The organism is Pantoea sp. UBA5923 (assembly GCF_002431095.1).
In the GTDB taxonomy this organism is placed as follows: Bacteria; Pseudomonadota; Gammaproteobacteria; order Enterobacterales; family Enterobacteriaceae; genus Pantoea; species Pantoea piersonii.
This window is the reverse complement of sequence record NZ_DJDN01000066.1, coordinates 1-57,671: the sequence shown is the minus strand read 5'-3', so window position 1 is coordinate 57,671 and position 57,671 is coordinate 1. Positions and strand designations below refer to the sequence as shown.

Annotated in this window: 46 protein-coding genes and 1 riboswitch (1 of these 47 running past the window's edge); of the genes, 20 read left to right on the top strand and 26 right to left on the bottom strand. The window is 58.1% G+C overall.

Annotated features, from left to right (window positions below):
- The 10 genes from mraY to ilvI all read right to left on the bottom strand — a co-directional run.
- Nucleotides 1-469 carry the 5' end (the start) of a phospho-N-acetylmuramoyl-pentapeptide-transferase gene (gene mraY / locus B3797_RS15360; RefSeq protein WP_033749483.1) on the bottom strand. The gene continues 614 nt to the left of window position 1, outside the view, so only the first 469 of its 1,083 coding nucleotides appear in the window; the start codon lies at nucleotides 467-469; its stop codon lies beyond the left edge, outside the window.
- Nucleotides 463-1,821 (bottom strand): UDP-N-acetylmuramoyl-tripeptide--D-alanyl-D-alanine ligase, encoded by a 1,359-nt coding sequence (murF, locus tag B3797_RS15355; protein WP_311791526.1) that lies wholly within the window; start codon nucleotides 1,819-1,821, stop codon nucleotides 463-465. The genes mraY and murF overlap by 7 nt, the downstream gene beginning before the upstream one ends.
- On the bottom strand, nucleotides 1,818-3,305 hold the full coding sequence (murE, locus tag B3797_RS15350; protein WP_311791525.1) for a UDP-N-acetylmuramoyl-L-alanyl-D-glutamate--2,6-diaminopimelate ligase: 1,488 nt from the start codon (nucleotides 3,303-3,305) through the stop codon (nucleotides 1,818-1,820). The genes murF and murE overlap by 4 nt, the downstream gene beginning before the upstream one ends.
- Entirely contained in the window at nucleotides 3,292-5,058 is a 1,767-nt protein-coding gene (locus tag B3797_RS15345; RefSeq protein ID WP_311791524.1) for a peptidoglycan glycosyltransferase FtsI, read from the bottom strand. Before B3797_RS15345 ends, murE begins: the two co-directional genes overlap by 14 nt.
- Nucleotides 5,059-5,074: 16 nt before the next feature.
- Nucleotides 5,075-5,395 (bottom strand): cell division protein FtsL, encoded by a 321-nt coding sequence (gene ftsL / locus B3797_RS15340; RefSeq protein ID WP_120455710.1) that lies wholly within the window; start codon nucleotides 5,393-5,395, stop codon nucleotides 5,075-5,077.
- Nucleotides 5,392-6,333, bottom strand: a complete 942-nt coding sequence (gene rsmH / locus B3797_RS15335) for a 16S rRNA (cytosine(1402)-N(4))-methyltransferase RsmH (RefSeq protein ID WP_311783100.1) — start codon at nucleotides 6,331-6,333, stop codon at nucleotides 5,392-5,394. The genes ftsL and rsmH overlap by 4 nt, the downstream gene beginning before the upstream one ends.
- A 2-nt stretch (nucleotides 6,334-6,335) precedes the next feature.
- Nucleotides 6,336-6,794, bottom strand: coding sequence for a division/cell wall cluster transcriptional repressor MraZ (gene mraZ / locus B3797_RS15330; RefSeq protein ID WP_311783101.1), 459 nt, complete (start codon nucleotides 6,792-6,794; stop codon nucleotides 6,336-6,338).
- Between the two features lie 487 nt (nucleotides 6,795-7,281).
- Complete coding sequence (gene cra, locus B3797_RS15325; protein ID WP_311783102.1) at nucleotides 7,282-8,292, bottom strand: catabolite repressor/activator; 1,011 nt, start codon at nucleotides 8,290-8,292, stop codon at nucleotides 7,282-7,284.
- A gap of 188 nt (nucleotides 8,293-8,480) precedes the next feature.
- On the bottom strand, nucleotides 8,481-8,972 hold the full coding sequence (ilvN, locus tag B3797_RS15320) for an acetolactate synthase small subunit (RefSeq protein ID WP_033749472.1): 492 nt from the start codon (nucleotides 8,970-8,972) through the stop codon (nucleotides 8,481-8,483).
- A 2-nt stretch (nucleotides 8,973-8,974) separates the two neighbouring features.
- The gene (gene ilvI / locus B3797_RS15315) at nucleotides 8,975-10,699 is read right to left on the bottom strand and encodes an acetolactate synthase 3 large subunit (protein ID WP_311791523.1); all 1,725 of its coding nucleotides are present in this window, start codon (nucleotides 10,697-10,699) and stop codon (nucleotides 8,975-8,977) included.
- A 646-nt stretch (nucleotides 10,700-11,345) separates the two neighbouring features.
- On the opposite strand from ilvI, the gene leuL reads away from it, so the two are divergent.
- The 5 genes from leuL (at nucleotide 11,346) to leuD (ending at nucleotide 16,267) form a co-directional block, all read left to right on the top strand.
- On the top strand, nucleotides 11,346-11,510 hold the full coding sequence (gene leuL, locus B3797_RS19630; RefSeq protein WP_414693096.1) for a leu operon leader peptide: 165 nt from the start codon (nucleotides 11,346-11,348) through the stop codon (nucleotides 11,508-11,510).
- 90 nt (nucleotides 11,511-11,600) lie between these two features.
- Nucleotides 11,601-13,157, top strand: a complete 1,557-nt coding sequence (leuA, locus tag B3797_RS15310) for a 2-isopropylmalate synthase (RefSeq protein WP_311783104.1) — start codon at nucleotides 11,601-11,603, stop codon at nucleotides 13,155-13,157.
- 2 nt (nucleotides 13,158-13,159) lie between these two features.
- Nucleotides 13,160-14,251: a 3-isopropylmalate dehydrogenase gene (gene leuB, locus B3797_RS15305; RefSeq protein WP_269949502.1), complete on the top strand. Its 1,092-nt coding sequence runs from the start codon at nucleotides 13,160-13,162 to the stop codon at nucleotides 14,249-14,251.
- 4 nt (nucleotides 14,252-14,255) lie between these two features.
- On the top strand, nucleotides 14,256-15,659 hold the full coding sequence (leuC, locus tag B3797_RS15300; RefSeq protein WP_120455691.1) for a 3-isopropylmalate dehydratase large subunit: 1,404 nt from the start codon (nucleotides 14,256-14,258) through the stop codon (nucleotides 15,657-15,659).
- Between the two features lie 2 nt (nucleotides 15,660-15,661).
- On the top strand, nucleotides 15,662-16,267 hold the full coding sequence (gene leuD, locus B3797_RS15295) for a 3-isopropylmalate dehydratase small subunit (RefSeq protein ID WP_269949504.1): 606 nt from the start codon (nucleotides 15,662-15,664) through the stop codon (nucleotides 16,265-16,267).
- A gap of 99 nt (nucleotides 16,268-16,366) precedes the next feature.
- Here leuD and B3797_RS15290 read toward each other — a convergent pair whose 3' ends face one another.
- Nucleotides 16,367-17,545, bottom strand: coding sequence for an MFS transporter (locus B3797_RS15290; protein ID WP_311783106.1), 1,179 nt, complete (start codon nucleotides 17,543-17,545; stop codon nucleotides 16,367-16,369).
- Between the two features lie 248 nt (nucleotides 17,546-17,793).
- On the opposite strand from B3797_RS15290, the gene sgrR reads away from it, so the two are divergent.
- The 4 genes from sgrR to thiQ all read left to right on the top strand — a co-directional run bounded on the left by sgrR (nucleotide 17,794) and on the right by thiQ (nucleotide 22,907).
- On the top strand, nucleotides 17,794-19,455 hold the full coding sequence (gene sgrR / locus B3797_RS15285; protein WP_311791522.1) for an HTH-type transcriptional regulator SgrR: 1,662 nt from the start codon (nucleotides 17,794-17,796) through the stop codon (nucleotides 19,453-19,455).
- Between the two features lie 35 nt (nucleotides 19,456-19,490).
- Nucleotides 19,491-19,583: riboswitch (TPP riboswitch) on the top strand.
- 45 nt (nucleotides 19,584-19,628) lie between these two features.
- Nucleotides 19,629-20,615 carry a thiamine ABC transporter substrate binding subunit gene (gene thiB, locus B3797_RS15280; RefSeq protein ID WP_311791521.1) on the top strand — a complete coding sequence of 329 codons (987 nt, stop codon included), beginning with the start codon at nucleotides 19,629-19,631 and terminating at the stop codon, nucleotides 20,613-20,615.
- Nucleotides 20,591-22,201 carry a thiamine/thiamine pyrophosphate ABC transporter permease ThiP gene (thiP, locus tag B3797_RS15275; protein WP_311791520.1) on the top strand — a complete coding sequence of 537 codons (1,611 nt, stop codon included), beginning with the start codon at nucleotides 20,591-20,593 and terminating at the stop codon, nucleotides 22,199-22,201. Before thiB ends, thiP begins: the two co-directional genes overlap by 25 nt.
- Nucleotides 22,185-22,907 (top strand): thiamine ABC transporter ATP-binding protein ThiQ, encoded by a 723-nt coding sequence (gene thiQ, locus B3797_RS15270; RefSeq protein ID WP_311791519.1) that lies wholly within the window; start codon nucleotides 22,185-22,187, stop codon nucleotides 22,905-22,907. The genes thiP and thiQ overlap by 17 nt, the downstream gene beginning before the upstream one ends.
- Here the strand turns inward: thiQ and B3797_RS15265 are convergent.
- On the bottom strand, nucleotides 22,884-23,648 hold the full coding sequence (locus tag B3797_RS15265) for a DedA family protein (protein WP_311783111.1): 765 nt from the start codon (nucleotides 23,646-23,648) through the stop codon (nucleotides 22,884-22,886). The two genes, thiQ and B3797_RS15265, sit on opposite strands and share 24 nt — an antisense overlap.
- Nucleotides 23,649-23,802: 154 nt before the next feature.
- Between B3797_RS15265 and polB the strand changes: the two genes are divergently transcribed.
- The 3 genes from polB (at nucleotide 23,803) to rluA (ending at nucleotide 30,048) form a co-directional block, all read left to right on the top strand.
- The gene (gene polB / locus B3797_RS15260; protein ID WP_311791518.1) at nucleotides 23,803-26,163 is read left to right on the top strand and encodes a DNA polymerase II; all 2,361 of its coding nucleotides are present in this window, start codon (nucleotides 23,803-23,805) and stop codon (nucleotides 26,161-26,163) included.
- 156 nt (nucleotides 26,164-26,319) lie between these two features.
- Nucleotides 26,320-29,226, top strand: a complete 2,907-nt coding sequence (rapA, locus tag B3797_RS15255) for an RNA polymerase-associated protein RapA (protein WP_311783113.1) — start codon at nucleotides 26,320-26,322, stop codon at nucleotides 29,224-29,226.
- A 162-nt stretch (nucleotides 29,227-29,388) separates the two neighbouring features.
- A complete protein-coding gene (rluA, locus tag B3797_RS15250; protein WP_311791546.1) occupies nucleotides 29,389-30,048 on the top strand; it encodes a bifunctional tRNA pseudouridine(32) synthase/23S rRNA pseudouridine(746) synthase RluA in 660 nt (219 codons plus the stop codon).
- 14 nt (nucleotides 30,049-30,062) lie between these two features.
- Here the strand turns inward: rluA and djlA are convergent, their stop codons facing one another.
- Entirely contained in the window at nucleotides 30,063-30,863 is an 801-nt protein-coding gene (gene djlA / locus B3797_RS15245; RefSeq protein ID WP_311783114.1) for a co-chaperone DjlA, read from the bottom strand.
- Between the two features lie 182 nt (nucleotides 30,864-31,045).
- Here djlA and lptD point away from each other — a divergent pair, with 182 nt between their 5' ends.
- Genes lptD through apaH form a run of 6 tightly spaced genes read left to right on the top strand, consistent with a single transcriptional unit; the run spans nucleotide 31,046 to nucleotide 37,865 of the window.
- Complete coding sequence (gene lptD / locus B3797_RS15240; RefSeq protein ID WP_311791517.1) at nucleotides 31,046-33,424, top strand: LPS assembly protein LptD; 2,379 nt, start codon at nucleotides 31,046-31,048, stop codon at nucleotides 33,422-33,424.
- A gap of 55 nt (nucleotides 33,425-33,479) precedes the next feature.
- Entirely contained in the window at nucleotides 33,480-34,775 is a 1,296-nt protein-coding gene (surA, locus tag B3797_RS15235) for a peptidylprolyl isomerase SurA (RefSeq protein ID WP_311791516.1), read from the top strand.
- Nucleotides 34,765-35,757, top strand: a complete 993-nt coding sequence (pdxA, locus tag B3797_RS15230; RefSeq protein WP_311783346.1) for a 4-hydroxythreonine-4-phosphate dehydrogenase PdxA — start codon at nucleotides 34,765-34,767, stop codon at nucleotides 35,755-35,757. Before surA ends, pdxA begins: the two co-directional genes overlap by 11 nt.
- A complete protein-coding gene (gene rsmA, locus B3797_RS15225; protein ID WP_311783117.1) occupies nucleotides 35,750-36,571 on the top strand; it encodes a 16S rRNA (adenine(1518)-N(6)/adenine(1519)-N(6))-dimethyltransferase RsmA in 822 nt (273 codons plus the stop codon). The genes pdxA and rsmA overlap by 8 nt, the downstream gene beginning before the upstream one ends.
- Before the next feature lie 3 nt (nucleotides 36,572-36,574).
- Nucleotides 36,575-36,952 carry a Co2+/Mg2+ efflux protein ApaG gene (gene apaG / locus B3797_RS15220; protein WP_120455664.1) on the top strand — a complete coding sequence of 126 codons (378 nt, stop codon included), beginning with the start codon at nucleotides 36,575-36,577 and terminating at the stop codon, nucleotides 36,950-36,952.
- A gap of 58 nt (nucleotides 36,953-37,010) precedes the next feature.
- The gene (gene apaH, locus B3797_RS15215) at nucleotides 37,011-37,865 is read left to right on the top strand and encodes a bis(5'-nucleosyl)-tetraphosphatase (symmetrical) ApaH (RefSeq protein ID WP_311783118.1); all 855 of its coding nucleotides are present in this window, start codon (nucleotides 37,011-37,013) and stop codon (nucleotides 37,863-37,865) included.
- 111 nt (nucleotides 37,866-37,976) lie between these two features.
- Here the strand turns inward: apaH and folA are convergent, their stop codons facing one another.
- Nucleotides 37,977-38,456 carry a type 3 dihydrofolate reductase gene (folA, locus tag B3797_RS15210; protein WP_120455661.1) on the bottom strand — a complete coding sequence of 160 codons (480 nt, stop codon included), beginning with the start codon at nucleotides 38,454-38,456 and terminating at the stop codon, nucleotides 37,977-37,979.
- A gap of 261 nt (nucleotides 38,457-38,717) precedes the next feature.
- Between folA and B3797_RS15205 the strand changes: the two genes are divergently transcribed.
- Nucleotides 38,718-39,095 carry a DUF805 domain-containing protein gene (locus B3797_RS15205; RefSeq protein ID WP_311791515.1) on the top strand — a complete coding sequence of 126 codons (378 nt, stop codon included), beginning with the start codon at nucleotides 38,718-38,720 and terminating at the stop codon, nucleotides 39,093-39,095.
- A 41-nt stretch (nucleotides 39,096-39,136) separates the two neighbouring features.
- Here B3797_RS15205 and B3797_RS15200 read toward each other — a convergent pair whose 3' ends face one another.
- From B3797_RS15200 to ribF, 9 genes are all read right to left on the bottom strand, one after another.
- Nucleotides 39,137-40,276, bottom strand: coding sequence for a porin (locus B3797_RS15200; RefSeq protein WP_120455658.1), 1,140 nt, complete (start codon nucleotides 40,274-40,276; stop codon nucleotides 39,137-39,139).
- Nucleotides 40,277-40,514: 238 nt separating this feature from the next.
- A complete protein-coding gene (gene carB, locus B3797_RS15195; RefSeq protein WP_311791514.1) occupies nucleotides 40,515-43,739 on the bottom strand; it encodes a carbamoyl-phosphate synthase large subunit in 3,225 nt (1,074 codons plus the stop codon).
- Between the two features lie 14 nt (nucleotides 43,740-43,753).
- Entirely contained in the window at nucleotides 43,754-44,902 is a 1,149-nt protein-coding gene (gene carA / locus B3797_RS15190) for a glutamine-hydrolyzing carbamoyl-phosphate synthase small subunit (RefSeq protein ID WP_311783122.1), read from the bottom strand.
- A gap of 468 nt (nucleotides 44,903-45,370) precedes the next feature.
- A complete protein-coding gene (dapB, locus tag B3797_RS15185; protein WP_311791513.1) occupies nucleotides 45,371-46,186 on the bottom strand; it encodes a 4-hydroxy-tetrahydrodipicolinate reductase in 816 nt (271 codons plus the stop codon).
- A gap of 213 nt (nucleotides 46,187-46,399) precedes the next feature.
- Nucleotides 46,400-47,353, bottom strand: coding sequence for a 4-hydroxy-3-methylbut-2-enyl diphosphate reductase (ispH, locus tag B3797_RS15180; protein WP_311783124.1), 954 nt, complete (start codon nucleotides 47,351-47,353; stop codon nucleotides 46,400-46,402).
- Nucleotides 47,334-47,804 (bottom strand): FKBP-type peptidyl-prolyl cis-trans isomerase, encoded by a 471-nt coding sequence (gene fkpB / locus B3797_RS15175; protein WP_311791512.1) that lies wholly within the window; start codon nucleotides 47,802-47,804, stop codon nucleotides 47,334-47,336. Before fkpB ends, ispH begins: the two co-directional genes overlap by 20 nt.
- Before the next feature lie 3 nt (nucleotides 47,805-47,807).
- A complete protein-coding gene (gene lspA / locus B3797_RS15170; RefSeq protein WP_120455647.1) occupies nucleotides 47,808-48,311 on the bottom strand; it encodes a signal peptidase II in 504 nt (167 codons plus the stop codon).
- Nucleotides 48,311-51,130, bottom strand: coding sequence for an isoleucine--tRNA ligase (ileS, locus tag B3797_RS15165; protein ID WP_311791511.1), 2,820 nt, complete (start codon nucleotides 51,128-51,130; stop codon nucleotides 48,311-48,313). Before ileS ends, lspA begins: the two co-directional genes overlap by 1 nt.
- Nucleotides 51,131-51,158: 28 nt before the next feature.
- The gene (gene ribF, locus B3797_RS15160; protein ID WP_311791510.1) at nucleotides 51,159-52,082 is read right to left on the bottom strand and encodes a bifunctional riboflavin kinase/FAD synthetase; all 924 of its coding nucleotides are present in this window, start codon (nucleotides 52,080-52,082) and stop codon (nucleotides 51,159-51,161) included.
- A gap of 318 nt (nucleotides 52,083-52,400) precedes the next feature.
- Here ribF and rpsT point away from each other — a divergent pair, with 318 nt between their 5' ends.
- Nucleotides 52,401-52,664, top strand: coding sequence for a 30S ribosomal protein S20 (gene rpsT / locus B3797_RS15155; protein ID WP_033749434.1), 264 nt, complete (start codon nucleotides 52,401-52,403; stop codon nucleotides 52,662-52,664).
- Between the two features lie 59 nt (nucleotides 52,665-52,723).
- Here the strand turns inward: rpsT and nhaA are convergent, their stop codons facing one another.
- The 3 genes from nhaA to dnaK form a co-directional block, all read right to left on the bottom strand.
- Complete coding sequence (nhaA, locus tag B3797_RS15150) at nucleotides 52,724-53,896, bottom strand: Na+/H+ antiporter NhaA (RefSeq protein ID WP_311791509.1); 1,173 nt, start codon at nucleotides 53,894-53,896, stop codon at nucleotides 52,724-52,726.
- Between the two features lie 151 nt (nucleotides 53,897-54,047).
- Nucleotides 54,048-55,190 (bottom strand): molecular chaperone DnaJ, encoded by a 1,143-nt coding sequence (gene dnaJ / locus B3797_RS15145; RefSeq protein WP_311791508.1) that lies wholly within the window; start codon nucleotides 55,188-55,190, stop codon nucleotides 54,048-54,050.
- 100 nt (nucleotides 55,191-55,290) lie between these two features.
- Nucleotides 55,291-57,204, bottom strand: coding sequence for a molecular chaperone DnaK (gene dnaK / locus B3797_RS15140; protein ID WP_311783129.1), 1,914 nt, complete (start codon nucleotides 57,202-57,204; stop codon nucleotides 55,291-55,293).
- Between the last annotated feature and the right edge of the window lie 467 nt (nucleotides 57,205-57,671).

The window sequence follows — 57,671 nt, the reverse complement described above, 5'->3', positions numbered from 1 at the left end:
CGGGCGTGCCTTTACCGGCGGCGTAGAGTGCAAACGCCACGCCCAGCGAAATCACCGACATCCAGAAATATTTCCAGCGAGCGATCAGGCCCTTCGTGTCCTTACGCACCACTTTGCGATAGTCATCAACAAAGCCGATGATGCCAAAGCCCACCAGCACCACCAGTACGCACCAGACATAGGGATTCGAAGGATAAGCCCACATCAGCACCGAAACGGTGATCGAGGTGAGGATCATAATCCCGCCCATGGTCGGCGTACCGCGCTTGCTGAAGTGCGACTCCGGACCGTCGTTGCGTACCACCTGGCCGATTTGCAGCTTTTGCAGCCAGGCGATCAGGCGAGGCCCCATCCATAACGAGATAAATAAAGCGGTCAGCAGGCTGACAATGGCGCGAAACGTCAGATACGAAAAGACGTTGAAGCCGGAATAAAAAGCGACCAGATGCTCGGCCAGCCAGACTAACATGTTCCCATCTCCTGTAGGTTCTGCACGACCTGCTCCATGGCAGCACTACGCGAACCCTTAATCAAAACGGTTAATTCCCGATGTTCGGACAACAGCGTCCGTAAACGTTCAGTCAGCGCGGTTTTTGTGTCGAAATGTTCGCCAACCCCGCTGCTTTCACTAATGTGCGCGCTCAGCGCGCCAACGCTCAGCACGCGATCGACGCCTGCGGCTTTCGCTGCCAGCCCGACTTCGCGATGGCACTGCTCCGCCTCTTCGCCCAGCTCCGCCATATCGCCCACCACCATTACGCGGTAGCCGGGCATTTCGCCCAGCACCTGCGCGGCGGCCGTCATCGAGCCGACATTGGCGTTATAGCTGTCGTCGAGCAGCAGCTGCTTCTCGGAGAGACGAATCGGGAACAGGCGGCCAGGAACGGCCTGCAGGCTTTTCAGCCCGCTCTGAATGGCGCTAAGCGGCGCGTCGACCGACAGCGCCAGCGCGGCGGCAGCAAGCGCGTTAGCGATGTTATGACGACCCGGCAGTGGCAGCGTAACGTCGATGTCGCCGCGCGGCGTCTGCATAATGAAATGAGTGCCGTCTACGGTCAGACGGATATCGCGCGCGGTAAAATCGCTGTCGGCCGCCTGCGGCGAGAAGCGCCATACGCGCTTGCCATGCAGGTTCGCCTGCCAGTGCGGCCAGTCGTTGCTGTCGGCGTTCAGAATGGCAGTGCCGTTCGCGGGCAGGCCGTTGAAGATCTCCCCTTTCGCCTTCGCTACGCCCGCCAGCGAACCGAAGCCCTCCAGATGCGCCGCTGCCAGGTTATTCACCAGCGCGCTCTCAGGACGCGTCAGCTCGGTGGTATAGGCGATTTCGCCCTGGTGATTCGCGCCCAGTTCGATAACCGCATACTGATGCTGCTCGGTCAGGCGCAGCAGCGTCATCGGTACGCCGAAATCGTTATTCAGATTGCCCGCGGTATAGAGCGTTTCGCCGCATTCACGCAGGATGGAGGCGGTCATCTCTTTGACCGAGGTTTTACCGGACGAACCGGTGAGCGCGACTACGCGCGCTTTCGATTGCTGACGCACCCAGGCGGCCAGCTTGCCGAACGCAATGCGCGTGTCGGCAACCACGACCTGCGGTACGGAGACGTGTAAACACTTACTCACTAACAACGCCTGCGCGCCGCTGGCGATAGCGTCAGCGGCAAAGTCATGCGCGTCGAAGCGTTCACCAACCAGCGCCACAAACAGGCTGCCCGGCGTTACTTTGCGCGTATCGGTAGTGACGTCGTTAAGCGTAAGATCGTTGCCGTGTAGCGTGCCGCCGCTGATTTCAGCCAGAGTGGTAAGGGAAACCGGGATCATGCCGTCACTCCTAATAACGCAGCAACCGTGGCGCGGTCGGAGTAATCCAGACGACGATTCCCCACGATTTGATAATCTTCATGACCTTTGCCCGCCACCAGCACGATGTCGTCAGGCTGCGCCTGCAAAACAGCGTTAGTGACCGCTTGCGCACGTCCAGCCACGACGCGCGCGCGATGCGGCTCGAGCAGGCCGGTCAAAATGTCGTTAACGATAGCCTGCGGATCTTCGCTGCGCGGATTGTCGTCGGTAATCACCACAACATCCGCGAACTGCTCGGCGATCGCGCCCATCAGGGGACGCTTGCCTTTATCGCGATCGCCGCCGCAGCCAAACAGACACCACAGCTTGCCTTTGCAGTGCAGGCGCGCAGCCTCCAGCGCTTTTTCCAGCGCGTCTGGCGTGTGGGCGTAATCCACTACAACGGTCGGTTTGCCCGGCGCGCTGAAAACTTCCATGCGACCGCAGACCGGCTGAAGCTGCGGCGCGGTCCGCACCAAATCGGCGAGCGGATAATCAAGCGCCAGCAACGTAGCGAAAGCCAGCAGCAGATTGCTGACGTTAAACGCGCCCATCAGTCGGCTGTCGAATTCGCCCTCGCCCCAGCTTGAGCTGAAACGGATATGGGCGCCGTTATCGTGATATTTCACCTCTTCGGCTTTCACCCAGCGACCGTGACAGCCCGGCTGTAAATTATTTGCCATGGTGACGGCGACGGCGTCCGGCAGCGTCGCCAGCCAGCGGCGCCCGGCTTCGTCATCGGCGTTAAGGATCATTTCGCCAACCTGATGGTCGGTAAAAAGCAGCTTCTTAGCCGATTCGTAGGTCTGCATATCACCGTGGTAGTCAAGATGATCGCGGCTCAGATTGGTAAAGACCGCAGCGGCGAATGGCAGCGCGGCAACGCGATGCTGCACCAGACCATGCGAGGAGACCTCCATCGCGGTCAGCGTCGCGCCCTGCTGCGCCAGATCCCTTAAAAGATGCTGCACCTCGACGGCCGAACCGGTCGTATTCTCAGCGGCGGTCAGCTGTCCGAGCAGGCCATTGCCGACGGTGCCCATCACCGCGCCGGTTTCACCCAGCCGCTGCGCCCATTGCGCCAGCAGTTGCGTGGTGGTAGTTTTGCCATTGGTGCCGGTCACGCCTATCAGCTTCTGCTTTTCGCCCGGCTGACCATAAAAACGCCCCGCCAGCGCGGAGAGGCGCTGCGGCAGCTGCGCCAGATAAATCACCGGCACGCCGTGCATCTCACGAATATCGCCATCGCTGGCTTCGCCTTCGGCTTCCGCGATCACGGCGGCAACGCCCTGCGCGATCGCCTGCGGAATAAAACGCCGTCCGTCGGCGTGGTGGCCTGCGACAGCCACAAACAGATCGCCGGAGGCCGCTTTGCGGCTGTCCAGTGTCATGTCACCCAGGGGACGCGCCGGCGCGCCTGGCACCCACGGGCCCAGCAAGTCGCGCAGGTTACGATCTGTCACTTTTTTCCTCACTTCTGTTAGTCACCAGCTCGTTTTTGTCATTGGGCGGCAACGCGTCCGGCTCGATATTCATGGTGCGTAAAGCGCCGCCCATAATGGCACCGAACACCGGCGCGGAGACCGCACCACCGTAATATTTGCCGGCCTGGGGATCGTTGATCACCACCACCAGCGCAAAACGAGGATGACTGGCAGGCGCGACGCCTGCGGTGTAAGCAATATATTTGTTAACGTAACGGCCATCCGGACCAACTTTTTTCGCGGTACCGGTTTTAATCGCGATGCGGTAGCCCTTGATCGCCGCTTTCACGCCGCCGCCGCCCGGCAGCGCAACGCTTTCCATCATATGAACCACTGTTTTCACCAGTGATTCCGGGAAGACGCGCTCGCCCGCCACAGGCGGATCGACTTTAGTGATCGACAGCGGCCGGAAGATGCCGTAGCTGCCGATCGTCGCGTAGACACGCGCTAACTGTAACGGGGTTACCATTAGCCCGTAGCCGAAAGAGAAGGTGGCCCTCTCTATGTCAGACCACCGTTGTTTTTGAGGGTATAAGCCACTACTTTCCCCGACCAGCCCCAAATTGGTCGGTTTACCCAGGCCAAAGCGCGCATAAGTATCTACAAGCGCTGAGGAGGGCATCGCTAACGCCAGCCGTGAAACACCGACGTTACTCGACTTCTGCAGAACCCCGGTAAGGGTCAGTTCGTTGTACCGCGCCACGTCTTTGATTTCATGGCCATTAACGCGATACGGTACAGTATTAAGCACGCTGTTTTCCCGCACCACGCCGCGCTGCAGCGCCGTCATCACCACCATCGGTTTAACGGTCGAGCCCGGCTCGAAAATATCGGTGATGGCGCGGTTGCGCATGATATCTTTCGGCGTGTTGCTGAGGTTATTAGGGTTGTAAGCCGGGCTGTTCGCCATCGCCAGCACTTCGCCGGTGTTGACCTCAACCAACACGGCGGAGCCAGATTCAGCTTTATTGAACGCGACGGCGTTATTGAGTTCGCGATAGACCAGCGCCTGCAGACGTTCGTCAATGCTGAGCGTCAGGTTATGCGCGGCGCGGCTGTCTACCGACGAGATATCTTCAATGACGCGGCCGTTGCGATCTTTACGCACCGTTCGCTCGCCAGGCGCGCCGGTCAGCCACTTATCGAAGCTTTTTTCGATGCCTTCGATGCCCTGCCCATCAATATTGGTAAAGCCGATCAGATGAGAAGTCACCTGGCCGGCGGGATAGTAGCGACGCGACTCTTCGCGCAGATGGATGCCAGGCAGTTTGAGTTTTTTGATGTAGTCGCTGATGGCAGGATTGACCTGACGCGCCAGATAGATGAAGCGTCCTTTAGGATTAGCGTTAACGCGCGTTGCCAGCTGATCGAGCGGAATCGAGAGCGCATCGGCAAGCGCCTTCCAGCGGCTGTCGAGAGTAACGCCGCCCGCGTCGTGCAGCTCTTTAGGGTCTGCCCAGATGGCGTTGACCGGTACGCTGACCGCCAGCGGACGACCGGCGCGATCGCTGATCATGCCGCGCGCGGTGGGAATCGCCTGTACGCGCAAGGAGCGCAGATCGCCCTCTTTCACCAGCTTATCCGGCTTGATGACCTGCAGCCAGGCGACGCGCGACAGCAGGCCAAACAGCGCCAGTAAAATACAGCCGCACAGCAACGCAAAACGCCAGCTTACAAAGCTGGCTTTATCTTCCTGTTTTTTCAACTTCAGCGTTTTGCTTGCGCCGCTCATGGCGATTTAGCGTTCCTTATTTCTGTACCACAATGTTTTCCTGAGAGGGATCAACATGCTGTAGCTGCAGCTTCTCGGTAGCGATACGCTCCACCCGACTGTGATCGCCCAGCGCGTTCTCCTCAAGGATCAGGTTACGCCATTCAATGTCTAGCGCGTCGCGCTCTAAAACCAGCTGCTCGCGCTGCGCGGTCAGCAGACGCGTTTTGTGCGTCGTCGTCACCACCATGATGGCCGACACCAGTACGGCGATGAGCAAAATCACCGGGATTTTGCCGAATCGCAGCAGATCGCCGCCGATAACCCCAGGCAGGCTGTGACGTTCGTTGCCGATCATGCGTCGGTTCTCTCCGCGATACGCAGAACCGAACTGCGCGCGCGTGGATTGTCCGCCACTTCCGCTTCGCCCGGCGTCATTTTGCCGAGCAGCTTCAGCTGACGTCCGCCCAGCGCCTTAAGCTGCGCTTCGGTCATCGGAATACCTGCCGGCACCTGCGGACCGCGACTCTGGTCGCGCATAAAACGCTTCACCAGGCGATCTTCCAGCGAGTGGAAACTGATAATGGAGAGACGCCCTTCGGGCGCCAGTACCGTTAACGCGCCCTTCAATGCCTTTTCGATCTCTTCCAGCTCGCTATTGATCCAGATGCGGATCGCCTGAAAGCTGCGCGTCGCCGGATGCTTAAACTTATCTTTCACCGGCGTCGCCGCCGCGATGACTTCAGCCAGCTCTTTGGTGCGCGTCATCGGCTGCTCGCGGTTACGTTCCACGATGGCGCGCGCGATACGTTTAGCAAAACGCTCCTCGCCGTACGTCTTCAGCACAAAGGCGATATCCGCTTCTTCGGCCTGCAACAGCCACTCTGCGGCGGAATGCCCGCGCGTCGGGTCCATACGCATATCCAGCGGCCCATCGCGCATAAAAGAGAAACCGCGCTCGGCGTCATCCAGCTGCGGCGACGACACGCCGAGATCAAGCAGGATGCCGTCAATTTTGCCGCTTAACTCCAGCGCTTCGACATACTCGGCCAGCTCGGAGAACGGACCATGCACGATGGAGAAACGCGGATCGGCGATTTCAGCAGCTGCAGCGATAGCTTGCGGGTCACGATCGATGGCGATAAGCCGTCCCTGCGCGCCCAGCTGCGACAGAATCAATCGTGAATGTCCGCCGCGACCAAAGGTGCCGTCGATGTAGATGCCGTCTTCCCTGATGTTGAGGCCGTTAACCGCCTCGTCCAGTAGCACCGTGGTATGTTTAAAATTTTCCTGCATAGCTATAGCGACAAGTCCTGCAACCGCTCAGATAACGGTTCCTGAGCCGACTGTTCTGCGTCAATGTCATCCTTAACTTGTTGATACCAGGTCTGTTCATCCCACAGTTCAAACTTGTTGAACTGGCCGACCAGCATCACTTCTTTTGTCAGGCCCGCATGCTGTCGAAGGGTATTCGCCAGCAGTAAACGGCCTGCATTGTCCATCTGACACTCACTGGCATGGCCCAGCAACAGACGCTGTACGCGTCGCTCAACAGGGTTCATGCTGGATAAGCGAGACAGCTTTTTTTCGATGATTTCCCATTCGGGCAAGGTATAAAGCAACAGGCAGGGCTGATGAAGGTCGATGGTGCATACCATCTGCCCTTGAGATTCCCCGATCAGCGTGTCGCGATAGCGCGTAGGTACGGCCAGTCGCCCCTTGCTGTCAAGATTGACTAACGTTGCTCCACGGAACATGCCAGTCTTCCCCTCAGCTCCCCATTTTCACCACTTTACCCCACTTTTTACCACGCCACGAGTTTACGGAGCCGATGAAATCGTTGTCAAGCCGAAGCGCGGCGGGAATATAACTATTTACAGGAGGGAATTTCGCTGATTGAAAAGCGACAAAGGGGTCAAAAGGTCAATTTTAAAAATTAACCTGATGAATAATGGAATAAAAACCATAGGGCTTAAAAAAATGATTAAAAATAAACCTGACGGCCCGCGCTAATATTCTTCACTGTTTCTGAGACAGGGGCTGCATTTTAGGGGATTTCTGAAAGCGGCCTCACCAGCTTCAGGGGCGACGGGGAGTGATGTCAGCCAGAAGAAATGGACAATTAACAATCACATCGCCGCTAATTTGTTAAATGAGGTGTCTCAGATTTACGCTTTTTTACCCTAAAAATTGACGAATATTAATGCAGAAAAATTTAAGGGCAGCGGTATTGCTGCCCCTCTGCTATTTATTTTTGCGATTTAGCTGCCCACGACGAAATAAATTTCGCCGAATACGCGTTAATCCCGGTTTCGGTTTTCTCGGCTCATCGAGCGAAGCCAGAACTAACTCCAGCACGCGCTCCGCAACATCGCGATGGCGCTGCCCCACGGCCAGCACCGGACAGTCCAGAAAGTCCAGTAATTCGTGGTCGCCAAAGGTCGCGATAGCGAGGTCGGTCGGCAGACGTCCGTCACGTTTTAGCGTCACATCCATGACGCCCTGCAGCAGGCCGAAAGAGGTGGTGAAAAGCGCCTCCGGCATATCGTGATCGTCAAGATACTTCTCAAACAGCGCGGCCGCCGCCGTACGCTCGAAGCTGTTGCAGTAGATATAGTCGATGGGTCGCGGATCCTCTTTCCAGGCATCGCGGAACCCCATCTCGCGCAAAAAGCTGACGGAAAGCTCTGGCAGTGCGCCGAGGAACAGGACGTTTTTTACCGGCAGCTGACGCAATTCAGCCGCCAGGGCAAAAGCATCGTCCTGATCGGCCCCGACAACGCTGGTAAAATGCTCGCGGTCCAGCGCGCGGTCCAGCGCGATAATCGGCAGCGGATCGTTGATCCAGCGCTGATAAAAGGGATGCTCCGGCGGCAAAGAGGTAGAAACGATGATCGCATCGACCTGACGCTGCAGCAGATGTTCGATACAGCGCATTTCATTGTCGGGCTGATCTTCTGAACAGGCGATCAGCAGCTGATAGCCGCGTTGACGCGCCTGACGCTCCAGGTAGTTGGCGATGCGAGTATAGCTGGTATTCTCCAGATCGGGGATTACCAGGCCGATAGAACGCGTGCGGCCGGCGCGCAGGCCCGCCGCCACTGCATTGGGGTGATAGTTATGCTCACGCACGACCGCCATCACTTTCTCGACGGTTTTTTCGCTGACACGATACTGCCGCGCTTTGCCATTGATGACATAACTGGCCGTGGTGCGCGACACGCCCGCCAGACGCGCGATTTCATCCAGTTTCACGATAACTCCATACTTCACGGCGAGCCGCGTTGCGACAGATGTCCGCAACTAAGCTAAGGGTAACTCGTTTGTAACATCTAACAGCAGAACTTCGCGCTGAGCAACCGCTTTTCTTAGCTAGCCCTGTTTAGCGCATAAAATAAAAAAACCCGGCATTACGCCGGGTTAGAGACAGTAACCTGTAGTGATTAACGCATAATGCGGTCGCCGCGCGACACGCCGACGATGCCGGAACGCGCCACTTCGACAATCTCTGCGACTTCGCGCACGGTATTAAGAAAGGCGTCGAGCTTGTCGCTGGTGCCCGCAAGCTGAACCGTGTACAGCGTTGGCGTCACGTCGATAATCTGACCGCGGAAGATCTCGGCGCTGCGCTTGACCTCCTCTCGGCCGTAACCGGTAGCCTGCAGCTTCACCAGCATGATTTCACGTTCGACATAAGCGCCCTGCCCCAGCTCGCTGACGCGCAGCACATCCACCAGCTTATGCAGCTGCTTTTCAATCTGCTCCAGCACCTTTTCGTCACCGACGGTCTGAATAGTCATACGCGACAGCGTTGGGTCGTCAGTCGGCGCGACGGTCAGGCTTTCGATGTTGTAGCCGCGCTGAGAGAAGAGGCCTACCACGCGCGACAATGCGCCGGATTCATTCTCCAGCAGAACCGATAAAATACGACGCATAATTATGTTCTCTCCGTTTTGCTCAGCCACATCTCATCCATCGACCCGCCGCGGATCTGCATCGGGTACACATGCTCGCTGCCGTCGACGGTGACGTCGACAAACACCAGGCGGCCCTTCGCCAGCGTATCCAGCGCCAGCTGCAGTTTCTCTTCCAGTTCGGAAGGATGCTGAATGGCGATGCCGACGTGACCATAGGCCTCAGCCAGACGCACAAAGTCCGGCAGCGACTCCATATAAGATTGCGAATGGCGGCCTGAATAGATCATATCCTGCCACTGCTTCACCATGCCGAGGACGCGGTTATTCAGGCTCAGCACCAGCACCGGCAGATCGTACTGCAGCGCGGTGGAAAGCTCCTGAATGTTCATCTGAATGCTGCCGTCGCCGGTCACGCAAATTACCGTTTCCTCCGGCAGCGCCATTTTAACGCCCAGCGCAGCTGGCAGACCGAAGCCCATGGTGCCGAGTCCGCCGGAGTTGATCCAGCGACGCGGCTTGTCAAAGGGATAGTAAAGCGCCGCGAACATCTGATGCTGGCCGACATCCGAGGTGACGTAAGCGTCGCCGTTGGTCAGGCGCCAGATCGTCTCGATCACCGCCTGCGGCTTAATCGCGTCGCTGCTGCGATCGAACGCCAGACATTTACGGCTGCGCCAGCCTTCAATGCTCTGCCACCAGTCGCGCAGGCTGTCAAAATCCTGCTTTGTCTCGCTCTGCGCCAGCAGCTCGAGCATCTGCTGCAGCGTCTGCTTCGCATCGCCAACGATAGGAATATCCGCCGCCACAGTTTTCGAGATCGAAGTAGGATCGATATCAATATGCAGTACCGTCGCGTTCGGGCAATATTTAGCCAGATTATTGGTGGTGCGATCGTCAAAGCGCACGCCGACGGCGAAGATCAAATCGGCGTTATGCATCGTCATATTGGCTTCGTAGGTGCCATGCATGCCAAGCATCCCCACCGCCTGACGGTGCGTGCCAGGAAATGCGCCCAGCCCCATCAGCGACGTGGTGACCGGAATATTCAGCTGCTCCGCAAGCTGCAGCAGCTCCGCTTCGCACGCCGAGGTAATCGCGCCGCCGCCAGCGTAAATAACCGGCTTATGCGCGGCGAGTAGCGTGTTTAAAGCGCGTTTGATCTGCCCTTTGTGCCCCTGGATGGTCGGATTGTAGGAGCGCATGCTCACCGACTCCGGGTAGACGTAAGGGAATTTGTTGGCCGGATTCAGAATATCCTTCGGCAGATCGATAACGACCGGGCCTGGCCGCCCGCTGGCCGCCAGCCAGAAGGCTTTTTTCAGCACCGTCGGGATCTCTTCGGTGCTTTTCACCAGAAAGCTGTGCTTCACCACCGGACGGGAAATCCCCACCATGTCGCACTCCTGAAAGGCGTCGTAGCCAATCAGCGAGGAAGGCACCTGACCCGACAGGATCACCAGCGGAATCGAATCCATATAGGCGGTGGCGATACCGGTAATCGCATTGGTTGCGCCGGGGCCCGACGTCACCAGCACCACGCCGACTTCGCCCGTGGCGCGCGCCAGGCCGTCCGCCATATGCACTGCGCCCTGCTCATGGCGCACCAGTACGTGATCAATTCCGCCGACGGTTTGCAGCGCGTCGTAAATATCCAGCACCGCACCGCCCGGATAACCGAACACCTGTTTTACGCCCTGATCGATCAACGAACGGACGACCATCTCGGCTCCTGACAACATCTCCATTTTCTGCCTCCAGGCTTGAGGAACTGAATCCACTGACGCTCGCTGTTCCAGCGCGCCACTGGCATCCTGCCCCAGTTTCGCCAGTTAAGATCAAAACCTTATGTTTATGCGCAGACGCCAGAATTCGTTTCCGACATCCAGATACAGAGAAATCTGCTTGGTTGATTGTTTTAAGAGTTGGTCGATTACCATAACCGTAGAAAACCCGGCAGGCAAACGTCAGACTTCGCGCTTATCGTTAAGCTGGCTTTAAAGCCTCTGCGCGATAAGTTGACCGCGCGCGGAATTATCTAATTCACTGGAAGTTAGGCAGAAGAAAATGCTGGAGACCAATTCATTTCCAGCGGGTTATAAGAAATAACAAAAAAATAATCCCGGCTCTTTCAGCCCACAATTTTCCTGCGAAATTCATTTCTGGCGTTATTAACTCTTAAATAAAGCTGACGCGCGACAATATGCTGCCCCAAAGCGGTAAAATAATTCTGGCCAGCAGGCTATGATCAATGATAAATAATTATGTCTTTCATATAGTTAAAATAATCACCCTCGATTGATAAGCCCGATTTACGCCCTGTTTTTTCAGGCATTACCGGTTCCACTAAGCTGGCGGTAAATCGCAGGATATTTTCCTTAGCGCGCGTTGAAAATGCCCTTTTGCTTATGGTTGACATCCCGTCCTGATTCCAGTACCAATATGTGCAGCACAAAATTTACGAGGTTCGAATCCATGTTTCATTCATTCCGCCTACTCGGTCTACTACTTAACGCATTCAGTTTGCGCGGTAGACTCGTGGGCAGAATCAAACACTGATTCGAACCTGCTGAAAGTTAAAAACCCGCGCCTTGCGCGGGTTTTTTTATGCTCGTTGCACGGTGAAGCTAACGAATAAGGATGAATACGATGAGCCAGCAAGTCATTATTTTCGATACCACTCTGCGCGACGGTGAGCAGGCATTACAGGCCAGCCTGAGTGTGAAAGAAAAATTGCAGATCGCACTGGCGCTGGAGCGCATGGGCGTAGACGTGATGGAAGTCGGCTTCCCGGTTTCGTCGCCGGGCGACTTCGAATCCGTACAGACCATCGCGCGCACCATTAAAAACAGCCGCGTCTGCGGACTGGCGCGCTGCGTCGAAAAAGATATCGATGCGGCCTATGAAGCGCTGCGCGTAGCGGAGGCCTATCGTATCCACACCTTCATCGCGACGTCGCCGATGCATATCGCCACCAAACTGCGCAGCACGCTGCCTGAAGTGATTGAGCGCGCGGTGCAGATGGTGAAACGCGCCCGTAACTACACTAACGACGTTGAGTTCTCCTGCGAAGATGGCGGCCGTACCCCAATCGACGACCTGTGTCGCGTGGTAGAGGCGGCAATCAACGCGGGCGCAACCACTATCAACATTCCAGACACCGTGGGTTATACCTTGCCGGGCGAATACGCCAGCATCATCAGCCAGCTGATCAATCGCGTGCCCAATATCGATAAAGCGGTTCTGTCGGTGCATACCCATGACGATTTAGGCATGGCAACCGGCAATGCGCTGGCCGCCGTCCAGGCGGGCGCACGTCAGGTCGAAGGCACGCTGAACGGCCTGGGCGAGCGCGCCGGCAACTGCGCGCTGGAAGAGGTCATTATGGCGATTAAAACCCGCCAGCAGATCCTGAACGTGCATACCAACATCAATCACCAGGAAATCTACCGCACCAGCCAGATGGTCAGCCAGATCTGCAACATGCCGATCCCGGCGAACAAGGCGGTGGTCGGCTCTAACGCCTTTGCGCACTCCTCTGGCATCCATCAGGACGGCGTGCTGAAAAACCGTGAAAACTACGAAATCCTGACGCCGGAATCGATCGGCCTGCACAAAATCCAGCTGAACCTGACGTCGCGCTCCGGCCGCGCCGCGGTGAAACACCGTATGGAAGAGATGGGCTACAAAGAGAGCGACTACAGCCTGGACGCGCTGTATGACGCCTTCCTGAAGCTGGCTGACAAAAAAGGCCAGGTATTCGATTACGACCTGGAAGCGCTGGCCTTTATCAACAAGCAGCATGAAGAGCCGGAATATTTCCAGCTGAACGAATTCAACGTGCAGACTGGCTCCAGCGTCACGGCGACCGCGTCAGTGCAGCTGGGCTGCGGCGAAGAGACTAAAGCGGACGCCGCCACCGGCAACGGCCCGGTCGACGCGGTTTACCAGGCGATCAACCGCATTACCGGTTTTGAAGCCGAGCTGATGAACTACAAGTTAACGGCGAAAGGCCACGGCGAGAACGCGCTGGGCCAGGTGGATATCGTGGTGAACTACAACGGCCGCAAATTCCACGGCGTCGGTCTGGCGACCGATATTGTCGAATCGTCTGCGAAAGCGATGGTTAACGCGCTGAATAACATCTGGCGCGCCAAAGAAGTCGAAAAAGAATTGCAGCGCAAATTTCAGAAGGAAACGGTGTAACTATGTCTACCTCTTCTCATATCGCAGTATTGCCTGGCGACGGCATCGGCCCGGAAGTTATGGCGCAGGCTCTGAAAGTGCTGGACGCCATTCGTCACCGCTTTGATATGCGTATTACCACCAGCGAATATGACGTCGGCGGCATCGCCATCGACCGTCACGGCGAACCGCTGCCGCCCGCCACCGTCGCGGGCTGCGAGCAGGCCGACGCGATTCTGTTCGGCTCGGTCGGTGGCCCGAAATGGGAACACTTGCCGCCCGCTTCACAGCCGGAACGCGGCGCGCTGCTGCCGCTGCGTAAGCACTTCAAACTGTTCAGCAACCTGCGCCCAGCCGCGCTCTATCAGGGTCTGGAAGCGTTTTGCCCGCTGCGCGCCGATATCGCCGCGAAAGGTTTCGATATCCTGTGCGTGCGCGAACTGACCGGCGGCATCTACTTCGGCCAGCCGAAAGGACGCGAAGGCAGCGGCCCGCATGAGCGCGCCTTCGACACCGAAGTCTATCACCGCTTCGAGATTGAACGCATTGCGCGCATCGCCTTTGAGTCTGCGCGCAAGCGCCGTAATAAAGTCACCTCGATTGATAAAGCCAACGTGCTGCAAACGTCGGTGATGTGGCGCGAGATCGTGAATGAAGTGGCGCAGGATTATCCCGATGTGCAGCTGAGCCATATGTATATCGACAACGCCACCATGCAGCTGATCAAAGATCCGTCGCAGTTCGACGTCCTGCTCTGCTCGAACCTGTTTGGCGATATTCTTTCTGACGAGTGCGCCATGATTACCGGCTCGATGGGCATGCTGCCCTCAGCCAGCCTGAACGAAGAGGGCTTTGGTCTGTATGAACCGGCAGGCGGCTCCGCGCCGGATATCGCCGGACAGAATATTGCTAACCCGGTGGCGCAGATCCTGTCGCTGTCGCTGCTGCTGCGCTACAGCCTGAATGCAGACGCCGCCGCCGACAGCATTGAGCGCGCTATCAGCCGCGCGCTGGAAGAAGGCTACCGCACCCGAGATTTGGCCGGTGACGGCCCCGCCGTCACGACTGATGAGATGGGCAGCATCATTGCCCGCTTTATCGCCGAGGAAAAATAAAATAATGAAAACCTTATACCAGAAGTTATTTGATGCACATGTCGTTCACGAAGCGCCTGACGAGACGCCGCTGCTCTATATCGACCGTCACCTGATCCACGAAGTGACCTCGCCGCAGGCTTTCGACGGCCTGCGCGCGCATGGCCGCAAGGTGCGTCAGCCGTCGAAGACGTTCGCCACCATGGATCACAACGTCTCGACCCAGACCAAAGACATCAATGCCTCTGGCGAGATGGCGCGCATCCAGATGCAAGAGCTGATCAAGAACTGCGCCGAGTTCGGCGTGCAGCTCTACGATCTGAACCACCCCTTCCAGGGCATCGTGCACGTTATCGGGCCTGAGCAAGGCATGACGCTGCCGGGTATGACCATCGTCTGCGGCGATTCGCACACCGCCACCCACGGCGCATTCGGTTCGCTCGCCTTTGGTATCGGCACCTCGGAAGTAGAACATGTATTCGCTACCCAGACGCTGAAGCAGGGTCGCGCGAAGACCATGAAAATCGAAGTGCTGGGCGAAGCCGCCCCAGGTATTACCGCGAAAGATATCGTGCTGGCGATTATCGGTAAAACCGGCAGCGCAGGCGGTACCGGCCATGTGGTCGAGTTCTGCGGCCCGGCTATCGAAGCGCTGAGCATGGAAGGTCGTATGACGCTGTGCAATATGGCGATCGAGATGGGCGCCAAAGCGGGTCTGGTCGCGCCGGACGATACCACCTTCAACTACCTGAAAGGTCGTCAGTTCGCGCCGCAGGGCGAGAAGTGGGAACAGGCGGTAGAGTACTGGCGTACCCTGAAGTCGGATGAAGGCGCGCACTATGACGCCGTCGTCACGCTGAACGCCGCCGATATCGCGCCACAGGTGACCTGGGGCACCAACCCAGGCCAGGTGATCGCCGTAGATCAGGCGATCCCGAACCCGGCCTCGTTTGCCGATCCGGTCGAGCGCGCCTCCGCTGAGAAAGCGCTGGCCTATATGAATCTGCAGCCGGGCATTCGCCTGACTGACGTGGCAATCGATAAGGTATTTATCGGCTCCTGCACCAACTCGCGTATTGAAGATCTGCGTGCCGCCGCGGCTATCGCCAAAGGGCGTAAGGTCGCGCCGGGCGTGGTCGCGATGGTGGTGCCGGGTTCCGGCCCGGTAAAAGCGCAGGCGGAAGCGGAAGGTCTGGACAAGATTTTCCTCGAGGCTGGCTTTGAATGGCGTCTGCCGGGTTGCTCAATGTGTCTGGCGATGAACAATGACCGCCTGAATCCGGGCGAGCGCTGCGCCTCCACCAGCAACCGTAACTTCGAAGGCCGTCAGGGCCGCGGCGGACGCACGCATCTGGTCAGCCCGGCGATGGCTGCCGCTGCCGCTGTTTCCGGCCATTTTGCCGATATCCGTGAACTGACAGGAGCTTAATCATGGCGAATAAATTTACTCAGCATACCGGCATCGTCGCCCCGCTGGACGCGGCGAACGTCGACACCGACGCCATTATTCCCAAACAGTTCCTGCAGAAGGTGACGCGCACCGGCTTTGGCGCGCATCTGTTTCACGACTGGCGTTTTGACGACGACGCGGGCACCGTACCGACCGCCAGCTTTGTGCTGAACAAGCCGGAGTTTCAGGGCACCAGCATTCTGCTGGCGCGTGAAAACTTCGGCTGCGGCTCATCGCGCGAGCACGCCCCCTGGGCGCTGACCGACTTTGGTTTTCACGTTGTGATTGCGCCGAGCTTTGCCGATATTTTCTACGGCAACAGCTTTAACAACCAGCTGCTGCCGGTTCGCCTCAGCGACGAGCAGGTCGACGAGATGTTTAAGCTGGTTGCGGCGCAGCCGGGCATTCGCTTTACCGTCGATCTTGAAGCGCAGACGGTGACGGCGGGCGATAAGGTTTATCCATTCGAGATCGACAGCTTCCGCCGCCACTGCATGCTGAACGGCCTCGACAGTATCGGTCTGACGCTGCAGCACGAAGCCGCTATCAGCGACTACGAACAGCGCCAGCCTGCGTTTCTGAATTAAGGCGGATAAAGCCTCAAGCCCAGACGACCCCAGAGTTAAAGCGCGGGTGGTATGGGCAGAGGAGCAAAGCCCAGGGCGACCACTGCGTCGCCCTTCCTTTTATACGTTCTTCACGCGTGCCGACATAGCGAACGCCGCGACAGCCAGCCCCAGCGCCAGCCAGTAGACCGCAATATGGCCGAAGCGCTCGCTTAACGTCCCCTGAATCACGCCCGCCAGAATCATCCCGGTAGAAATGGAGTTGGTGAACATTGTGGTCGCCGCCCCCGGCCTGCCCGGCATTAAATCCTGAAACCACAGCATGCCGATACCGGCGATAATGCCGATAAAAACCGCGTTAAACAGCTGCAGCGCCATCAGCGCGGTCTGCGAAGCGAACATCGCCAGCCCGGCGTAAAACAGGATGCCCGCCGCCAGCGCGATCAGCATCAGATTGCGCTTGCCGACGCGCTTCGCATAGTGCCCGGCCAGCAGCATCACCGGGATCTCCAGCCCAGCCGCCGTCCCCATCAGCAACCCCGCCAGCTTCTCCGGCAGCCCCAGCGTTACGCTGATATAAAGGGGCATATCGATGATATACATGGTATTGCAGGTCCACATAGTCATCGAGGCGATAAACAACAGGCGTACATCGCGGTCGCGCCAGCCGCTCAACGGCATACCGCCGCTCTGCATCAGCGGCGCGGCGCGCGGCACCGAAGGCAACGTAAACTTAATCAGCAGAATACAGAGCAGAAACAGCGCGGCCGCCACCAGAAAGAGCGTAACAAAGCCAAAGTTAAGCGCCAGCGCAAACGACAGCGGCGGGCCGATTACCCAGGCAAGCGAAAGCTGCGCGCGCATAACCGAGCTGAACATCACCGCTTCGCGCGCCGACTGGTCAGCATACTCGCGCGCCAGCGCGAAAATCTGCGGCATCGACACGCTGGCCAGCGCCGAGAGCAGCACGCCAAGCGTAATCAGCGTCAGATAGTGGCGGGTAAAAGCAAACAGCAGCGCGTTGCAAAAGGCCATCAGACAGCAAAAGAGGATCAGCGTGCGGCGATCGCCGCGGCTGTCGGAACGCTTCGCCACCAGCATGCTGACGGCAATGCCCGCGATGGCGTTAACGGTAAAAAACAGCCCTACCCAGAAGGGACGCGCCTGCACTTCACGGGTCAGAAACAGGCTCAGCGTCGGCGCCTGCAGCGCGCCGGCGACACCAATCATAAAAGAGGCTGCCATAAAGGCGAGAAAGACCGGATTAATACGGCGCTTCCGGGTTAACAGCGATTTCATAGCGAAATCCCTTTGAAGTTGAAGCAGGAAAAACAAGAAGATAAATTCTAACGCAACATAAAAAAGCCAGCAGAAAAAATCTCTGCTGGCGGTGTAATTGCACCCTACTCAGAAAAGATCCCGCCGCAGCGGCATCATGGTCGAGCGCCATTCAGGGGTGAATGCCTCCCGCTCTTCCAATAGTTCCAATTTTGCCCTTAATATGAGGCAGGAAAAACTGAGCGCTTTTCACAGGGAGTTCCTCTTTTATGTCCTCATCACGCCTCAAGCAGCAGTTCATCCGGCTGTGGCAAAGCTGTCAGGGCGAAAGCCAGCTGGTTACGCTAAACGAGCTGGCCGAGCGGCTGCACTGTTCACGTCGCCATATGCGCAACCTGCTCAATGCGATGCAGGAGGCAGGCTGGCTTATCTGGCAGGCGGAGGCGGGGCGCGGCAAACGTTCACAGCTCACCTTTTGCTACACCGGACTCGCGCTTCAGCAGCAGCGCGCTGAAGATCTGCTGGAGCAGGATCGCATCGATCAGCTGGTGCAGCTGGTGGGCGACAAGGCGGAAGTAGGTGAGATGATCCGCGCACATCTCGGCCGCAGTTTCCGACAGGGCAAACATATTTTGCGCGTGCTTTACTACCGGCCGCTGCTGAATCTGCTTCCCGGCTCGCCGCTGCGCCGTTCTGAAACGCATCTTGCTCGCCAGATATTTAACGGACTGACGCGCATAAATGAGGAAAATGGGGAAGTCGAGGCGGATATCGCCCATCACTGGCAGGCGCTTTCGCCGCTGCACTGGCGCTTTTACGTCCGCCCGGCGATCCGCTTTCATCACGGCCGCGAGCTGGAAATGGCGGATGTGATGGCAAGCCTGGAGCGCCTGCGTGCGCTGCCGCTCTTCTCCCATATCCGCCAGATCGATTCGCCCGCCCCCTGGACGCTGGATATCAGTCTCAGCGCGCCGGACGACTGGCTGCCGTGGCTGCTCGGCAGCGTCAGCGCCATGATCCTGCCGCGCGAGTGGCCGCAGATGCGCGACTTCGCACGTCATCCGGTCGGCACCGGCCCTTATCGCGTGGTGCGCAACCAGCACAGCCAGCTGAAGATCGAGGCGTTTGATGACTACTTCGGCTTTCGCGCGCTGATAGATGACGTCTCTATCTGGGTGCTGCCGGAGATTAGCGACGAACTGGTCTATTCCGGCGTGCGGCTGCAGGGCACCGCGGAGGATGAAAAACTGGAAGAGAGCCGCCTTGAAGAGGGCTGCTATTTTCTGCTGTTCGATCAGCGTTCGGCCCAGGGGCGCGACGCGGCTATCCGGCGCTGGCTCTGCCATCTGTTTAACCCTGTCGCCCTGCTCAACCATGCCGAGGCTGGCTATCAGCGCTACTGGTATCCCGCTTACGGGCTGCTGCCGCGCTGGCATCACCGCCGCGACCTGACGCCAGCGACGAAACCGCCCGGACTGGAGAGCCTGACGCTGACGTGGTACAGCCAGCATGTTGAACATGAGGGCATCGCCAACGCGCTGCGTCCGCTACTGGCGCAGCACAATGTGCGGTTGATTACCCGCGCGGTCGACTATGAGACCTGGCATCAGGGCGAAGCGGAAAGCGATGTCTGGCTCGGCAGCGTGAACTTCACCCTGCCGCTGGAGTATGCGCTGTTTGCCCAGCTTTATGAGATCCCGCTGCTGCATCGCTGCCTGCCGCTCGACTGGGAAGAGGATGCCGCGCGCTGGCGACGTAAAGCGCTGCCGCTTGCCGAATGGAGCAAACGGCTGCTGGACACAGACGGTGTGCATCCGCTGTTCCATCACTGGCTGCTGCTGGAGGGCCAGCGCAGCATGCGCGGCGTGCGGCTCAATACGCTCGGCTGGTTTGACTTTAAATCCGCCTGGTTCGCGCCGCCGACGCTGTGACGCTTTCCCCCTGCCGACGAAATGTCTAGAATGAGCCGTTCTCAACGGGGTGCCTGCAAAAGGCTGAGAGAAACCCGTCGAACCTGATTCGGTTAATACCGACGTAGGGATTTGAGAGGCTGCTACGCTCAGATCCTTTGCGACTCATAACAATTCTCCCCAAGGAGCGCAAAGTGGTTAAACAGATTCTCCCTCTGCTGATGTTACTGTCCTTGCCGGCGCTGGCGGCAAAACCTCTTCTGACCGTCTACACCTATGACTCGTTCTCTGCGGAATGGGGCCCCGGCCCGGCGGTGAAAAAAGCCTTCGAAGCGCAGTGCGGCTGCGAACTGCGCTATGTGGCGCTGGAGGATGGCGTCTCGCTGTTAAACCGCGTGCGCATGGAGGGTAAAAACAGTAAGGCCGACGTGGTACTCGGCCTCGACAACAATCTGCTGCAGGCCGCGCAGCAGACCGGCCTGTTCGCCAAAAGCGGGGTTGATACCCGCACATTGACGCTGCCGGGCGGCTGGCAGGATCAGACCTTTGTGCCTTTCGACTACGGCTACTTCGCCTTCGTCTATGACAAAAAACGCCTTAAAAACCCGCCGACCAGCCTGAAAGAGCTGGTGGAGAGCCCGGAAAAATGGCGCGTGATTTATGAAGATCCGCGCACCAGCACCCCAGGCCTGGGTCTGCTGCTCTGGATGCAGAAGGTTTATGGCGACAACGCGCCGGAAGCCTGGCAGAAGCTGGCGCGTAAAACCGTCACCGTCACCAAAGGCTGGAGTGAAGCCTACGGCCTGTTCCTGAAAGGCGAAGGCGATCTGGTGCTGAGCTACACCACCTCGCCTGCTTATCACCTTATCGAAGAGAAGAAAGAGAACTACGCCGCGGCGCCGTTCGCCGAAGGCCACTATCTGCAGGTTGAGGTCGCCGCGCAGCTCGCCAGCAGCAAGCAGCCGAAGCTGGCGCAGCAGTTTATGCAGTTTATGCTGACGCCTGCCTTCCAGAACGCGATCCCCACGGGCAACTGGATGTATCCGGTGATTAAAAGTGACCTGCCGGCAGGTTTCCAGACGCTTAGCGTGCCGCAAACCGCGCTCCAGTACAGCCCGCAGGAAGTGGCGCAGCAGCGCGCAAACTGGATCAGTGCATGGCAACGCGCCGTCAGCCGCTAATCCCGCTGTGGATGGTGCCCGGCAGCAGCGCCGCGCTGCTGCTGTGCGCCGTGGCGCTGCTGGCGTTCGGCGCGCTCTGGTTCAGCGCGCCGCAAGGCGACTGGCGCGCGCTGCTGCACGACAGCTATCTGCGCCATGTGGTGCTTTTCTCCTTCGCGCAGGCGCTGCTCTCCGCCCTGCTCTCGCTGCTGCCGGCAATACCGCTGGCGCGCGCGCTTTACCGCAGGCGCTTCCCCGGCCGTCAGCTGCTGCTGCGCCTCTGCGCCATGACGCTGGTGCTGCCGGTGCTGGTGGCGGTCTTCGGCCTGCTGACGGTCTATGGCCGCGTCGGCTGGCTGGCGCAAACCTGTCAGCTGCTCGGCATCGACTACCGCTTCTCCCCCTATGGGCTGCAGGGCATTCTGCTGGCGCACTGCTTTTTTAATCTGCCGCTGGCGACGCGCCTGATGCTCCAGACGCTGGAAAATATTCCAGGTGAACAGCGCCAGCTCGCCGCCCAGCTCGGCCTGCGCGGCTGGCACTTTTTCCGCCTGCTGGAGTGGCCCTGGCTGCGCCGTCAGCTGCTGCCGACCGGCGCGCTGATTTTTATGCTCTGCTTCGCCAGCTTCGCGACCGTCCTCTCGCTCGGCGGCGGCCCGCAGGCCACCACCATTGAGCTGGCCATCTTTCAGGCGCTGAGTTTCGACTACGATCCTGGCCGCGCCGCGCTGCTGGCGCTGATCCAGCTCGCTTTCTGTCTGACCCTGGTGCTGCTGAGCCAGCGCTTCAGCAAGGCGATCCCGGCTGGCCGGGCGCTGCTGCGCGGCTGGCGCGATCCGCAGGATTCACGGCGCGCACAGATCGGCGACGGTCTGATTATCGCGCTGGCGCTCTTGCTGCTGCTGCCGCCGCTGCTGGCGGTCGTCGTGGACGGGCTGCGCGGCGGACTAGGCGGTGCGCTGGCCGAACCGGCGCTCTGGCAGGCGACCATGACGTCGCTGCGTATCGCAATCGGCGCGGGCGCGCTCTGCGTCACGCTGACCATGATGCTGCTGTGGAGCAGCCGCGAGCTGCGTCTGCGCCAGCGCGCGCTGCCTGCGCAGCTGATGGAGACCAGCGGCATGCTGATTCTGGCGATGCCCGGCATCGTGCTGGCGACGGGCTTCTTTCTGCTGTTCAACGCCACCACGGGCCTGCCCGACTCGCCCGACGGGCTGGTCATCTTCGCCAACGCTCTGCTTGCTATTCCCTATGCGCTAAAAGTGCTGGAAAACCCGATGCGTGACAGCGCCGAGCGCTACGCTCACCTGTGCGCCTCGCTGGGCATCAGCGGCTGGAACCGGCTGTGGCTGATCGAGCTGCGCGCGCTGAAACGCCCGCTGGCGCAGGCGCTCGCCTTCGCCTGCGTGCTGTCGATCGGTGACTTCGGCGTAGTGGCGCTGTTTGGCAGCGCCGACTTCCGCACGCTGCCCTTTTACCTCTACCAGCAGACTGGCGCCTATCGCGGCGCGGACGGCGCGGTCACCGCCCTGCTGCTGTTAGCGATCTGCCTGCTGCTCTTTACCCTGATGGAAAAATTACCTGGCCGCCATGCTGACACTGACTAATCTGACCTACCTCTATCAACATCTGCCGATGCGTTTCAGCTTTAGCGCTGAGCGCGGCGAGCGGCTGGCAGTGCTCGGCCCGAGCGGTGCAGGCAAAAGCACGCTGCTCAGCCTGATCGCCGGATTTTTGCCGGTCAGCCAGGGCGTGCTGCGCATCGACGGCGCGGATCACACCCACAGCGTACCGGCGCAGCGTCCGGTTTCGATGCTGTTTCAGGAGAACAACCTGTTTCCGCACCTTAGCGTGCAGCAGAACATGGCGCTGGGCCTGCATCCTGGCCTGAAGCTGAACGCCGCGCAGCGGCAACAGCTGGAGGAGATTGCCCATCAGGTGGGATTAAGCGATCTGCTGACGCGCCTGCCGGGCCAGCTATCCGGCGGTCAGCGGCAGCGGGCGGCGCTGGCGCGCTGCCTGCTGCGCGACCGTCCGGTCCTGCTGCTGGACGAGCCCTTCTCGGCGCTCGATCCCGCCCTGCGCAATGAGATGTTGCAGCTGGTGCGACGCGTCTGCGAGGCGCGGGCCATTACCCTGCTGATGGTGTCGCATAGTCTGGAGGATGCGCAGCAGATTGCGCCGCGCAGTCTGGTGATCGTCGATGGCCGCGTCTACTGGGATGGCGCGACCGAAACGCTGCTGTCGGGCGACACGCGCGAGGCCGACGTGCTCGGCATCGCGCGCTCGTCAGGCAAAGAAGACGCGCCATAAAAGCTGGCGGAACATCGGCATCATCGGATGGAACTGGATCGCCGTAAAGGCGGCAATCGCGATGGCTATTCCCAGCGGCGCCAGCCAGCGCAGACGCTGCGGCGGCAGCCAGGCCGTGGCCCAGTCGCGGCTTTTGCCGCTGCGCCACCAGCGCCAGCCGAGCCAGCAGCCGAGCCAGACCAGCAGCGCGACCAGCAGCAGCAGCCACTTGAACGCACCGCTCTGCGCATCTTTCGGCACGTCGATCGCCACGCCCGCCAGGATGCCCGGCAGAAGATAGAGCGGCGGCCATAGCAGGCAGCCGATCAGGTTCGGCGGCAGAAACTTGCGCACCGGCAGCTCCAGCATGCCAGCCGCCAGCGGGATCAGCGGACGCGTCGGCCCGACGAAACGCCCGACCAGAATAGTGAACATACTGTGCTGGTGCAGCGCGTGCTCGGTTTTATCCAGCAGGCCCTTATACTTTTGCAGATATTTCCAGCGGTGCAGCGGTCCCTGAAACTTCCAGCCGATGCCGTAAGAGAGCCAGTCGCCCAGCAGACAACCGACAAAGCCCGCCGCCCACGCGGGATAAAGCCCAATCTGTCCGCTGCCAACCAGCGCGCCCAGGCTTGCCATCATAACGGTGCCCGGCAGCAGCAGGCCGACAAAGGCCAGCGATTCAAGAAAGGTCACCAGCGCAACGGCGATAAGCGCGTACTCCAGCGACTGCGTAAACAGATGTTGAATCCAGGCTTCCATAACCTTCCTTAACAAAATTTCGAAGCTGGATTGTCCAGAGGCGGCGCAACAGCGTCAAGGTAAGAATTGTAGGGCGATGTTGACAAAAGCGCGCCGCACGCACTGGATAAATAACCATGTTATACTCTGGCTGTTTTTCCCCTCTGGAGCCGACGTGAATACGCCCCGCGCAGGATTCCTGCTTACCCGCCACTGGCGCGACAGCGCTCAGGGCACCGAAATCATTTTCTGGCTGGCGACGGACAACGGCCCACAGCGTCTGGCATTGCCGGTCCAGGAGTCGGTAGCCTTTATTCCGCGCGACTATCAGCCGCAGGTGGAAGCGCTGCTGCGCGACGAACGTCAGGTGCGCCTGCAGCCGCTGGAGCTAAAGGATTTCCGCCGTCGTCCGGTATTCGGCCTCTATTGCCGCCAGCACCGTCAGCTGCAGCGGCTGGAGAAGCTGCTGCGCGAACAGGGCATCCCGGTCTTTGAGGCGGATATCCGGCCGCCGGAGCGTTTTCTGATGGAGCGCTTTATCACCGCGCCGGTCTGGTTCAGCGGCGAGCCGCAGGGTGACGCGCTGGTCAATGGCCGCCTGAAGCCCCATCTCGACTACCGACCGCCGCTTAAGTGGGTGTCGCTGGATATCGAGACCACCCAACACGGCGAACTCTACTGCATCGGCCTTGAAGGCTGCGGCCAGCGTCAGGTTTTTATGCTGGGGCCGCCCAACGGCGACGCCAGCGCGCTCGATTTCGAGCTGATCTATTGCGATACGCGCCCGCAGCTGCTGGAGGCGCTCAACGCCTGGTTTGCGCAGCACGATCCCGACGTGATAATCGGCTGGAACCTGGTGCAGTTCGACCTGCGTGTCCTGCAGAAACATGCCGACCGCTACGCCATCCCGCTGCGCCTGGGACGCCAGAATGCGCCGCTGGAGTGGCGCGAACACGGTTTTAAGCCCGGCGTCTTTTCTGCCAGCGCCGCTGGCCGCCTGATTATCGACGGCATCGAGGCGCTGAAATCTGCCTTCTGGACTTTTCCCTCATTCAGCCTGGAAGCGGTGTCGCAGCAGCTGCTGGGCGAAGGCAAAGCGATCGATAATCCCTGGCATCGCATGGAAGAGATCAACTGGCGCTTCGCCAACGATAAGCCGGCGCTGGCGCGTTACAACCTGAAAGACTGCGAGCTGGTGACGCGCATTTTCCATAAAACCGAGATTATGCCGTTTTTGCTGGAGCGCGCGGCGGTCAACGGCCTGGCGGTGGATCGCCACGGCGGATCGGTGGCGGCTTTTAGCCATCTCTATATTCCGCGTATGCACCGCGCAGGCTTTGTGGCACCCGGTCTCGGCGAAGTCGCGCCGGAAGCGAGCCCCGGCGGCTACGTGATGGACTCCCGCCCCGGCCTCTACGACTCGGTGCTGGTGCTGGATTACAAAAGCCTCTACCCGTCGATTATCCGCACCTTCCTGATCGATCCGGTCGGGCTGGTTGAAGGCCTGGCTCATCCGGACGACGCTGATTCAGTGCCCGGCTTTCGCGAGGCGCGCTTTTCGCGTCACACCCACTGCCTGCCCGCTATCGTCGAGCAGATCTGGCAGGGGCGCGAAGCGGCTAAAAAACAGGGCAATAAGCCGCTGTCGCAGGCGCTGAAAATTATTATGAACGCCTTTTACGGCGTGCTCGGCACCAGCGCCTGTCGCTTCTTCGATCCTCGTCTCGCCTCGTCGATTACGCTGCGCGGCCACCTTATTATGCAGCAGACGCGCGAACTGATAGAGGCGCAGGGCTACGACGTTATTTACGGCGATACCGATTCGACCTTTGTCTGGCTGAAATCGCCGCACAGCGAAGCGGAGGCGGCAGCGATCGGCCGTTCTCTGGCGCAGCAGATAAATGCGTGGTGGCGTGAGCATCTGCAGCAGCAGTACGGTCTCGCCAGCGCGCTGGAGCTGGAGTATGAAAACCACTTCTGCCGTTTCCTGATGCCGACCATTCGCGGCGCCGAACAGGGCAGCAAAAAGCGTTACGCCGGGCTGATCCGCGATGGCGCGCAGGAGCGGCTGGTATTCAAAGGCCTGGAGTCGGTACGCACCGACTGGACGCCGCTGGCGCAGCAGTTTCAGCAGGCGCTCTATGGCCGTATCTTCCGCGGCGAGCCGTGGCAGGATTACGTGCGCGACACGGTGGCGCGGCTGCTGGCGGGCGAGCTGGATGACCAGCTGATCTATAAAAAACGGCTGCGCCGTCCTCTGGCCGACTATGAGCGCAACGTGCCGCCGCACGTGCGCGCCGCGCGGCTGGCAGATGAGCAGAACCGCAAGCTGAACCGTCCTTTGCAGTATCAGAACGGCGGCTCGATCCGCTATGTGATCGCCACGGCAGGCCCTGAACCCCTGGAGGCGCGCGTCACGCCGCTTGATTACGATCACTACGTCAGCAAGCAGCTACAGCCGGTGGCCGACGGCATTTTGCCTTTCGTCGACGGCGACTTTGCTACACTGATTACTGGGCAGCTGGGGCTTTTTTGACAGGTGACGAACGGCCTGCCTTCCAGTACCATAGCGCCCTTCCTGCATCTCACCGCTCTTAAAACCTGACCAGACCTCTCTTTGTCTGGGGAAAAGGTATTGCCTGTGGCGGGGAAACATCACCAAAAACACCTTAAAAATTCGAGCTAAAAAGATATGGTTTTTACATTAGGTCAGCGCTGGATTAGTGATACGGAAAGTGAACTGGGACTCGGCACAGTCGTGGCGGCAGACGCACGCATGGTTACGCTGCTGTTTCCGGCAACGGGCGAAAATCGCCTCTATGCCCGTAACGACTCCCCGGTGACTCGCGTTATCTTTAATCCGGGCGATACGGTGACCAGCCACGAAGGCTGGCAAATGCGCGTCGATGAAGTACGCAATGAAAATGACCTGATGACCTATATCGGTACGCGTCTTGATACTGACGAAAGCGAGGTGGTGCTGCGAGAAGTGATGCTCGACAGCAAGCTGGTGTTCAGCAAACCGCAGGATCGCCTGTTCGCCGGTCAGCTCGACCGCATGGACCGCTTCGCCCTGCGCTATCGCGCCCGCAAATATCAGAGCGCCCAGTATCGCCTGCCGGTCAGCGGCCTGCGCGGCATGCGCACCAACCTGATCCCGCATCAGCTGCATATCGCCCACGACGTGGGCCGCCGTCATGCGCCGCGCGTGCTGCTGGCGGACGAAGTAGGCCTCGGCAAAACCATTGAAGCCGGCATGATTATCCAGCAGCAGCTGCTGGCCGGACGCGCCGATCGCGTCTTGATCATCGTGCCGGAAACCCTGCAGCACCAGTGGCTGGTAGAGATGCTGCGCCGCTTTAACCTGCGTTTCGCGCTGTTTGACGACGATCGCTACGCCGAGGCGCAGCACGACAGCGATAACCCCTTTGAGACCGAACAGCTGATTATCTGCTCGCTCGACTTCGTTCGTCGCAACAAGCAGCGCCTTGAACTGCTGGCGGAGGCTGAATGGGATCTGATGGTGGTCGACGAAGCGCACCATCTCGCCTGGAGCGAAGGGGAGCCGAGCCGCGAATATGCAGTTATTGAACAGCTGGCGGAACAGATCCCCGGCGTGCTGCTGCTGACCGCGACGCCGGAACAGCTGGGTATGGAGAGCCACTTCGCGCGTCTGCGTCTGCTCGACCCTGACCGCTTCCACGACTTCGCGCAGTTCCTCGAGGAACAACAGCATTTTCGTCCGATTGCCGACGCGGTCTCCTCGCTGCTGGCTGATAAAGCCATCTCGCAGGATGAGATGAATATGATCAACGATCTGGTGGGCGAAGAGGATATTGAGCCGCTTCTGCAGGTCGCCAACAGCGAGCGCGACGGCAAACTCGAGGCGCGCAAAGAGTTGATCTCTATGCTGATGGATCGCCACGGCACCAGCCGCGTGCTGTTCCGCAACACGCGTAACGGCGTGAAGGGCTTCCCGAAACGCGAGCTGCATCAGATCCGTCTGCCGCTGCCCGCTCAGTATCAGACCGCCATCAAGGTATCCGGTATTATGGGCGCCCGCAAAAGCGCGGAAGAGCGCGCGCGCGACCTGCTCTACCCTGAGCAAATTTATCAGGAGTTTGAAGGCGATAGCGGCACCTGGTGGAACTTCGACCCGCGCGTCGAGTGGCTGCTTGGCTACCTGACCAGCAACCGCAAAGAGAAAGTGCTGGTGATCTGCGCCAAAGCGGCCACCGCGCTACAGCTGGAGCAGGTGCTGCGCGAGCGCGAAGGCATCCGCGCCGCGGTATTCCACGAAGGGTTGTCGATTATCGAACGCGACCGCGCCGCCGCCTGGTTCGCCTCGGAAGAGAACGGCGCGCAGGTGCTGCTCTGCTCGGAAATTGGTTCTGAAGGGCGTAACTTCCAGTTCTCTAGCCGTCTGGTAATGTTCGATCTGCCGTTTAACCCGGATCTGCTGGAGCAGCGCATCGGTCGTCTCGATCGTATCGGTCAGGCGCACGACATTCAGATTATGGTGCCCTGGCTGGAGAAGACCGCTCAGGCGGTATTGCTGCGCTGGTATCACGAAGGACTCGACGCGTTCGAGCATACCTGCCCGACCGGCCGTACGATCTACGACAGCGTTCATCAGCAGCTGATTAACTTCCTTGCCGCGCCGGAAAACAGCGAAGGTCTGGATGAATTTATCGCCGAGTGCCGCAAACAGCACGAGTCGCTGAAGTCGCAGCTGGAGCATGGGCGCGACCGTCTGCTGGAGCTCAACTCCAACGGCGGCGAAGCGGCACAGGCGCTGGCAGCAGAGATCGCCGCGCAGGACAATGACACCGAGCTGGTGAACTTCGCGCTCAACCTGTTCGATATCGTCGGTATCAATCAGGAGGATCGCAGCGATAACCTGATCGTGCTGACGCCGTCCGATCATATGCTGGTGCCCGATTTCCCTGGCCTGCCGGAAGATGGCTGCACCATCACCTTTAACCGTGACCAGGCGCTGTCGCGCGAAGATACCCAGTTCATCACCTGGGAGCATCCGCTGATCCGCAACGGTCTGGATCTGATCCTCTCCGGCGACACCGGCAGCTGCGCACTGTCGCTGCTGAAAAACAAGGCGCTGCCGGTAGGCACGCTGCTGGTCGAAACGATCTACGTGGTAGAAGCGCAGGCACCGAAGCATCTGCAGCTGACCCGTTTTCTGCCGCCGACGCCGATCCGCATGCTGCTGGATCGCAACGGCACTAACCTGGCGGGCAAGGTCGAGTTTGAAAGCTTTAACCGTCAGCTTAATGCGGTGAATCGCCACACTGGCAGCAAGCTGGTCAACGCGGTGCAGCAGGACGTACACGCGATCCTGATGCAGGCTGAAGAGAAAGTAGTAGCGGAAGCGCAGACCCTGATCGACGCGGCGCGTGCCGAAGCGGATGAGAGGCTGGGCGCGGAGCTGTCGCGTCTTGAAGCGCTGAAGGCGGTCAACCCGAATATCCGTGAAGATGAGATTGAGGCGCTGGAGAGCAACCGTCAGCAGGTGCTGGAAAGCCTGAGCCAGGCGAACTGGCGTCTCGACGCGCTGCGCCTGATCGTGGTCACGCATCAGTAATCTCTCTCCGTCGGGGAGAGGAACCGAAGCGCAGGCGTCCCGAATCAGAGTGAGGCGGGACGCGCCTTTAACGACATTGCGATCGCGCCCTCTCATCGCGCTGGCGAAGTGAGAATATACGCAGGGGCTATTTCGCCCCTTTTCTTTGATCTATAAGCAGATATAAAAATGGAACCCTACAATCCGCCACGCGAGCCCTGGCTGCATATCCTTTATCAGGATGCGCACATTATGGTGGTCAATAAGCCGAGCGGACTGCTGTCGGTCCCTGGCCGTCTGGAAGAGCACAAAGACAGCGTAATGACGCGCATTCAGCGCGACTTCCCGCAGGCGGAGTCAGTGCATCGCCTCGATATGGCCACCAGCGGCGTGATTGCGGTGGCGCTGACCAAAACGGCGGAGCGTGAGCTGAAGCGTCAGTTTCGCGAGCGCGAACCCTCTAAACGCTACGTGGCGCGCGTCTGGGGTCATCCGGCTGCGGAAAAAGGCGTGGTGGATCTTCCACTGATTTGCGACTGGCCGAACCGGCCAAAACAGAAGGTCTGTTTTGAAACCGGCAAAGCGGCGCAGACCGAATATGAAGTGCTGGAGTATCTGGCCGACAACAGCGCGCGCGTGGCGCTGAAGCCGATTACCGGCCGTTCGCACCAGCTGCGCGTGCATATGCTGGCGCTGGGTCATCCTATTCTCGGCGACGGCTTTTACGCTCATCCTGAGGCGAAGGCGCGCGCGCCGCGTCTGCTGCTGCATGCCGAGTCGCTGACTATTACCCATCCGGCGTTCGGCAACAGCATGACGTTTCGCCAGCCAGCGGATTTTTAACCTCGCGCCTGCGGTTACTTAAATCCTTTCTCGCGGCGAATCAGATCGTAAGCCGCCTGAATCTCCTGCGCCTTCTGTTTCGCCATCTCCATCATCTCTGGCGGCAGGCCTTTCGCCACCAGCTTGTCGGGATGATGCTCGCTCATCAGCTTGCGGTAGGCGCGCTTAATGGTGGTGGCGTCATCGCTGCTTTTGACCCCCAGCACGCTACAGGCGTCTTCCAGCGTCGGCCCGCGCTGCGCCTGCTGATAACCGCCGCCCTGGCCGCCAAACTGTTGGCCACCCTCCATCATGCGCAGGAACTGATCGAACTGGATGCGCGAAATGCCCAGCTCTTCGGCAATGACGTAAAGCACCTGCCGCTCGTTCGGGTGCAGCGAACCGTCGGCGAAGGCAGCCTGAATCTGAATTTCCAGAAACATCCGAATCAGATCGAAGCGGCCGAAACAGGCGCTGCGCAGCTCGCGCAGTTTGCTGCGTAACGGATAGTCGCCCTGCTTGCCTTCGCGGAAGGCGCGCTGCGCGGCGGTACGTGCCTCGCCATGCAGCTGCATGCGATCCATTAATAAAGAAGCGATTTGAATATCGGCTTCGGTAACGCGCCCTTTCGATTTGGTCAGATGGCCCATTACCTGAAAAGTGGTCTGAAAAAACAGCGTCTGCCGGGTTTGGTTATTCGCGAACCAGGCCTGTCCTTTTGCGCTGCGAACCTTATCGATCAAATGGCCAATCAGCAGGCCGAACACAATGCCCCAAAAACCGGCGCCGGAAAGCAGCCCCAGCACCAGCCCAATAACTTTTCCCCAGTAGCGCATAAACTCCTCAATTCGCCATGCTTGCGGCTGAAAATTGCATTATCATACCTGTCATTTACCCCAGCGCCTAACGGCAACGCGGACAGACAAGGATTAACACTGGCACAACGCCGGGCAGTACGTTAGTCTCTGACCCGATTGTCGGCATGATGCCAGTTTTCATGGAATTCTCGATACCGCGTATGAATAAACGACTACCTACCCTGCTGGCCACCATGATTGGCGCAGCGATATCCAGTCAGTCTGCTCTGGCCGACGATCTTATGTCGCAGTGTATGCTGGGCGTGCCGAGCTATAATCGCCCGCTGGTCAATGGCCAGACGAACCAGCTGCCGGTCACGATTCATTCCGACGCGGCGAAGGGAAACTATCCGGACGACGCGGTATTCACCGGAAACGTAGATGTCCAGCAAGGCAACAGCCGCCTGCAGTCGGATGAAATGCAACTGCATCAGCGCCAGCAAGAGGGGCAAACCACGCCGGTACGCACCGTCGACGCGCTGGGTAATGTGCGCTATGACGACAACCAGGTCATCCTGAAAGGTCCGAAAGCCTGGTCCAACCTGAACAGTAAAGACACCAACGTCTGGAACGGTAACTACCAGATGGTGGGACGTCAGGGCCGCGGCGACGCCGATCTAATGAAGCAGCGCGCCGATAATCGCTACACCATTCTGGAAAACGGCAGCTTCACCTCCTGTCTGCCCGGCTACAACAGCTGGAGCGTAGTGGGATCGCAGGTGATCCAGGATCGCCAGGAAGAAGTGGCGGAGATCTGGAACGCGCGCTTTAAGTTAGGCTCTGTGCCAGTCTTCTACAGCCCCTATATGCAGCTGCCGATTGGCGATCGCCGCCGCTCCGGCTTCCTGATCCCCAACGCGAAATATGGCAGCAGCAAAGGGTTTGAATTTATTCTGCCCTACTACTGGAACATCGCGCCGCAGGCAGATGCCACCATTACGCCGCACTACATGTCGAAGCGCGGCATGCAGCTGGAAAACGAATTCCGCTACCTGACGCAGTTCGGCGCCGGCCTGATGGAATTTGACTATCTGCCGTCGGACGACCAGTACGATAAAGACAAAGCGGTACGCGGCATCGCGGAAGATAAAAGCAGTGACCGCTGGCTCTTCTACTGGCGCCACGCTGGCGTCTATGACCAGCACTGGCGCTTTAACGCCGACTACACCAAAGTCAGCGATCCCTACTACTTCAACGATCTCGACTCGAAATATTACAGTTCGACCGACGGCTACGCGACGCAGAAATTCAGCTTCGGCTACGCCGACACCAACTGGGACGCCACGCTCTCCAGTCGTGATTTCCAGGTCTTCGGCGACACCAGCAGTAACAACGTCTATCGCGCGCAGCCGCAGCTGGATCTGAACTTCTACCAGAACGATATGGGTCCGTTCGACGGTCGTATCTATGCGCAGGCGGTGAAGTTCACCAACGTTAACAACGACTATCCAGAAGCGACCCGTCTGCATATCGAACCGACGCTTAATCTGCCACTCTCCAACGGCTGGGCGAGTCTGGATACCGAAGCGAAGTTTCTGGCGACGCACTACCAGCAGGATTCGCTGGATTACTACAACGCGAATCTGGCGAACAACGAAAACAGCCAGAGCGGCCAGCTGAAAAGCTCGGTGAACCGCACCCTGCCGCAGTTCAAGGTCGATGGCCGACTGGTATTCGATCGCGATATGGACTGGGCGGAAGGCTATACCCAGACGCTCGAGCCGCGCGTTCAGTATCTCTATATTCCATACCGCAACCAGAGCGATATCTATCCATACGACTCGACGCTGCTGCAGACTGACTATACCGGCCTGTTCCGCGACCGCACCTATAGCGGTCTGGATCGCATCGCCTCTGCCAACGAAGTGTCGACCGGCGTGACCTCGCGTATTTATGATCAGGATCTGGTTGAACGTTTTAACGTTTCTGTGGGTCAAATCTACTCGTTTACCCCTTCACGTACCGGCGTAAACCAGACTAACAAAGAAGATGACACCGGCAGCCTGATTTGGGCCGGCGACACCTACTGGAAAGTCAGCGATCGCTGGGCGTTGCGCGGCGGGCTGCAGTACGATACCCGTCTCGATAACGTCGCGCAGGGCAATACCGTACTGGAGTATCGTCGCGACGCCGACCGCGTTGTGCAGCTGAGCTATCGCTACAGCAGTCCGGAGTATGTGGCGACCGCGCTGAACAACTCCAGCCTGGTGAACAACCCGATCTATAAAAACGGGATTTCCCAGGTCGGCGGCACCGCCAGCTGGCCCATCGCGGACGCCTGGTCAGTGGTCGGCGCGTACTACTACGATACGCGCAACAGCAAACCCGCTTCGCAGCTGGTTGGCCTGCAGTACAGCTCCTGCTGCTACGCGATCCGCGTCGGTTACGAACGTAAGATCAACGGTTGGGAAAACAACGACAGTAAGTATGACAACCAACTCTCATTCAACATTGAGCTGCGCGGTTTAAGCTCTGGTTATGGCTTAGGCACCGAGCAGATGCTGCGTCAGGGCATTATCCCTTATCAGCGCGCTTTCTGATGTTGCGATGTTTGACTGGTAATTCCCGCACTGCGGAAACAACTATGGAAAAAGTATGAAGAACTGGAGAATGCTGATTCTGGGTGTGGCGGTAGCCGCCAACACCGCGTTCGCAGCACCACAAGTGGTTGATAAAGTCGCTGCCGTTGTGAATAACGGCGTCGTTCTGGAGAGTGACGTAGACAATATGCTGCGCACCGTAAAAGCGCAGGCGCAACAGGCCGGTCAGCAGTTGCCGGACGACAAGACATTACGTCATCAGATCCTTGAACGTCAGATCATGGACAACATCATCCTGCAGATGGGTGAAAAAGCGGGCCTGCAGATCAACGATCAGCAACTCGACCAGGCAATCAGCAATATCGCCGCGCAGAACCATATGAGCCTCGACCAGCTGCGCAGCCGCCTGGCCTATGACGGCGTTAACTACAGCGACTACCGCGGACAGATCCGTAAAGAGATGCTGATCGCCGAAGTGCGCAACAATGAAGTGCGTCGTCGCGTTACTATCCTGCCGCAGGAAGTCGATACGCTGGCTACTCAGGTCGGCGCACAGAATGCCCAGGGCACCGAGCTGAACGTCAGCCAGATCCTGCTGCCGCTGCCGGAAAACCCGTCGCAGCAGCAGGTAGACGATCAGGAAGCGCTGGCTAAACAGCTGGTAGGCGAGCTGAAAGGCGGCGCGGATTTCGGCAAGCTGGCCGTGACCTACTCTGCCGATCCGCAGGCGCTGAAAGGCGGCAACATGGGCTGGGGCAAGATTGAAGAGCTGCCGACCCTGTTCGCCCAGGCGCTGTCGACCGCCAAGAAAGGCGATATTGTCGGCCCAATCCGCTCCGGCGTCGGCTTCCATATTCTGAAGGTTAACGACCTGCGCGGCGAGAGCAAAAATATCTCCGTCACTGAGGTACACGCGCGTCATATCCTGATCAAACCGTCGCCGATTCTGACCGACGCCCAGGCACGCGCGAAAGTGGAAGAGATCGCCGCGGATATCCGCAGCGGTAAAACCAGCTTCGCCGCTGCCGCCAAGCAGTTCTCTGACGATCCAGGCTCTGCCAACCAGGGCGGCGATCTGGGCTGGTCCTCGCCGGAAGCGTTCGATCCGGCGTTCCGCGACGCCCTGCTGCAGCTGCAGAAAGGCCAGACCAGCCAGCCGGTTCACTCCTCCTTCGGCTGGCACCTGATTCAGCTGCTGGATACCCGTCAGGTCGACAAGACCGATGCGGCGCAAAAAGAGCGCGCCTATCGCCTGCTGTTCAACCGCAAGTTTGCTGAAGAAGCGCAAACCTGGATGCAGGAACAGCGCGCCAGCGCCTACGTGAAGATTCTGGATGGCAATGCCCAGTAACTATCGCGTAGCGATCACTCCCGGCGAGCCCGCCGGGATTGGTCCCGATCTCACCATTCAGCTGGCCCAGCAAAACTGGCCAGTTGAGCTGGTCGTATGCGCGTCGCCACAGCTGCTGCGTGAACGCGCCGCTCAGCTCGGTTTGCCGCTGACGCTGCGCGACTATCAGCCCGGCCTTGCGCCGCAGCCGCAGCAGGCTGGCTCGCTTACGATCCTGCCTGTAGAGCTCGCTCAGCCGGTTACGCCGGGCAAACTCGATGCCGCTAACAGTCCCTACGTGCTGGCGACGCTGGCGCGCGCCTGTGACGGCTGTCTGAACGGCGAATTCGCCGCGTTGATCACCGGCCCGGTGCATAAAGGGGTGATTAACGATGCGGGCATCCCTTTTACCGGACATACCGAGTTCTTCGCCGATCGCGCCGGCGGCCATCGCGTGGTGATGATGCTGGCGACCGAAGAGCTGCGAGTCGCGCTGGCGACGACGCATCTGCCACTGAAAGATGTCTCTGCGGCGATTACCCACGCCAGCCTGCGCGAAGTCATTACCATTCTGCATCGCGATCTGCAGCAGAAGTTCGCTATCCCGCAGCCGCATATCTTTGTCTGTGGGCTTAATCCCCATGCGGGCGAGAGCGGACATATGGGACGCGAAGAGATCGACACTATTATCCCGGCGCTCGACTCCCTGCGCGAACAGGGTATTCATCTGACCGGGCCGCTTCCGGCCGATACCCTGTTCCAGCCAAAATATTTACAGCACGCCGATGCGGTGCTGGCGATGTATCACGATCAGGGTTTGCCGGTGCTAAAATTTCAGGGGTTCGGCCGCGCGGTGAATATCACGCTTGGCCTGCCCTTTATCCGTACCTCCGTTGACCACGGCACTGCGCTTGAGCTGGCCGGACTGGGTCAGGCGGAGCCGGGCAGCTTTATTACGGCGCTTAACCTCGCCATCACTATGATCAAGAGCAGTAATGAATAATCGCGTCCATCAGGGGCACTACGCCCGTAAACGTTTCGGGCAGAACTTCCTGAACGATCAGTACATTATCGATAGCATTGTCTCCGCCATTCATCCGCAGCGCAGCGAAGCGCTGGTGGAGATTGGCCCTGGCCTCGGCGCGCTGACGGAACCGGTCGGCGAACGTCTCGACGCCTTAACGGTGGTCGAGCTGGACCGTGATTTGGCTGCGCGTCTGCAGACCCATCCGTTTCTCGGCCCCAAGCTGACGATCTATCAGCAGGATGCGATGACTTTTGATTTCGCCGCGCTGGCGAAGGAAAAAGGCCAGCCGCTGCGCGTATTTGGCAACCTGCCTTACAATATTTCGACCCCGCTGATGTTTCACCTTTTCAGCTATACTGGTTCGATCAAAGATATGCACTTCATGCTGCAGAAAGAGGTGGTTAACCGCCTCGTCGCAGGCCCGGGCAGCAAGGCCTACGGCCGCCTCAGCGTGATGGCGCAATACTATTGCCAGGTTATTCCGGTGCTTGAAGTACCGCCGCACTCGTTTACGCCGCCGCCTAAAGTGGATTCGGCCGTGGTGCGCCTGGTGCCGTATGCGGAGCCGCCGCATCCGGTAAGTAATATTCGCGTACTGAGCCGCATAACTACCGAGGCCTTCGGCAAGCGCCGCAAAACCCTGCGCAATAGCCTCGGCTACCTGTTTGACGCCGGCGCGCTGGATGAGCTGGGCATCGATGCAGGTTTACGTGCGGAAAACGTGTCGGTGGCGCAATATTGTCAGTTAGCCAACTGGCTGGCGACACATCAAGTTGAACCGCTGGAGTAATGCATGAGTGAATCGGCCCGGATGTCTGTTCAGGTACAAAGTCTCTATATCGCTTCCCAGTCTTCGCCGGAAGAGGAGCGCTTCGTCTTTGCCTATACCATTACCATCCGCAATCTGGGCCGCAACGCCGTGCAGCTGCTGGGCCGCTACTGGCTAATCACTAACGGCAACGGGCGCGAAACTGAAGTTCAGGGCGAAGGTGTGGTGGGCGAACAGCCTGTGATCGCGCCCGGTAGCGAATTTCAGTATACCAGCGGGGCCATTATCGAAACGCCGATGGGCACCATGCAGGGACACTATGTGATGCAGGATGAAGAAGGAGAAACCTTTAACATCGACATCCCGGTGTTTCGCCTCGCTGTAGAAACCCATATACACTGATCTTTTCACGCTTCGCCCGGCTCTGCCGGGCGCAGTTTTTTATTGCGGATTATTTTCTATGAGCACATATCTGATTGGCGACGTTCACGGTTGTTACGATGAGCTGCGCGCCCTGCTGAAGCAAGTCGACTTTACGCCTGAACAGGATACGCTGTGGCTGACCGGCGATCTGGTCGCGCGCGGCCCTGGCTCGCTAGAAGTGCTGCGCTACGTAAAATCGCTGGGCCAGAGTGTGCGTATCGTGCTGGGCAATCACGATTTGCATCTGCTGGCGGTGTTTGCCGGCATCAGCCGCAACAAGCCTAAAGATCGCCTGACGCCGCTGCTGGAAGCGGAAGATGCCGACGAGCTGATCAACTGGCTTCGCCGTCAGCCGCTGCTGCAGGTGGATGAAGAGAAAAAGCTGGTTATGGCGCACGCCGGTATTACGCCGCAGTGGGATTTAGAAACCGCTAAAGCCTGCGCGCGCGAGCTGGAAGCGGTGCTCTCCAGCGACAGCTACCCGCTGTTCCTGGATGCCATGTATGGCGATATGCCTAATAACTGGACGCCGGAACTGAGCGGCCTGGCGCGCCTGCGTTTCTCCGCCAACGCGCTGACGCGCATGCGCTTCTGCTTTCCCAACGGCCAGCTCGATATGATTTGCAAAGAGGCGCCGGACTCCGCGCCGCCGCCGCTGAAACCCTGGTTCACTATCCCAGGCAAGCTGCCGGACGATTACACCCAGATCTTCGGCCACTGGGCTTCGCTGGAGGGCAAAGGCACGCCGCGCGGCGTGATCGGGCTGGATACCGGCTGCTGCTGGGGCGGCGTGCTGACCCTGCTGCACTGGGAGAGCCAGCGCTACTATACGCAGGTATCGAACCGCCAGCCGTCGGCAACCGACAGCGTCCCGCCGCAGCAGTCCGCCTGACGGCGCGCAAAAGAAAACGCCTTGTCAGAGACAAGGCGTGGAATGGCGCATTTGGGGCCGATTAAACAGGGCGCAATCACAGAGCCGCCCCTCTCTTAACCCTGCCGGCTGTTAGCGACGCTCAAGGATTTCGAAGCAGTAGCTATGCGAGTTCTGCTCGTCGGCGTCGTGAAACTCGCTAAAGGTCGACTGCCACTCATCCGGCTCGTAATCCGGGAACTGCGTATCCCCTTCTACTTCCGCATCGATATGCGTGAGGTAAAGACGATCGGCGCGCTTCAGCATCTGCTCATAAATACGCCCACCGCCAATCACCATAATCTCCGGCACGTCGCCAGCCGCTTTAATCGCCTCATCCAGTGAGGTGACCCAGGTGACGCCTTCCGCAGTGCCCGGCTGACGGCTGACCACAATATTGAGACGTCCCGGTAGCGGACGACCGATTGATTCAAAGGTCAGACGACCCATAATCACCGGCTTGTTTAAGGTGTTACGTTTAAACCACGCCAAATCTGCAGGCAGGTTCCACGGCATGGCACCTTCCATACCAATGACGCGATCCGCTGCTAATGCCGCGATCAGACTAATCATGTTAAAAGACTCACAGATAAAAAATTGGCGCCATCATACGTAAAGGCGAAACTTTCGTCGATAGCGGGAAGAGTCTAATTACGTAAAGCGCTTTTGCCTCCACGTTTTTATTACTCCACAGAGTTTTACACCGCTTTTTACCTGTGCAGTACCCTAAGCCGCCAGATAAAATAGGTTACCTGGCACAAGGGCAGGAATAGCGCGTTTCAGCTTAACGTAACGGAAACCGCAGCTCAGGTTTCATCAACAAAGGAAAATGAAGTGCACCACTATCTGACAGTTCTGAAAATGTATGCGGTGGTTAATGGTCGCTGCCCTCGTAAAACATTCTGGCTATTTTTCTTATTCAGCACGCTGTTTTCGCTGGCATGCAGCGCGGTAGACGAACTGCTCGGACTAAAGGTTTTTTCTGACCAGGGTCTGCTTTCGCTGGTGTATTCCGTTGTGCTTCTGATCCCTTCTGTTGCCGTCGGAGTGCGCCGCCTGCACGATCTCGATCGCTCCGGCTGGTGGCTGCTGATTATGCTTATTCCCCTGCTGGGAACGCTGCTGCTGCTGATTTACTTCTGCCTGCGCGGCACAGTCGGCCCAAACCGCTTTGGGCCCGATCCGCTGGATGAGACGACACCGGCCCAGTAAAAAAAACGGCTCCCTGAGGAGCCGTTTTACGCTTTAGACGATTAGAAATCGTAACGCAGACGTACCACGTTGATATCGCCCAGGTTGTCGGTGCTGGAGGTAAAGACGTGTTCGTAGTCGACGCGGAAGCCGTAGTCGAGGAACAGGGTCACACCCAGACCGTTGTCGATGCGCTGGTAGTTGCGGCCGTTCACATACTCCAGACGATCGCCCATTACGTAAGGCTGAACGGCTTTCAGGCCGTACTGCTTGACCGGAATTTTATAGCCAGCGAAGTATTCCAGACCCCACGCGTCGTCGGCGAAGTAGTCGTTAACATTGCTGCGCTTGGTCAACAGGAAGTTCTGATACCAGCCGCCGCCCGCAGAGAGCGTCCAGTTGCCCGGCTTCCAGCTTAATGCGGTGCCGTAGATATTCTGGTTGTAGTCGCCGTCATCGCCGTTGCGCGGATTACGCATCGTGGCGCGGGTATAGTTCCACGCGGTGCCCCAGGTCAGGTCATCCGTGATGTGGTAATCCACGCCCAGCGAGCCGCCGCCTTTGCGCTTGTAGCGCAGGCCGTTGCCCGGCAGATATTCGTTGTCGCTGAACAGGTAAGAAGCGTAGAGATCGACCGCGCCGAAGGTGTTTTTATACTTCAGCTGTTTGCGCGAGCGGTAGGAGCCGTCATAGTCGCCGTTGATGCCGTTACCCGGCGCCTGGCCTTTCATGTCGTAGTCCCAGATATCGGTCTTCGCGCCCACTACGTCATAGAAGACGCTGTTCTGCTGGCCGAAATAGATCTCGCCCCAGGTTTTGCTTTTCAGACCGGTATAGAGCTGGCGACGCGTGGTATCGTTGGCGCCATCTTTATAATGGTTATCCCAGTCAAATACGGCGGGAATATTAACGCCCACTTCGTAATAGCTGGCCCAGCTAATATCATCGAACAGATAATAATCAGCGGCGAAGCGGAAACGCGTACCGCCGTCGAAGCCATTACGTTTGTAAGATTTGTCGTTGACGCCGGTCTGATGTTCAAACTGCGGACGAATACTGCCGCCTACGGTGAAGTTCAGACGGCTCAGCGGATCGCCTGCCTGCGGATCTTGTTTAAGAAGAGTAATTTCAGCCTGGCTGGCAAATGGCGCAGCCGCCATTAACGCAGCAATAGCGCTTAGTGTGAAAGCACGCATTTTCATTTTTTTATAGGTCCCTGATTGGCCCGGAAGAATGGGCGGCGAAATATTACGCTGAGCCGATGCGCTTTCGCTTTATAATTTTGTGCGGTTTTATCTGAAAATATCAGCAATAGCACTCCTCGCTAAGCCTTAAGACAAATAAGCAAAACTTTAATCGTTTATAGTTATTTATTATCAGATTTGATGATAAAAAAATAAAAAAAACGGCCCTTTTGGGCCGTTTAATTATGAACGGAAATTAACCGTTAATGAGCGCGTGCATTTCCTGAACAGAAATAACTTTTTCCGTTGGGTCCGCATTGAGCGACATCGCCGTGGCGAAGCCGCCATTCAGCGTGGTGTCGTAGTGCACTTTATACTGCAGCGCGCTGCGACGAATAACGCGCGAGTCTTCAATCGCCTGGCGACCAGCGGTCGTGTTAACGATATAGGTATATTCGCCGTTCTTCAGGCGATCCTGAATATGCGGTCGCCCTTCATGCACCTTATTTACCAGGCGAGGATTGATACCCGCTTCGCCCAGCACCACCGCCGTACCGTGGGTCGCATCCAGTTCAAAGCCGAACTTCAGCAGCTTGGCCGCCAGATCGACGATGCGCTTCTTGTCACCTTCGCGTACCGACAGCAGCGCGCGGCCGCTCTTCTTCATATTGCTCTGCGCACCCAGCATCGCTTTAGAGAAGGCTTCGGCAAAGGTACGTCCAACGCCCATCACTTCGCCGGTGGAACGCATTTCCGGGCCGAGAATCGGATCCACGCCCTGGAATTTGTTGAACGGCAGCACCACCTCTTTCACTGAGTAATAGGGCGGAATCACCTCTTTCGTCACGCCCTGCTCGGCCAGCGTTTTGCCCGCCATTACGCGCGCCGCCACTTTCGCCAGCGGTACGCCGGTGGCTTTGGAGACGAACGGTACGGTACGCGCGGCGCGTGGGTTGACCTCAATCAGGTAAACCTCGTTGTCCTTCACCGCGAACTGTACGTTCATCAGGCCGCGCACGTTGAGCTCAAAGGCCAGACGCTCAACCTGCTGGCGCATGACATTCTGAATCTCTTCGCTCAGCGTGTAGGCCGGCAGCGAACAGGCGGAGTCACCTGAGTGCACGCCCGCCTGCTCAATGTGCTCCATGATGCCGCCAATCAGTACGCGCTCACCGTCGCAAATGGCGTCTACGTCGACTTCCACTGCGTCATCCAGGAAGCGGTCCAGCAGCACCGGCGCGTCGTTGGAAACGGAGACGGCGGTCTGGAAGTAGCGCTTGAGGTCGATCTCGTCGTAGACGATCTCCATCGCGCGGCCGCCCAGCACATAAGAAGGACGCACCACCAGCGGATAGCCGATGCTGGCCGCTTTCTCAACGGCCTGCTCCAGCGTGGTGACGGTGGCGTTGGCCGGCTGCTTCAGGTTCAGGCGATCGACCGCCTGCTGGAAGCGCTCGCGATCTTCAGCGCGGTCGATAGCGTCCGGGCTGGTGCCGATGACCGGCACGCCCGCCGCTTCCAGCGCGCGCGCCAGCTTCAGCGGCGTCTGGCCGCCGTACTGCACGATCACGCCTTTCGGCTGCTCAATGCGCACGATTTCCAGCACGTCTTCCAGCGTTACCGGCTCAAAGTAGAGACGGTCAGAGGTGTCATAGTCGGTTGAAACGGTTTCAGGGTTGCAGTTCACCATAATGGTTTCGAACCCATCTTCGCGCAGCGCCAGCGCGGCATGCACGCAGCAGTAGTCGAACTCAATGCCCTGGCCGATACGGTTAGGCCCGCCGCCCAGCACCATAATCTTGTCGCGGTCCTGGTTGGGGTTCGCCTCGCACTCCTCTTCATAGGTAGAGTACATATAGGCGGTATCGGTCGCGAACTCCGCCGCACAGGTATCTACACGCTTGTAAACCGGATGCAGATTGTACTGCTGACGCAGCTTGCGGATCTCGCCTTCCGAGACGCCTGCCAGCGCCGCCAGTCGCGCATCGGCGAAGCCTTTACGCTTCAGCGCGCGCAGGAACGGCTGGCTCAGGCTGTTGACGCCTTCGCGCGCCACCTGCTCTTCCAGACGCACCAGCTCCTCGATTTGCACCAGGAACCAGCGATCGATATTGGTCAGATTGAATACGCCGTCGACCGACATCCCGGCCCGGAACGCATCGGCGATGTACCAGATACGCTCGGCGCCAGCGTCCTTCAGCTCGCGGCGAATGCGGGTCAGCGCGTCGGCGTCATCAAGGTGCACTTTCGGGTCAAAGCCGTTTGCGCCCACTTCCAGACCGCGCAGCGCTTTCTGCATCGACTCCTGGAAGGTACGGCCAATCGCCATCACCTCGCCCACTGACTTCATCTGCGTAGTCAGACGGTCGTTAGCGCCAGCGAATTTCTCAAAGTTAAAGCGCGGAATCTTCGTCACGACGTAGTCGATAGAGGGTTCGAACGACGCTGGCGTCAGACCGCCGGTGATATCGTTCATCAGCTCGTCAAGCGTGAAGCCGACCGCCAGCTTGGCCGCGACTTTGGCAATCGGGAAGCCGGTTGCTTTAGAGGCGAGCGCCGAGGAGCGCGAGACGCGCGGGTTCATTTCGATAACGATCAAACGGCCGTTCTTCGGGTTAACCGAGAACTGCACGTTGGAGCCGCCGGTTTCTACGCCGATTTCACGCAGTACCGCCAGCGAGGCGTTACGCATGATCTGGTACTCTTTATCGGTCAGCGTCTGCGCCGGCGCGACGGTAATGGAGTCGCCGGTGTGAATACCCATGGCGTCGAAGTTTTCGATAGAGCAGACAATGATGCAGTTGTCGTTCTTGTCGCGCACCACTTCCATTTCATACTCTTTCCAGCCAATCAGCGACTCATCGATCAGCAGCTCATTAGTAGGCGAGAGATCCAGACCGCGCTCGCAAATCTCTTCAAACTCTTCGCGGTTGTAGGCGATGCCGCCGCCGGTGCCGCCCATGGTGAAAGAGGGACGGATAATACACGGGAAGCCGACATCTTCAGCGACCTTTAGCGCCTCTTCCATGGTATGGGCGATACCTGACCGCGCGGTTTCCAGGCCGATAGCTTTCATCGCCTTATCGAAGCGCTGCCGATCTTCCGCCTTGTCGATTGCGTCCGCCGTCGCGCCAATCATGGTCACGCCGAACTCTTCCAGCACGCCCTGACGCTCCAGCTCAAGCGCGCAGTTCAGCGCGGTCTGGCCGCCCATGGTCGGCAACACTGCGTCCGGGCGCTCTTTTTCAATAATTTTGCGCACGACTTCCCAGTGAATCGGCTCAATATAGGTCGCATCGGCCATTTCCGGGTCGGTCATAATGGTCGCCGGGTTGGAGTTCACCAGAATAACGCGGTAGCCCTCTTCGCGCAGCGCCTTACATGCCTGCGCGCCAGAGTAGTCAAATTCACAGGCCTGGCCGATGACGATTGGGCCAGCGCCAAGGATCAGGATGGATTTTATATCAGTACGTTTTGGCATCTTCGGGCTCCTGATTACCTGGCTTTCGAACGGTAGGCTTCGATCAGTTCAATAAAGTGGTCAAACAACGGCGCTGCATCATGCGGGCCGGGGCTCGCTTCCGGGTGGCCCTGGAAGCTGAACGCCGGTTTGTCAGTGCGGTGAATACCCTGCACCGTTTTGTCGAACAGCGAAATATGCGTCACGCGCAGGTTCGCAGGCAGGCTGGCGTCATCAACGGCGAAGCCATGGTTTTGCGCGGTGATCATGACGCTGTTGTTGTCGAGATCCTGCACCGGATGGTTGCCGCCGTGGTGGCCAAGCTTCATTTTCACGGTTTTGGCACCGCTCGCCAGCGCCAGCAGCTGATGGCCCAGGCAGATGCCGAACACCGGGATCTCGGTTTCAAGGAAAGTTTTAATTGCGCTGATAGCGTAATCACACGGCTCCGGATCGCCCGGCCCGTTGGAGAGGAAAATGCCGTCTGGATTAAGCTTCAGCACTTCATCGGCTGGCGTCTGCGCCGGCACGACCGTCAGGCGGCAGCCGCGATCCACCAGCATACGGAAAATATTAAATTTAACGCCGTAATCGTAAGCGACAACATGATACGGCAGCGCCTCTGCGCTCTGCGGTTGCGGCAGCCCATCTTCCAGCGTCCATGAACCCTGCTGCCAGCTGTAAGTTTCCGCCGTTGTGACCTCTTTCGCCAGATCCATCCCTTTCAGACCCGGGAACGCCTGGGCTTTTTGCAGCGCCAGCGCGGCGTCGGGGTTATCGCCCGCGATAATGCAGCCGTTTTGCGCTCCTTTTTCGCGTAGCAGGCGCGTCAGCTTGCGGGTGTCGATATCGGCAATGGCGACGATGTTATTGCGCTGCAGATAAGCCGACAGACTCTCTTCGCTGCGGAAGTTGCTGACAATCAGCGGCAGGTCACGAATAACCAGGCCTTGCGCGTGAATTTGGGTGGACTCTGCGTCGGCGGCGTTAACGCCAACATTGCCGATATGGGGATAAGTGAGGGTGACGATCTGGCGGGAATAGGAGGGATCAGTGAGTATTTCTTGATAACCGGTCATTGACGTATTGAAAACGACCTCCCCCACTGCCGATCCCGTTGCCCCTATGGCCCGACCGTGGAATTGGGTTCCGTCTTCCAGAACCAAGAGCGCTGACTTAATCAAAACATCCTCCAGGGAATAAACAGTCACAATATTTGCATATTAATTCAAAATTTGGCCCTGAATCAAGGCAAAAACCGCCTGACTGGTCGATTTTTGGCAAATTGCGCGCATTCTAATGATCGCCCTGCTGATTGTCTACCCTGAAGAGCGATTTTTTTACCCTTTTCGGGTCACTGAATGTTAAAACGCGACATAAGGCGTAAAAAAGAGAGATTAACCGGCGAAATAATCGGTTGCCTGGTGAAAAAGAGCCGAAGCGAGTGCTGGATACCCTTTTTTTTTGACCATTTGGTCAAAATTGTTCATTTTTAAGGTCGGAAAGAGGATAAAAATCACCATTTTAACAACTACAATCAAAAATAACGTTAAAGGCTCTATTTTTACATAAAATTAAGGGCGATCATTATATCGCCCTTTTCAATCAATAGATTGCAGATTGAAATAACCACATCACGATGGTACAAAACCTTATAGCATCGATAAATCCAGCACGTCTCTCATATCATAAAGCCCTTTTTTACCGCCTTTCAGCCACAGCGCCGCTTTGACTGCGCCATTTGCAAAGGTCATGCGGCTGGAAGCCTTATGGGTTATCTCTACGCGCTCGCCAGTATCAGCAAACATTGCGGTATGTTCGCCGACGATATCGCCCGCACGCACCGTAGCAAAGCCGATAGTCTGCGGTTTACGCTCGCCGGTATGGCCCTCACGCGCGTAAACGGCGCGATCTTTCAAATCCCAGCTCATGGCATCGGCAATGGCTTCGCCCATCGCCAGCGCAGTGCCGGAAGGGGCATCGACTTTATGACGATGGTGCGCTTCGATAATTTCGATATCGGCGTAGTCGCCCATTACCTTCGCCGCTTTCTCCAGCAGCTTAAGCACCAGGTTTACACCAACGCTAAAGTTGGCGGCAAACACGATACCGATATCAGCGGAAGCCGCCTGGATAGCGGCTTTACCCGCCTCGTCAAAGCCGGTTGTGCCAATGACCATCGCCTTGTTGTATTCGCGGCACAGCGCCAGATAGTGGAGCGTGCCTTCAGGGCGGGTGAAATCCACCAGCACGTCGAAATCATCCATCACGCTGCGTAAATCATCCGTGATAATGACGCCGTTTTTGCCTAATCCGGCCAGTTCACCAGCGTCGCTGCCTGTCAGCGAAGAGCCTGGGCGTACCAGCGCCGCGCCCAGCTCGACGCCTTCTGCCTGGTGCGTCGCTTCAATCAGATTGCGCCCCATACGGCCAGACGCGCCTACGACGGCAATGCGGTAATTACTCATATTTATTCATTCCTGATACAAATCTATGCATGCAAAGCGTTATCAGGTTAACGGTCAGTTAACAGATACGCCACTATTAACAGGGGATAATAAGAATTTCAGGGTAGCGCTTAGCGATTATCAGTAAAAGCAATTCCGCTGAAGGGGCGGCGACGTTTAGCCAATAAAAAAGGCCGAACAGAGTCGGCCTTTCAACAAGCTGGTACCGGTGCGTTACTGCACGTTGCGTACTTCGACGCGCAGCTCTTTGGGCACTTCAAACACAATGTTCTCTTCGCGTCCGATCAGTTCGATCGCCGCCTCGCCGCCCAGCTCGCGCAGACGCTGGATCACCTGCTGCACCAGAATATCCGGCGCGGATGCCCCAGCCGTCACGCCGATGCACTCTACGCCTTTTACCCACTCTTCCTGAATATCGTCTGCAGAATCGATGAGCTTCGCCAGCTTGCCGGCGCGCTGCGCCAGTTCCGCCAGGCGATTAGAGTTTGAGGAGTTCTTCGATCCGACCACCAGCACCACTTCCGCATCGCGCGCCAGCACGCGCACCGCTTCCTGACGGTTGGTGGTGGCGTAGCAGATATCATCCTTGCGTGGGCCGATAATCGCCGGGAAACGGGCGCGCAGCGCATCGATCACGTCAGAGGTGTCATCAACCGACAGCGTGGTCTGCGTCATAAAGCAGAGATTGCTCTCATCCTTTACCTGCAGCTTAAACACATCCTCCGGCGACTCCACCAGATACATGCCGCCGTTAGGGTTGCTGTACTGGCCCATGGTGCCTTCCACTTCCGGATGACCCGCATGGCCGATGAGGATCGCCTCCACGCCTTTACGGCTGGCGCGCGCGACCTCCATATGAACCTTGGTCACCAGTGGACAGGTGGCGTCGAACAGCATGGTCAGGCTGCGCGCCTTCGCTTCAGCACGAACCGCCTGTGAGACACCGTGTGCAGAGAAAATCAGTATCGCGTTATCCGGCACTTCGCTGATCTCTTCAATAAAGATCGCGCCGCGCTCGCGCAGACTGTTTACCACGTAGCGGTTATGCACCACTTCATGACGCACATAAATCGGCGCGCCGTACATCTCCAGCGCACGCTCGACGATGCTGATGGCGCGATCGACGCCAGCGCAGAAGCCGCGCGGGTTAGCCAGCAGGATTTGCATCGTTTGCCTCCAGTACCGGATCGACTTCCAGCACGTCGATATCGAAATGAACCTGATGACCGGCCAGCGGATGATTGAAATCCACCGTAATGGAATCGCCGGAAATATCGCGGATCACACCAGGCATTTCACTGCCGCCCATGCCGGTAAAGAGCATAATGGCGCCGATTTCCGGCTCGCCCGCATTAATGAAATCACGGCGCGAAAAGTACTGGATCAGATCGGGGCTGACGGCGCCGAAAGCCGCTTCCGGCTCCAGCGTAAAGGCGTGCTTGTCTCCCGCCTTCAGTCCCAGCAGCTCCTGCTCCAGCGCAGCGGAAAGGCTGCCGTCGCCCAGGCGGAACAGCGCCGGTTTGCCGAAAGCAGAGGTCGACTCTGCAACAGAGCCGTCCTCCAGCTTCAGCGTGAAATGCAGCAGCACTGCGCTGTCGCGCTGTACAGAGACTGTCATGGCTTACCCTTGTTTTGCCTGTTTGCCGGAGGGGCTGAAAAAGCCCTCCAGCACCACTAACGCAGCGCCGATACAGATGCCGCAGTCAGCGATATTAAAGGTGGCGAAGTGCCAGTCACCAATATAGAAGTCGATAAAGTCGACGACAAATCCGTGATAAGCACGATCGAACAGGTTGCCTGCCGCGCCGCCGATAATCAGCGCGTAGGCGATATTAACGATTTTCTGGCTGGCGCGGCTGCGGTACATCATCACCAGTAAGGCCACCACGATAGCGATGGCGATGCCAGCGAAGAACCAGCGCTGCCAGCCGCCTTTATCCGCCAGGAAGCTGAACGCCGCACCGTAGTTGTGGGCGTAGAACAGGTTGAGGAACGGCATCAGCGGCTGCGTTTCGTGCAGCATCATGTTGTTCATCACCCACTGTTTGCTGGCGAAATCGACCAGGATCACCGCCAGCACCAGCCATACCCAGCGTAAGCCGGTTGAGAGAATAGGTTTACGCATCAGGCAAATTTACGCTCTTCGCCGTTACCGGCCAGGTTGGTATAACAGCGACCGCACACGGCAAGATGCTCCGCGTTCTGGCCGACGTCCGTAGTGTAATGCCAGCAGCGCGGGCACTTCTCGCCTTCTGCTTTGTGCAGCGCGATTTTCAGACCTTTTACCAGTTCGCTTTGCTGCGCCTCTTCGCTGGCCAGCGCGTAATCCGCCACCGTCGCGCCCGACGTCAGCAGCACAAAGCGCAGCTCGTCGCCCAGCGCCTGCAGCTTCTCCGCCAGCGCCGCATCAGCATAGAGCGTGACGGTCGCTTCCAGCGCGCCGCCGATACGCTTGTCGCTGCGCGCCTGCTCGATCGCCTTGTTGACTTCGCCGCGCACTTTCAGCAGCTCCGCCCAGTAGGCATCGTTCAGCGCTTCATCCTGCGACAGACCAAACAGGCCGTCATACCACTCTTCGGTGAAGACGTACTGCGCGCGTTTGCCCGGCAGATAGCCCCAGATTTCATCGGCGGTAAAGGACATGATCGGCGCCATCCAGCGCACCAGCGCCTCAACGATGTGCCACAGCGCAGTCTGACAGCTGCGGCGCGCCAGGCTGTCGCGCTTCGCGGTGTACTGGCGATCCTTGATGATATCCAGATAGAAAGAGCCCATCTCTACCGAGCAGAACTGCATCAGGCGCTGGATAACTTCATGGAAGTCGTAGTTTTCGTAAGAGGCGACAATATCCGCCTGCGCGGCCTGCGCGCGGCCAACCGCCCAGCGATCCAGCACCACCATCTCTTCCGGCTTAACCATATCGGTCTCTGGGTTGAAGCCGTTAAGGTTCGCCAGCAGGAAGCGCGCGGTGTTACGGATACGACGATAGGCGTCGGCGGAGCGTTTCAGGATCTCGTCGGAGACCGCCATCTCGCCGGAATAGTCGGTAGAGGCGACCCACAGACGCAGAATATCCGCGCCCAGTTTGTTCATCACGTCCTGCGGCGATACGGTATTGCCGATCGACTTGGACATCTTGCGGCCCTGACCATCCACGGTAAAGCCGTGTGTCAGTACCTGACGATAAGGCGCTTTGCCCTTCATCGCGGTAGAGATCATCAGCGATGACATAAACCAGCCGCGATGCTGGTCGGAGCCTTCCAGATACATGTCGGCAGAGTGGCCGCCAAATTCCGGACGCGCGTCGACGACCGCATAGCTGGTAGAGCCGGAGTCGAACCAGACGTCCAGCGTATCCGGCACCTTCATATAGTTGTCGGCGTCGTCGCCCATCAGCTCGCGCGGATCGAGATCCCACCACGCCTGAATGCCATCCTGCTCGACGCGCTGCGCGACTTTCTCCATCAGCGCCAGCGTATCGGGATGCAGCTGCTCGGTCTCTTTATGCACGAACAGCGCCATCGGCACGCCCCAGGTGCGCTGACGAGAGATACACCAGTCAGGACGGTTTGCTACCATCGCTTCGATGCGCGCCTGGCCCCAGTCCGGGATCCACTGAACGCCTTTGATCTCTTTCAGCGACTGCGCGCGCAGCCCTTTCTGATCCATGCTGATAAACCACTGCGGCGTCGCGCGGAAGATAATCGGCGTTTTGTGACGCCAGCAGTGCGGGTAGCTGTGCAGCAGTTTTTCTACATGCAGCAGCGCGCCTTTCTCTTTCAGCAGCTCAACGATAACGTCGTTAGCCTTGAATACATTCAGGCCGTCGAGCGTCGGATAGGTGCCCGGCAGATAGGTGCCGTCCGGCCCCACCGGGTTCGCCACCTCGATGCCATATTTCTGGCCGATAACATAGTCGTCCGGGCCGTGGCCCGGCGCGGTATGTACGGCGCCGGTACCGGCGTCGAGCGTAACGTGCTCGCCCAGCACTACCGGTGACTGAATGTTCACCAGGAAAGGATGCTGGAAGGTGAGACGCTCCAGCGCCGCGCCTTTGCATTCGCCCAGCACAGTCCACTCGGTGACGCCTGCGCGCTTCAGCACGCTCTCGGTCAGATCTTTCGCGAGGATCAGCGCGCGCCCGTCGATCTGCACCAGCTGATAATCGAACTCCGGATGCAGCGAGATGGCGCGGTTAGCCGGCATGGTCCAGGGCGTGGTGGTCCAGATCACCAGCGAGATCGGGCCGTTCACCGGCGCATCGCCAAATTTAGCGCGTACCGCGTCGCGATCCACCGCGTTGAACATCACGTCGATAGAAGGCGAAGTTTTGTCATAGTATTCGACTTCCGCTTCCGCCAGCGCAGAACGGCAGTCCAGACACCAGTGCACCGGCTTGGCGCCTTTATGCAGATGGCCATTGCCGATGATCTTGCCCAGCGCGCGAATGATGTTGGCTTCGGTCTGGAAGTTCATCGTCAGGTAAGGACGCTCCCAGTCACCCAGCACGCCGAGACGGATAAAGTCCGCTTTCTGCCCTTCTACCTGCTCGGCGGCATATTTGCGGCACGCTTCGCGGAATTCGGCCGGCGTGACTTTCTCGCCCGGCTTGCCGATCATCTGCTCGACCTTATGCTCGATCGGCAGACCGTGGCAGTCCCAGCCCGGCACGTAAGGCGAATCGTAGCCCGCCATGCCTTTCGACTTAACGATAATGTCTTTCAGAATCTTGTTAACTGAGTGACCAATATGAATGCTGCCGTTCGCATAGGGAGGGCCGTCATGCAGGATAAAGGTTTTTTTCCCTTTTTTGGCTTCGCGGATGATGCCGTACAGGTTGTCATCATACCAGCGTTGCAGCATTCCCGGCTCGCGTTTGGCAAGATCGCCGCGCATCGGGAACCCCGTTTCGGGCAAATTCAGGGTAGATTTATAGTCACTCATCAGATTCTCGTTTCCGTATTTTGCGGGGTTAAAGCCCAAAGAAGCGCCGGGCGGTTACCACATCTTTCGCAATTTGTTCTTTCAACGCCTCCAGTGAGGCAAAGCGCTGCTCGTTACGTATCTTATGCTTCAGCACCACATCAATGTGCTTTCCGTACAGATTGATATTGATGTCAAGCAGGTGAACTTCAAGCTGCTGACGCAATCCTTTTACCGTGGGACGCGTGCCGATATTAGCGACGCCGGGAACGGGCGCGCCCAGGCCGAGCACCTCCACCGCATAAACGCCTTTCACCGGCGAGACAACGCGGCGTAACGGGATATTCGCGGTGGGAAAACCGATGGTGCGTCCCAGTGCATCGCCGTGCACGACGCGGCCAGAGATACTGAAGGGATGGCCCAGCAGCGTTTGCGCCAGCGCTAAATCGTCAGCGGCCAGCGCCTGACGTACGGCGGTGCTGCTGATACGCTTGCCGCCGTCGCAGAAGGTTTCGGTGCTGACGACATCAAAGCCGTATTCGGCACCGGCTTTCTGTAATAACAGGAAATCGCCCTGACGACCAGCGCCAAAGCGGAAATCATCCCCCACCGCCAGGTACCTGACGCCCAGCTTATCCACCAGCAGATCGGTGATAAAACACTGCGCCGACTGCGCGGCGAAGCGACGGTCAAAGCGTACGCAGAGCACGCGATCGACCCCCGCCTCCGCCAGGAATTTGAGCTTCTCCCGCAGGCGCGTCAGACGCGCCGGCGCTTTGTCTCCGGCAAACAGCTCAAGCGGCTGCGGCTCAAACAGCATCACCATCACCGGGAGCTGGCGTTTTCGTCCCTCTTCGCACAGGCGCGCCATCAGCGCCTGATGGCCGCGATGCACGCCGTCGAAGTTACCAATGGTCAGGACGCAGCCGCGATGCTGCTCGTTTAAACTATGAATACCGCGGATAAACTTCATGGCTGACTCAAACCGGTGGAAATCGGCGGATTATACCCTTGAAACCGGCGAAGGTTAACCCGTCAACGCCACCTTTCCTGGGCAGAACGCGCCATTTCTCCGGGCCTGGCGCGCGTCGCCCTCCCCTCAGAGAATTTTGTTGGGAAAGGCTGTATTCAGAGAGGGGAAGCTGGTAGAATCTTGCGCCATCAATTACGTAACCGGGCGTGGTTTGTAAAACGACGCTTATTTGCACAAATCCATTGACAAAAGAAGGCTCAAAAGGCATAGTCCTCGGCCTTTGATTTGTCCATATAGAACACATTTGGGAGTTGGACCTTGGCTAATATCAAATCAGCTAAGAAACGCGCCGTAACATCTGAAAAACGTCGCAAGCATAACGCGAGCCGTCGTTCTATGATGCGTACTTTCGTTAAGAAAGTATACGCGGCGATCGCAGCTGGCGACAAAGCTGCTGCGCAGAACGCATTTAACGAAATGCAACCGATCGTGGACCGTCAGGCTGCTAAAGGTCTGATCCACAAAAACAAAGCTGCACGTCATAAAGCTAACCTGACTGCTCAGATCAACAAAATGGCGTAAGCCTTTGTTTATCGCTTTGTAAAAAGAACCGGCGCTTAGCCGGTTTTTTTTCGTCTCAATTAAGCAGCGCGTTGCGCCAGACGCAGCCTCAGAATCAGATAGCCCGCTACCGCCGACAGAATCGACCCCAGCAAAATACCCAGCTTCGCCAGCGTGATCAGCTGCGGATTGCTCTCGCCATAGGCCAGCGAGGCGATAAAAATCGACATAGTAAAACCGATGCCGCACAGCACGCCGACCGCGGCGATATCCGTGAGGTTGGTGTTTTTCGGCAGCGACGCCAGCCTGAATTTTACCGCCAGCCAGCAGAAGAGCGTAATGCCTGCGGGTTTACCAATCAGCAGTCCCGCCATAATTCCCAACGGCAGCAGCGAGACGATATCCCCTGCGTGAACGCCATCCAGCGACACGCCCGCGTTGGCGAAGGCGAACAGCGGCAGGATCAGCCAGCGCACCCAGGGATGCAGCGCATGCTCAAGATGAATAGCCGGTGAGTGCCCTTCCTCCTTTTTCAGCGGGATCAGGAAGCCCACCACGACGCCCGCCAGCGTCGCATGAACGCCCGACTTCAGTACGGCGGTCCACAGCACCATGCCGACCAGCAGATAGAGCCCGGTATTGCGCACGTTGAGCAGGTTCATCGCCGCCAGCACCACAATTGCCACCGCGGCGACGCCCAGCGCCGTCATCGACATATCGCTGGTGTAGAAGAGCGCAATAATCACAATCGCGCCGAGATCGTCGATAATCGCCAGCGCCATCAGGAAGATTTTTAGCGCTGGCGGCACGCGGCTACCCAGCAGCGCGAGGATACCCAGCGCAAAAGCGATATCGGTGGCGGTAGGAATCGCCCAGCCGCTGCGCGTGGCGTCATCTGCGCCGTTAAACGCCAGAAACAGCAGGCCCGGCACCAGCATGCCGCCCAGCGCAGCGATCAGCGGGAAAACCGCCTGCTCGCGCTTCGCCAGCGCGCCCATCACCATTTCTCGCTTCACCTCTAAGCCGACCAGCAGAAAGAAGATCGCCATCAGCGCGTCATTGATCCACAGCAGCAGGTTCTTGCTGATATCGAGCGAGCCAAAGCGGAACTCCACCGGTACGGCCAGCAGGTTTTGATAAGCCTGCTGCGTAGCGGCGCTGTTCGCCAGAAACATCGCCAGCGCAGCCGCCAGAATCAGCACGACGCCGCTGGTGGCGTCATTATTAAGCAATTTTTTAAGCCCGATATTCACAAATCATCCTTCCCAGAAAATAAAAAACGTACAGAGTCATAATAATAACAGGTTGTAATCGCGCTTTATTATCAGGCATGGGTTAATCGCGTAACGTGGGGCAAAAAAAAGCCAGCGACAGAGCGCTGGCTTCATTTTCACTGAGTGCGGTTTAGCGGGTCAGGTCGTCAAAAAACTTCTTCACGCCGTCGAAAAAGCTTTTTGAACGCGGGCTGTTGTTCTCGCCGGTCGGGCCGCCGAAACTCTCTTCCAGATCGCGCAGCAGCTTTTTCTGCTTTTCATTCAGATTAACCGGCGTTTCCACCACGACACGACACAGCAGATCGCCGACCGCGCCGCCGCGTACCGATTTCACCCCTTTGCCGCGCATGCGGAACAGCTTGCCGGTCTGGGTTTCCGCCGGGACTTTCAGCTTCACGCGGCCATCCAGCGTCGGCACTTCGATTTCACCGCCCAGCGCCGCCATAGCAAAGTTAATCGGCACTTCGCAGTAAAGGTTGTTATCTTCACGCTCGAAAATTGGGTGTTTCTTCACCGAAACCTGAACGTAGAGATCGCCTGCTGGCGCGCCCTGCTCTCCGGCTTCGCCTTCGCCACTCAGGCGGATGCGGTCGCCGGTATCGACGCCTGCGGGGATTTTCACCGACAGGGTTTTCGATTTCTCGACGCGACCGTGGCCGTGACAGGCGTTACACGGATCTTTAATCACCGAACCGCGACCGTGACAGGTCGGACAGGCCTGCTGTACGGTAAAGAAGCCCTGACGCATCTGCACCTGGCCTGCGCCATGACAGGTCGGACAGGTTTGCGGCTGAGTTCCCGCTTTCGCCCCGCTGCCGTGGCAGACGTCACACTCCTGCAGCGTTGGGATGCGGATCTCTTTGGTCACGCCGCGCACCGCTTCTTCCAGCGTCAGCTCCATGTTGTAGCGTAAATCGGCGCCGCGCGCTGCGCGCTGACGACGACCGCCGCCAAAGATGTCGCCGAAGACGTCGCCAAAGATATCGCTGAAGTCCGCGCCGCCGCCGAAGCCGCCGCCGCCGAATCCACCGCCGCCCATGCCGCCCTGTTCAAACGCCGCATGGCCGTACTGATCGTATGCCGCGCGCTTCTGCGCGTCAGTCAGGATTTCGTAGGCTTCCTTGACCTCTTTAAATTTGGCTTCAGCCTCTTTATCACCCGGATTGCGATCGGGGTGAAACTTCATCGCCAGGCGTTTGTACGCCTTTTTAATTTCACGTTCGTCCGCGGATTTGGAGACGCCTAAAATCTCGTAGTAGTCACTCTTCGCCATTTTTAGCCCTTAACATGCTCGCACGGGCGTCGAGAGAACTCCTACGCCCGTGCTGGTTTCAACGGCTGTCAGGCCAACCGTCGCGCCCGGTCAGGGGCAATTATTTTTTGTTGTCTTTCACTTCTTCGAATTCAGCGTCGACCACGTCGTCATCTTTCTTCGCAGAAGCGTCGGCTGCATCCGCGCCGCCCGCCTGTGACTGCTGCTGCGCCGCTTCCATCAGCTTGCTGGAAACCTGCATCAGCGCCTGCATCTTAGCGTCGATCGCCTCTTTGTCTTCGCCTTTCAGCGCTGTTTCCAGCTCGCTCAGCGCGGACTCGATTGGCGCTTTATCGTCAGCGGAGAGTTTATCGCCCGCTTCATCCAGCTGCTTACGCGTGCTGTGCGCAATCTGGTCGCCCTGGTTGCGGGTCTGTACCAGCTCTTCGAACTTGCGATCCGATTCAGCGTTCGCTTCTGCATCGCGAACCATTTTTTCGATCTCTTCCTCGTTCAGGCCGGAAGAAGCTTTGATGGTGATCTTCTGCTCTTTACCGCTGTTCTTGTCTTTCGCTGAGACGTGCAGGATGCCGTCCGCATCGATATCGAAGGTGACTTCAATCTGCGGCATACCACGCGGTGCCGGCTGAATGCCGTCCAGGTTGAACTGGCCCAGCGATTTGTTATCGCTTGAACGCTTACGCTCGCCCTGCAGCACGTGAATGGTCACGGCAGACTGGTTGTCTTCAGCGGTTGAGAACACCTGGCTGTGTTTGGTCGGAATGGTGGTGTTCTTGCTGATCAGCGAAGTCATCACGCCGCCCATGGTTTCGATACCCAGCGACAGCGGGGTTACGTCCAGCAGCAGTACGTCTTTTACGTCGCCCGCCAGCACGCCGCCCTGTACCGCAGCGCCTACGGCGACCGCTTCATCCGGGTTAACGTCTTTACGCGGCTCTTTACCGAAGAACTCCGCTACTTTCGCCTGCACCATCGGCATACGCGTCTGACCGCCGACCAGGATAACGTCATTGATGTCGGAAACAGAGAGTCCCGCATCCTGCAGCGCGACTTTCAGCGGTTCGATAGAACGACTGACCAGATCTTCTACCAGCGACTCCAGCTTAGCGCGGGTCACTTTGATGTTCAGGTGTTTCGGACCCGTTGCGTCCGCCGTGATGTACGGCAGGTTAACGTCGGTCTGCTGCGCGGAAGAGAGCTCGATTTTCGCTTTCTCTGCGGCTTCTTTCAGACGCTGCATTGCCAGCGGATCGTTGTGCAGATCGATGCCCTGATCTTTCTTGAATTCCGCTACCAGATAGTTGATCAGACGGCTGTCGAAGTCTTCACCACCCAGGTGGGTATCACCGTTGGTCGCCAGCACTTCGAAGGTTTTTTCGCCATCAACTTCGTCGATTTCGATAATAGAGATATCGAACGTACCGCCGCCCAGGTCGTATACCGCGATGGTGCGGTTGCCCTGACCTTTATCCAGGCCGTAGGCCAGTGCCGCTGCGGTCGGTTCGTTGATAATGCGTTTTACTTCCAGACCTGCGATACGGCCGGCGTCTTTTGTCGCCTGACGCTGCGCATCGTTAAAGTAGGCCGGAACGGTAATAACGGCTTCGGTGACCGGCTCGCCAAGATAGTCTTCTGCGGTCTTTTTCATTTTCTTCAGCACTTCCGCAGAGATCTGCGGCGGCGCCATTTTCTGACCTTTTACTTCCAGCCAAGCATCGCCATTGTCTGAAGAGGTGATTTTGTACGGCATGATTTTGATATCACGCTGCACTTCTTCGTCCTGGAAACGACGGCCGATCAGACGCTTGATAGCGAACAGCGTGTTCTGTGGGTTGGTCACCGCCTGACGTTTAGCCGGTTGGCCCACCAGAGTTTCGCCATCCTGCGTATAAGCAATGATTGAAGGCGTGGTACGATCGCCCTCGGCGTTCTCCAGCACGCGCGCTTTCGCGCCGTCCATGATCGCAACACAAGAGTTGGTTGTACCCAGGTCAATACCAATAATCTTACCCATCTAAACGTCTCCCACTTAAATTCTTTGTCAATTTGGGTTGTGACCCCTTAATGCGGTCGCTTTGTTGGCTTTCAACCGCCGTGACTCGCTTTTTTTTCCGGGCTCACAACGCTCGATGACAACTAAATGGGGCCGCTTCGAAGCGCATCAAGGGTTAAAAGAAAATTTTTTTTCAGACCAGCCTTTTCTGAGCCGCGCGCGGTCCGTACGCTGCTGAAGCAAAGGAAAAGGCCGCGCAAAGCGCGGCCTTGTAAACAGGGTGTTGAGTCAGTGCGGTGTGAAGCGGTCAGGCCAGCAGCGGAGTGGCAAAAATATATTATCGTTATTATCGCGAAGCTAAATTATTTTGAGTTTTCCCTGATGTCGGCGAATATGTGGATGCATATCCATCAAACAACTGCCGCTATCATAATATCAGGCCTTTTATTTCACAGGGCTAATATTACCCCTGTGAAATAAAAGGCCTG

Bases quoted from the DNA above. Each gene is read 5' to 3' on its own strand.
- B3797_RS15345 (WP_311791524.1), bottom strand. From the start codon at position 5,058: ATGAGCGGCGCAAGCAAAACGCTGAAGTTGAAAAAACAGGAAGATAAA.
- apaH (WP_311783118.1), top strand. From the start codon at position 37,011: ATGAGCACATATCTGATTGGCGACGTTCACGGTTGTTACGATGAGCTG.
- leuL (WP_414693096.1), top strand. From the start codon at position 11,346: ATGCCCTTTTGCTTATGGTTGACATCCCGTCCTGATTCCAGTACCAAT.
- folA (WP_120455661.1), bottom strand. From the start codon at position 38,456: ATGATTAGTCTGATCGCGGCATTAGCAGCGGATCGCGTCATTGGTATG.
- rsmA (WP_311783117.1), top strand. From the start codon at position 35,750: ATGAATAATCGCGTCCATCAGGGGCACTACGCCCGTAAACGTTTCGGG.
- leuC (WP_120455691.1), top strand. From the start codon at position 14,256: ATGAAAACCTTATACCAGAAGTTATTTGATGCACATGTCGTTCACGAA.
- ispH (WP_311783124.1), bottom strand. From the start codon at position 47,353: ATGCAAATCCTGCTGGCTAACCCGCGCGGCTTCTGCGCTGGCGTCGAT.
- carB (WP_311791514.1), bottom strand. From the start codon at position 43,739: ATGCCAAAACGTACTGATATAAAATCCATCCTGATCCTTGGCGCTGGC.
- ilvI (WP_311791523.1), bottom strand. From the start codon at position 10,699: ATGGAGATGTTGTCAGGAGCCGAGATGGTCGTCCGTTCGTTGATCGAT.
- B3797_RS15290 (WP_311783106.1), bottom strand. From the start codon at position 17,545: ATGAAATCGCTGTTAACCCGGAAGCGCCGTATTAATCCGGTCTTTCTC.
- dnaK (WP_311783129.1), bottom strand. From the start codon at position 57,204: ATGGGTAAGATTATTGGTATTGACCTGGGTACAACCAACTCTTGTGTT.
- B3797_RS15200 (WP_120455658.1), bottom strand. From the start codon at position 40,276: ATGAAAATGCGTGCTTTCACACTAAGCGCTATTGCTGCGTTAATGGCG.
- B3797_RS15265 (WP_311783111.1), bottom strand. From the start codon at position 23,648: ATGGAAGCCTGGATTCAACATCTGTTTACGCAGTCGCTGGAGTACGCG.
- murF (WP_311791526.1), bottom strand. From the start codon at position 1,821: ATGATCCCGGTTTCCCTTACCACTCTGGCTGAAATCAGCGGCGGCACG.
- ftsL (WP_120455710.1), bottom strand. From the start codon at position 5,395: ATGATCGGCAACGAACGTCACAGCCTGCCTGGGGTTATCGGCGGCGAT.
- sgrR (WP_311791522.1), top strand. From the start codon at position 17,794: ATGTCCTCATCACGCCTCAAGCAGCAGTTCATCCGGCTGTGGCAAAGC.
- surA (WP_311791516.1), top strand. From the start codon at position 33,480: ATGAAGAACTGGAGAATGCTGATTCTGGGTGTGGCGGTAGCCGCCAAC.
- djlA (WP_311783114.1), bottom strand. From the start codon at position 30,863: ATGCGCTACTGGGGAAAAGTTATTGGGCTGGTGCTGGGGCTGCTTTCC.
- thiQ (WP_311791519.1), top strand. From the start codon at position 22,185: ATGCTGACACTGACTAATCTGACCTACCTCTATCAACATCTGCCGATG.
- pdxA (WP_311783346.1), top strand. From the start codon at position 34,765: ATGCCCAGTAACTATCGCGTAGCGATCACTCCCGGCGAGCCCGCCGGG.
- dapB (WP_311791513.1), bottom strand. From the start codon at position 46,186: ATGAGTAATTACCGCATTGCCGTCGTAGGCGCGTCTGGCCGTATGGGG.
- leuA (WP_311783104.1), top strand. From the start codon at position 11,601: ATGAGCCAGCAAGTCATTATTTTCGATACCACTCTGCGCGACGGTGAG.
- apaG (WP_120455664.1), top strand. From the start codon at position 36,575: ATGAGTGAATCGGCCCGGATGTCTGTTCAGGTACAAAGTCTCTATATC.
- ilvN (WP_033749472.1), bottom strand. From the start codon at position 8,972: ATGCGTCGTATTTTATCGGTTCTGCTGGAGAATGAATCCGGCGCATTG.
- lptD (WP_311791517.1), top strand. From the start codon at position 31,046: ATGAATAAACGACTACCTACCCTGCTGGCCACCATGATTGGCGCAGCG.
- thiP (WP_311791520.1), top strand. From the start codon at position 20,591: ATGGCAACGCGCCGTCAGCCGCTAATCCCGCTGTGGATGGTGCCCGGC.
- lspA (WP_120455647.1), bottom strand. From the start codon at position 48,311: ATGCGTAAACCTATTCTCTCAACCGGCTTACGCTGGGTATGGCTGGTG.
- leuD (WP_269949504.1), top strand. From the start codon at position 15,662: ATGGCGAATAAATTTACTCAGCATACCGGCATCGTCGCCCCGCTGGAC.
- rapA (WP_311783113.1), top strand. From the start codon at position 26,320: ATGGTTTTTACATTAGGTCAGCGCTGGATTAGTGATACGGAAAGTGAA.
- leuB (WP_269949502.1), top strand. From the start codon at position 13,160: ATGTCTACCTCTTCTCATATCGCAGTATTGCCTGGCGACGGCATCGGC.
- ileS (WP_311791511.1), bottom strand. From the start codon at position 51,130: ATGAGTGACTATAAATCTACCCTGAATTTGCCCGAAACGGGGTTCCCG.
- rsmH (WP_311783100.1), bottom strand. From the start codon at position 6,333: ATGCAGGAAAATTTTAAACATACCACGGTGCTACTGGACGAGGCGGTT.
- fkpB (WP_311791512.1), bottom strand. From the start codon at position 47,804: ATGACAGTCTCTGTACAGCGCGACAGCGCAGTGCTGCTGCATTTCACG.
- mraZ (WP_311783101.1), bottom strand. From the start codon at position 6,794: ATGTTCCGTGGAGCAACGTTAGTCAATCTTGACAGCAAGGGGCGACTG.
- dnaJ (WP_311791508.1), bottom strand. From the start codon at position 55,190: ATGGCGAAGAGTGACTACTACGAGATTTTAGGCGTCTCCAAATCCGCG.
- ribF (WP_311791510.1), bottom strand. From the start codon at position 52,082: ATGAAGTTTATCCGCGGTATTCATAGTTTAAACGAGCAGCATCGCGGC.